Source organism: Pajaroellobacter abortibovis (assembly GCF_001931505.1).
GTDB lineage: Bacteria > Myxococcota_A > Polyangia > Polyangiales > Polyangiaceae > Pajaroellobacter > Pajaroellobacter abortibovis.
Genome location: NZ_CP016908.1, coordinates 458,759 through 510,694 on the forward strand (window position 1 = coordinate 458,759; position 51,936 = coordinate 510,694).

General features: G+C 49.5%; 45 protein-coding genes and 3 tRNA genes. 27 read left to right on the top strand and 21 right to left on the bottom strand.

Annotation, left to right across the window (positions count from 1 at the left end; all coding sequences use genetic code 11):
- The first annotated feature begins 180 nt into the window (after positions 1-180).
- The gene (locus BCY86_RS02320; protein WP_075276276.1) at positions 181-1,119 is read left to right on the top strand and encodes a hypothetical protein; all 939 of its coding nucleotides are present in this window, start codon (positions 181-183) and stop codon (positions 1,117-1,119) included.
- Between the two features lie 21 nt (positions 1,120-1,140).
- Complete coding sequence (locus BCY86_RS02325) at positions 1,141-1,944, top strand: hypothetical protein (protein ID WP_075276277.1); 804 nt, start codon at positions 1,141-1,143, stop codon at positions 1,942-1,944.
- Positions 1,945-2,001: 57 nt separating this feature from the next.
- On the opposite strand, the gene BCY86_RS02330 is transcribed toward BCY86_RS02325, so the two are convergent.
- The 3 genes from BCY86_RS02330 to BCY86_RS02340 all read right to left on the bottom strand — a co-directional run bounded on the left by BCY86_RS02330 (position 2,002) and on the right by BCY86_RS02340 (position 5,762).
- Positions 2,002-3,207: an aminotransferase class I/II-fold pyridoxal phosphate-dependent enzyme gene (locus BCY86_RS02330; RefSeq protein ID WP_075276278.1), complete on the bottom strand. Its 1,206-nt coding sequence runs from the start codon at positions 3,205-3,207 to the stop codon at positions 2,002-2,004.
- 93 nt (positions 3,208-3,300) lie between these two features.
- Positions 3,301-4,455 carry a beta-ketoacyl synthase N-terminal-like domain-containing protein gene (locus BCY86_RS02335; RefSeq protein WP_075276279.1) on the bottom strand — a complete coding sequence of 385 codons (1,155 nt, stop codon included), beginning with the start codon at positions 4,453-4,455 and terminating at the stop codon, positions 3,301-3,303.
- Positions 4,452-5,762, bottom strand: a complete 1,311-nt coding sequence (locus tag BCY86_RS02340; RefSeq protein ID WP_075276280.1) for a beta-ketoacyl-[acyl-carrier-protein] synthase family protein — start codon at positions 5,760-5,762, stop codon at positions 4,452-4,454. Before BCY86_RS02340 ends, BCY86_RS02335 begins: the two co-directional genes overlap by 4 nt.
- Before the next feature lie 97 nt (positions 5,763-5,859).
- Here BCY86_RS02340 and BCY86_RS02345 point away from each other — a divergent pair, with 97 nt between their 5' ends.
- The 6 genes from BCY86_RS02345 (at position 5,860) to BCY86_RS02390 (ending at position 17,209) form a co-directional block, all read left to right on the top strand.
- The gene (locus BCY86_RS02345) at positions 5,860-7,560 is read left to right on the top strand and encodes a fatty acyl-AMP ligase (protein WP_075276281.1); all 1,701 of its coding nucleotides are present in this window, start codon (positions 5,860-5,862) and stop codon (positions 7,558-7,560) included.
- Between the two features lie 213 nt (positions 7,561-7,773).
- On the top strand, positions 7,774-8,028 hold the full coding sequence (locus BCY86_RS02350; RefSeq protein WP_083604127.1) for an acyl carrier protein: 255 nt from the start codon (positions 7,774-7,776) through the stop codon (positions 8,026-8,028).
- A 45-nt stretch (positions 8,029-8,073) separates the two neighbouring features.
- Positions 8,074-8,340, top strand: a complete 267-nt coding sequence (locus tag BCY86_RS02355) for an acyl carrier protein (protein WP_075276282.1) — start codon at positions 8,074-8,076, stop codon at positions 8,338-8,340.
- The gene (gene ileS / locus BCY86_RS02360) at positions 8,337-12,707 is read left to right on the top strand and encodes an isoleucine--tRNA ligase (RefSeq protein WP_075276283.1); all 4,371 of its coding nucleotides are present in this window, start codon (positions 8,337-8,339) and stop codon (positions 12,705-12,707) included. The genes BCY86_RS02355 and ileS overlap by 4 nt, the downstream gene beginning before the upstream one ends.
- Before the next feature lie 2,147 nt (positions 12,708-14,854).
- The gene (folD, locus tag BCY86_RS02380; protein WP_075276287.1) at positions 14,855-15,751 is read left to right on the top strand and encodes a bifunctional methylenetetrahydrofolate dehydrogenase/methenyltetrahydrofolate cyclohydrolase FolD; all 897 of its coding nucleotides are present in this window, start codon (positions 14,855-14,857) and stop codon (positions 15,749-15,751) included.
- 1,257 nt (positions 15,752-17,008) lie between these two features.
- Entirely contained in the window at positions 17,009-17,209 is a 201-nt protein-coding gene (locus BCY86_RS02390) for a hypothetical protein (RefSeq protein WP_075276289.1), read from the top strand.
- A gap of 327 nt (positions 17,210-17,536) precedes the next feature.
- Here the strand turns inward: BCY86_RS02390 and BCY86_RS02395 are convergent, their stop codons facing one another.
- Complete coding sequence (locus tag BCY86_RS02395) at positions 17,537-18,439, bottom strand: ParB/RepB/Spo0J family partition protein (protein WP_075276290.1); 903 nt, start codon at positions 18,437-18,439, stop codon at positions 17,537-17,539.
- The gene (locus BCY86_RS02400) at positions 18,436-19,281 is read right to left on the bottom strand and encodes a ParA family protein (RefSeq protein ID WP_275935838.1); all 846 of its coding nucleotides are present in this window, start codon (positions 19,279-19,281) and stop codon (positions 18,436-18,438) included. The genes BCY86_RS02395 and BCY86_RS02400 overlap by 4 nt, the downstream gene beginning before the upstream one ends.
- A gap of 237 nt (positions 19,282-19,518) precedes the next feature.
- Here BCY86_RS02400 and tig point away from each other — a divergent pair, with 237 nt between their 5' ends.
- From tig to BCY86_RS02425, 5 genes are all read left to right on the top strand, one after another.
- Positions 19,519-20,847 (top strand): trigger factor, encoded by a 1,329-nt coding sequence (gene tig, locus BCY86_RS02405; RefSeq protein ID WP_075276291.1) that lies wholly within the window; start codon positions 19,519-19,521, stop codon positions 20,845-20,847.
- 97 nt (positions 20,848-20,944) lie between these two features.
- On the top strand, positions 20,945-21,622 hold the full coding sequence (locus tag BCY86_RS02410) for an ATP-dependent Clp protease proteolytic subunit (RefSeq protein ID WP_156865001.1): 678 nt from the start codon (positions 20,945-20,947) through the stop codon (positions 21,620-21,622).
- 229 nt (positions 21,623-21,851) lie between these two features.
- Entirely contained in the window at positions 21,852-23,108 is a 1,257-nt protein-coding gene (clpX, locus tag BCY86_RS02415; protein ID WP_075276293.1) for an ATP-dependent Clp protease ATP-binding subunit ClpX, read from the top strand.
- A gap of 102 nt (positions 23,109-23,210) precedes the next feature.
- Positions 23,211-23,282: transfer RNA gene (locus tag BCY86_RS02420), tRNA-Val, on the top strand.
- 90 nt (positions 23,283-23,372) lie between these two features.
- Positions 23,373-23,446, top strand: a tRNA-Asp gene (locus tag BCY86_RS02425).
- A gap of 206 nt (positions 23,447-23,652) precedes the next feature.
- Here BCY86_RS02425 and BCY86_RS02430 read toward each other — a convergent pair.
- Both BCY86_RS02430 and BCY86_RS02435 read right to left on the bottom strand, forming a co-directional pair.
- Positions 23,653-24,423, bottom strand: coding sequence for a DUF2334 domain-containing protein (locus tag BCY86_RS02430; protein WP_075276294.1), 771 nt, complete (start codon positions 24,421-24,423; stop codon positions 23,653-23,655).
- A gap of 10 nt (positions 24,424-24,433) precedes the next feature.
- Positions 24,434-25,558, bottom strand: a complete 1,125-nt coding sequence (locus BCY86_RS02435; RefSeq protein WP_156865003.1) for a glycosyltransferase — start codon at positions 25,556-25,558, stop codon at positions 24,434-24,436.
- On the opposite strand from BCY86_RS02435, the gene BCY86_RS02440 reads away from it, so the two are divergent.
- A complete protein-coding gene (locus BCY86_RS02440) occupies positions 25,541-27,166 on the top strand; it encodes a glycosyltransferase (RefSeq protein WP_245776252.1) in 1,626 nt (541 codons plus the stop codon). The genes BCY86_RS02435 and BCY86_RS02440 overlap by 18 nt on opposite strands.
- 31 nt (positions 27,167-27,197) lie before the next feature.
- On the opposite strand, the gene BCY86_RS02445 is transcribed toward BCY86_RS02440, so the two are convergent.
- Positions 27,198-28,154 carry an NAD-dependent epimerase/dehydratase family protein gene (locus BCY86_RS02445; RefSeq protein ID WP_075276296.1) on the bottom strand — a complete coding sequence of 319 codons (957 nt, stop codon included), beginning with the start codon at positions 28,152-28,154 and terminating at the stop codon, positions 27,198-27,200.
- Positions 28,154-29,602, bottom strand: a complete 1,449-nt coding sequence (locus tag BCY86_RS02450) for a UDP-glucose dehydrogenase family protein (protein WP_075276297.1) — start codon at positions 29,600-29,602, stop codon at positions 28,154-28,156. Before BCY86_RS02450 ends, BCY86_RS02445 begins: the two co-directional genes overlap by 1 nt.
- Positions 29,603-29,906: 304 nt before the next feature.
- Here BCY86_RS02450 and BCY86_RS02455 point away from each other — a divergent pair, with 304 nt between their 5' ends.
- On the top strand, positions 29,907-30,149 hold the full coding sequence (locus BCY86_RS02455) for a hypothetical protein (protein ID WP_075276298.1): 243 nt from the start codon (positions 29,907-29,909) through the stop codon (positions 30,147-30,149).
- A 20-nt stretch (positions 30,150-30,169) separates the two neighbouring features.
- Here the strand turns inward: BCY86_RS02455 and grxD are convergent, their stop codons facing one another.
- The 8 genes from grxD to BCY86_RS09595 form a co-directional block, all read right to left on the bottom strand.
- Positions 30,170-30,493 (bottom strand): Grx4 family monothiol glutaredoxin, encoded by a 324-nt coding sequence (grxD, locus tag BCY86_RS02460; protein ID WP_075276299.1) that lies wholly within the window; start codon positions 30,491-30,493, stop codon positions 30,170-30,172.
- A gap of 211 nt (positions 30,494-30,704) precedes the next feature.
- Positions 30,705-30,902: a JAB domain-containing protein gene (locus BCY86_RS10695; RefSeq protein WP_083604130.1), complete on the bottom strand. Its 198-nt coding sequence runs from the start codon at positions 30,900-30,902 to the stop codon at positions 30,705-30,707.
- A 116-nt stretch (positions 30,903-31,018) separates the two neighbouring features.
- Positions 31,019-31,222: a hypothetical protein gene (locus BCY86_RS09585; protein ID WP_156865004.1), complete on the bottom strand. Its 204-nt coding sequence runs from the start codon at positions 31,220-31,222 to the stop codon at positions 31,019-31,021.
- 9 nt (positions 31,223-31,231) lie between these two features.
- Complete coding sequence (locus tag BCY86_RS10485; RefSeq protein WP_275935839.1) at positions 31,232-31,357, bottom strand: UPF0758 domain-containing protein; 126 nt, start codon at positions 31,355-31,357, stop codon at positions 31,232-31,234.
- 1,403 nt (positions 31,358-32,760) lie between these two features.
- Positions 32,761-33,165 (bottom strand): hypothetical protein, encoded by a 405-nt coding sequence (locus BCY86_RS09590; RefSeq protein ID WP_156865005.1) that lies wholly within the window; start codon positions 33,163-33,165, stop codon positions 32,761-32,763.
- A 1,187-nt stretch (positions 33,166-34,352) separates the two neighbouring features.
- The gene (locus BCY86_RS10030) at positions 34,353-34,535 is read right to left on the bottom strand and encodes a hypothetical protein (protein WP_172824776.1); all 183 of its coding nucleotides are present in this window, start codon (positions 34,533-34,535) and stop codon (positions 34,353-34,355) included.
- A gap of 395 nt (positions 34,536-34,930) precedes the next feature.
- Positions 34,931-35,290, bottom strand: a complete 360-nt coding sequence (locus tag BCY86_RS02485) for a hypothetical protein (RefSeq protein WP_075276303.1) — start codon at positions 35,288-35,290, stop codon at positions 34,931-34,933.
- A 207-nt stretch (positions 35,291-35,497) separates the two neighbouring features.
- Positions 35,498-35,692 carry a hypothetical protein gene (locus BCY86_RS09595; RefSeq protein ID WP_156865006.1) on the bottom strand — a complete coding sequence of 65 codons (195 nt, stop codon included), beginning with the start codon at positions 35,690-35,692 and terminating at the stop codon, positions 35,498-35,500.
- Between the two features lie 138 nt (positions 35,693-35,830).
- On the opposite strand from BCY86_RS09595, the gene BCY86_RS09600 reads away from it, so the two are divergent.
- Positions 35,831-35,995: a hypothetical protein gene (locus BCY86_RS09600; protein ID WP_156865007.1), complete on the top strand. Its 165-nt coding sequence runs from the start codon at positions 35,831-35,833 to the stop codon at positions 35,993-35,995.
- Positions 35,996-36,279: 284 nt separating this feature from the next.
- Here BCY86_RS09600 and BCY86_RS10165 read toward each other — a convergent pair whose 3' ends face one another.
- Positions 36,280-36,600, bottom strand: a complete 321-nt coding sequence (locus BCY86_RS10165) for a hypothetical protein (protein ID WP_075276305.1) — start codon at positions 36,598-36,600, stop codon at positions 36,280-36,282.
- A 180-nt stretch (positions 36,601-36,780) separates the two neighbouring features.
- On the opposite strand from BCY86_RS10165, the gene pheT reads away from it, so the two are divergent.
- The gene (gene pheT, locus BCY86_RS02500) at positions 36,781-39,207 is read left to right on the top strand and encodes a phenylalanine--tRNA ligase subunit beta (protein ID WP_075276306.1); all 2,427 of its coding nucleotides are present in this window, start codon (positions 36,781-36,783) and stop codon (positions 39,205-39,207) included.
- Between the two features lie 51 nt (positions 39,208-39,258).
- Here pheT and BCY86_RS02505 read toward each other — a convergent pair whose 3' ends face one another.
- Complete coding sequence (locus BCY86_RS02505) at positions 39,259-39,780, bottom strand: hypothetical protein (protein WP_075276307.1); 522 nt, start codon at positions 39,778-39,780, stop codon at positions 39,259-39,261.
- 237 nt (positions 39,781-40,017) lie between these two features.
- On the opposite strand from BCY86_RS02505, the gene tatA reads away from it, so the two are divergent.
- The 10 genes from tatA (at position 40,018) to BCY86_RS02555 (ending at position 48,494) form a co-directional block, all read left to right on the top strand.
- Positions 40,018-40,200: a twin-arginine translocase TatA/TatE family subunit gene (gene tatA, locus BCY86_RS02510; protein WP_075276308.1), complete on the top strand. Its 183-nt coding sequence runs from the start codon at positions 40,018-40,020 to the stop codon at positions 40,198-40,200.
- A 67-nt stretch (positions 40,201-40,267) separates the two neighbouring features.
- On the top strand, positions 40,268-41,476 hold the full coding sequence (locus BCY86_RS02515; protein WP_075276309.1) for a pyridoxal phosphate-dependent aminotransferase: 1,209 nt from the start codon (positions 40,268-40,270) through the stop codon (positions 41,474-41,476).
- Positions 41,477-41,583: 107 nt separating this feature from the next.
- On the top strand, positions 41,584-41,880 hold the full coding sequence (locus BCY86_RS10490) for an aldehyde dehydrogenase family protein (RefSeq protein WP_075276310.1): 297 nt from the start codon (positions 41,584-41,586) through the stop codon (positions 41,878-41,880).
- A gap of 53 nt (positions 41,881-41,933) precedes the next feature.
- Complete coding sequence (locus BCY86_RS10495) at positions 41,934-42,125, top strand: aldehyde dehydrogenase family protein (RefSeq protein ID WP_172824777.1); 192 nt, start codon at positions 41,934-41,936, stop codon at positions 42,123-42,125.
- Between the two features lie 107 nt (positions 42,126-42,232).
- Positions 42,233-42,667: an aldehyde dehydrogenase family protein gene (locus BCY86_RS02530; protein ID WP_075276311.1), complete on the top strand. Its 435-nt coding sequence runs from the start codon at positions 42,233-42,235 to the stop codon at positions 42,665-42,667.
- A 204-nt stretch (positions 42,668-42,871) separates the two neighbouring features.
- The gene (locus tag BCY86_RS02535) at positions 42,872-43,993 is read left to right on the top strand and encodes an Mrp/NBP35 family ATP-binding protein (RefSeq protein WP_075276312.1); all 1,122 of its coding nucleotides are present in this window, start codon (positions 42,872-42,874) and stop codon (positions 43,991-43,993) included.
- Positions 43,994-44,105: 112 nt separating this feature from the next.
- On the top strand, positions 44,106-45,482 hold the full coding sequence (locus BCY86_RS02540) for an FAD-binding oxidoreductase (protein WP_156865011.1): 1,377 nt from the start codon (positions 44,106-44,108) through the stop codon (positions 45,480-45,482).
- Positions 45,483-45,705: 223 nt separating this feature from the next.
- Positions 45,706-47,280, top strand: a complete 1,575-nt coding sequence (locus BCY86_RS02545; RefSeq protein ID WP_075276314.1) for a TonB C-terminal domain-containing protein — start codon at positions 45,706-45,708, stop codon at positions 47,278-47,280.
- A 140-nt stretch (positions 47,281-47,420) separates the two neighbouring features.
- Positions 47,421-48,305, top strand: a complete 885-nt coding sequence (cyoE, locus tag BCY86_RS02550; RefSeq protein ID WP_075277530.1) for a heme o synthase — start codon at positions 47,421-47,423, stop codon at positions 48,303-48,305.
- A 117-nt stretch (positions 48,306-48,422) separates the two neighbouring features.
- Positions 48,423-48,494 (top strand) — tRNA-Val (locus BCY86_RS02555).
- 239 nt (positions 48,495-48,733) lie between these two features.
- Here the strand turns inward: BCY86_RS02555 and BCY86_RS09615 are convergent.
- Complete coding sequence (locus tag BCY86_RS09615; protein ID WP_156865012.1) at positions 48,734-48,889, bottom strand: hypothetical protein; 156 nt, start codon at positions 48,887-48,889, stop codon at positions 48,734-48,736.
- Positions 48,890-49,801: 912 nt separating this feature from the next.
- Positions 49,802-50,137 carry a hypothetical protein gene (locus BCY86_RS02565; protein ID WP_075276316.1) on the bottom strand — a complete coding sequence of 112 codons (336 nt, stop codon included), beginning with the start codon at positions 50,135-50,137 and terminating at the stop codon, positions 49,802-49,804.
- Between the last annotated feature and the right edge of the window lie 1,799 nt (positions 50,138-51,936).

Sequence of the window (51,936 nt, forward strand, 5' to 3'; positions counted from 1 at the left end):
TTCTCTCTGACATCGCTATACAATACGTGAATATATATGGTCTTTCAAGAAGATACCAATCTAATGATGAGGTATTGTACACAATATATGGAACACCATTAAAATAATTTCTTATTCGCTTGTTTGTAAAATCATGCACTATTTCTTGCTTATTGGTGCTGTTCGGAGGAATGGTATTATATGAATTCTTCTTTTTTCTTTTCTCGAACAGGACGGAATTGGCTTGCTGTTGCTTGTTGGGTAGCTGGTCCCTTTTGGATTTTGTCATGCAAAGGGGTTGGGTCAGTCCCTCAGGCGCAGCAAGAAAATAAGGTGAGTTTTTCGGAGACGCAAATTGTGCACGAACCTTGTGATGTAGAGGGATCTCGTGTGCGGGAAGAGACGCTCAACGTCCAGGGAAAAAAACTGTTTGTCCTACATGTGCTTGCGGGATCGGGAGGATCTGAGATCTGCCGCATGACAAATCTCACTGGAAACGAAAAGGGGGATATTTTTGAGTACTTCTGGCCGACGGGAAAACTGCGCCGACGGGAAGTGTATTATGATAATCAACATAAAGCTGTTGCAATAAGCCTATTCGATGAAGAAGGGCGGCTGGTGCGTCGCCTCATTGCTGTGTTGGGGACTCATCAGGCGGATACGATCGACTACTTTGATCCAGCAACCGGTCAGCTTGTGCGTCGTGGGCGCGATTCAATGGGCAGAGGAGTATTTGATCAGTGGTGGTTTTGGAAAGATGGTGAGTTGCGTGTGGAGATCAAAGACCCAGATCAACAAGAGCCGCTTTCTATTGTGTTTGAACAACCCCAGCAGAAGCAGAGTGAGGAGGTAATACCGCCAGCTGGAGGAATGGATGGGGGTGTTGAAGGAGGTGTGCTCGCAGAAAGTGGGGAAGGAAAAGAAGTTTCTGCGGATGTAGGGGATGATGCTCCACAAGCTGCATCTGCAGCGGAGGCTCGTGGGACTACCAATCAAACTCGTTCTTCTCCAGAGCAGACGCAACAGGGTGGGGGTTCTCATGCAGTTAAAGGGGGGGAAGGAAAGAACAAAACGAAGAGGAAAAAGAATGAAGCATCTTCTTTTATGCCCGAAAAAAAATCATCTTCTCATCAAGATTAAGCCGAAAAGGGGACGCGAAGAATGGTGGCTAAAGCTAATGTAGCAGGGTTACTGGTTTTGATTGCAGGTGCTAGCGCGATGTTTGCTGGTGCCTGTGGAGGAAGACAGAAAGCCAAACAAGAGAGAGAACATACGATAAAAGAAGCTCTGAAGGAGAAAGAAGAGCAGTCATTGTGCGGTGATTGGAAAGGAAATCCAGATATGGAGGCGGAGGAAATCATTGGGATGGGTTCCGCAGTTCCTAATATCCGTCGCGTGTATCAAATCTATCAGGGATTGGGGGATGGAGGAGCCCAGCGGAAGATTCTTGTTTGCCGCGAGATAGATACGAATCTGGATGGTGTCAAGGACATTGTCCGCACGTACAATCAGAATGGAGATCCAACGCTAGAGAAAGTGGATACGAATTACGACGGCAAAATAGATGTGTGGCGTTCATTTGTTAATGGCCAGTTGGTGGAAGAGCAGATCGATCGAAATGGGGACGGGAAACCAGATGAATGGCGTATTTATGAAGATGGTGTGCTTGCCTTTGTGCATAAGGATCGCAACGGAGATGGGAAGCCGGACGAATGGCAATTTTTTAACAACGGCAAACTTGAGCGCATTGGATTCGATGACAGTTTTGAAGGTCGTGTGACCCGCTGGATACGAAATGAAGAGGAATTGCCGTCTGTTGCATCCTCTCAAGGGACTGATCAGCAGGCGGATGGAGGGACAGGGATGGATGTGAGTGCGGCGGATGCAGCAGCAGGTGATGGAGGACCAGCTAGTACAGGACCAACTGATGCGGGAGGGAAGGGGCAACAGGCTGCTGCTTCTTAGTCGCCTCTGTTTCCTCCCTCCTTTTAATGAATGGGAAGGGATGAGAGGGCCTGTTTCTTAATTGGAAAGTACAAAGAACGCTTCTCCGTATTCTTTCAGCAGTTCGACAGCACGGTTCATGTCTTCTTCGGTGTGCCCTCGCGTAATGTTGACTCGCAATCGCTCTTCTCCGTGTTTAACACCGGGATACGTGATTGGGATGATTAAGACCCCACATTCGAGAAGGGCTACGTGCATAAAAAGCGCTTTGCGTTCATCACGGCACATCACCGGCATGATATGCGTGTTGCTTTGCCCGAGATCGAATCCGATTGAAGTTAACCGACTCCGCATGTAGTTCGCTTTTTGGTGAAGCTCGCGCACGAGAGTTGGCCCTTCTTCTTCGAGAATATCAAGTATGGTCGCAGCTGCGGCGACGATCGGGACAGGCAGAGAAGCGCTGAACACAAAGGAGCGTGCTGTGTGTTTTACCAAGTCAACCACATCTCCTGACGCGAGGAGAACGCCGCCGATCCCTCCAAAAGTTTTTGAGAAAGTGGAAATCACAATAGGGACTTTCCCTTGAAGTCCTAGATCTTCTACAATCCCTGTTCCACGCGTGCCTAGGGTACCTGTGCCATGGGCATCATCGCATATCAACACCGCCTCATAGCGATCGCAGATCTCAACCAATTGATCGAGATGAGCGAGGTCTCCATCAAGGGAATAGATCCCTTCGACAACCACAAGCGCATTTTTTCGTTCGCGTGTTTTCAGCGTTCGCTCTAAGCTCTTTGTGGAGTTGTGGTTGAAAAAGCGAATTTCTGGATTTTGTCCGGGGACCCCTGCGGATAAAAATGTTCCATCAAGGATACACGCGTGGCTGAAGCTGTCGAGAATGACCGTGGTGTTCTGATCGACAAGAGACGTTAGCGTACCGAGCATTGCTTGATAGCCTGTTGTGAACATAAGGCATTGCTCAAACCCAAACCACTTTGCAAGTCTTCTTTCAAGCTCGACGTGTTCTACAGTGGTTGCTTGGATGCGCGAACTGGAAAGACCGCAAGCGTACTTTTCAACAGCTTTGATGGAAGCTTCTTTGACCCTTGGGTGATTGGTCAAACCCAGATAATCGTTGGAACTGAAATTGATAATCGGTTTGCCGTGAATGGTTGTGTGGATCCCGCCGGAATCAAACGGAAGAAAGTAAGGGTAAACTTGTTTCGCGCGCGCTTCTCGCACTCGGACTAATTCTTGATAGGCTTTTTGGTCGATCCAAGACACGCTTTACTCCTTTCACGTTGATTGTACCCTATTGGCTTAGGTGCGTCTTTGATGAGAGTGCACTGTTTTATTGATCTCCATCATGCTTCTCGATTATGGTCTACATAGGATAACAGCAGATGCATTGCCATAAAATCCCATCGCTGTCACCAGTGCAGTTTTAAGAGAGGGCGGGGGGGAACCCGCAACGAGAGCGGAAGGCTTAACCCCTTGGAACCAAGCTAAAAGGGCAGCTATGTTCATCGCTCCGCCCGCGCCTAGCGTCTCTCCAAAGATTAGTTTAGGGGCGGCGATGCATGTTTTTGGCCCCAACACCCGTTGAATTCCAGTCAATTCGGCTTGATCGAAAGCAGGAAGGCCCGATAACCCGGAAGCTACAATGTCGATTTCGTTTTTTGAGATCTGGCTGTCTTGAAGGGCGAGGTGGATCGCTTTTTCAACTACTTGTTCCGATGCATAAATCAACTTGGAAGCGGTTTTGGGGGACACCACTGCAGTGCCATAGCCGATAATTTTTGCCATGCAGTGAGCTCCTCGATGGGTGGCCACCTCCTCCGATTCGAGCGAAAAAAAACTGGCGCCTTCCCCTAACCGCACTTGCGATTCGAGTGCTCCTAATTTGTGAAAAGCGAGATACAGTGCCTCGCTGATCGCCTCTGCCCCTCCTACGAGGATAGCATCGGCTCGTTTTGCCTGCAGGAAGATATCCGCACAAGCGACTACATCTAGGGCTCCGCAGTTGCCATCGGATACAGATACATTGAGCGCTCGGAGATCTTCCCAAATGCTTGCATATCCTGCTGCACTGTTGCTTACGGTATTTGGAAATTTGGCGGGGTTGATGTAGCGGGCGTCTTCTAAAATGGCGACTCGACCTAGCTCTGTGACCGCTTCCAGACTTCCATAAGCATTGGAAGAGCAGAGACCTACTCGCTCAGGAGAGAGCTGCACATAGGCTCCATCCTTTTTATAGCCAGCGTCGTGCATCGTTAGCCGTGTGGCGACCACGAGCAGCTTCGTTAGCCGATCCAAGATGCGCAACCCTTTGTCTCCTAGGTATTTAGCTGCATCGAACTGTTGAATTTCTGTGACGTGTGCTTGAGGGTAACGGGAGCTCTGTGCGGCCTCGGTTCGTCCTTCTCGGCGCTGGATGTGTGTGCGAGGGTCGTCCATCGCTTCATAAAAGCTTTCTTTACCGATACCGAGGGCAGAGACGATGCCCATCCCTGTGATGCAGAGAGGGTTCACGCGATTGCTTCCGAGGAAGAGGAGGATTGAAGAGAGGCGCAGATTTCACCGGGGGGTGGAAGTCGTTCAGGTTTTGCAAAACAGATCACTGCATTGTACCCTCCAAAAGCGAGAGAATTATTGAGAACAATATCCGCTTTTCCCATCTTCGCTTGATTACCTACCACGTTTAAATCGCATTCTGGGTCTGGTGTTTCATATCCCAATGTGGGGGGATAAGTATTCGTTTCAAGCGTCAGCACACAAGAGATCGCTTCAAGTGCGCTGGCTGCACCCATACAGTGGCCGAGCATCCCTTTAATGCTTGAAACAGGGATAGACTGGGTGCCAAAAATTTCTTTGATCACTTTCGTTTCGATGACGTCGTTGGCGCGTGTGCCTGTTCCATGCGCATTGATGAAATCGACCTGAGCAGGAGTAATTCCTGAACGTTCAATTGCCCATCGCATCGCTCGGATGCTCCCTTCCGCTTTAGGATGAGGTCGTGTGATATGGTAGGCATCGCAGGAAAGCCCATAGCCACCTATTTCAGCTTGAGGGGTTGCATTGCGCTGGATGGCGTGTTTCTCGGACTCAATCACAAGGATCCCTGCCCCTTCTCCAACAATAAGGCCTTGCCGATTTAGATCGAAGGGCTGACATCGCTCGGGGGCCATTGCGGCAAGCCGAACGAAACCAGTAAATTGAAGCTCTTGCAGCAATTCAGCAGCTCCCGTAATGACAATGTCTGCGCGTCTGGAGCGGATCAGATCGGAAGCAAAACCGATGGCATAGTTCCCTGCTGCACAAGCGGCTGGCAGAGTCAGAGCCATCCCTTCTGCTCCAATCGCGCGGGCGATATGGATTGGGAGAAGGGTAGACCCGAATTTAGGAATCATCGTTTTTTTGATAGCATGTGGCCCTTGTGCGATCCAGGCGTGATCCAATTCCTCAAGGATCTGAGCTTCTCCCATTGTCGTCCCGATTACGACTGCGGTGCGGGGGCCTTTGAGTGATTTGAGAGGGAGGTGTGCATCGGCAATGGCCATGCGGGCTGCAGCGAGTGCCATCGCTGAGCATCGACCCATCCTGTGCAATTCGGCAGAGGTTAGGTGATCGGGGGGATGGAAGTTTTTGACTTCCCCTCCGTATTTGCGCCCAAGAGTCGACACATCGAAGGCTTCGATAGGTGAGATCCCGCTTTGGCCTCGCTTGAGCGCTTCAAAAAAAGCGGCCCGTCCGAGCCCGATCGAGCTGACAACGCCGACCCCCGTAATCAAGGCCCGTGGAGTTGGAGAAATGGAGGGATGGGGAAAGAAATTTAACATTTAGTTCAAGTCATTGTGTAGTCTAGCCTTGCATCGAAGCCTACCACGAAGTAGAGGGCGCTGGGAGATAGATTCAATTGAAGGAGACGAACGTGTCATGAACATAGCACCTACCCTTGTCGATGCAATACGGGCACTTGCCTCTGAACACCGACATGGCTTTACTTTTCTTCAGTCGGATGGGAGCGAATCCTATTATCCTTTTTCTCTTATTTATCAGCAAGCGGAGTGTCGTGCGGCGCATCTAATCGCGCATGGAATTCGAAAGGGGGAGCGTGTCGCCCTGATTGTTCCAGAAGAGGACGAATTTATCCTCAGTTTCTTAGGGGCGATGATTGCAGGGGCTGTTCCTGTTCCGATTTATCCTCAGCTTTCCTTTAAAGGCATAGAGACCTACTATGCGATTGTTGGCCATATTCTGGATGCCTGTGCTCCTGCGCTCGTGATTACAACAGGGGCTGTTAAAGCGATTCTTGAACCGGTGTTGGCTCAGCATTCCGATGCCAAAGCGGTGATCACGGTTAATCAATTCAAAGAATCCGTAGGCCCTTTCCATACGGTTGATGTTCAGCCGAGCGATTTGGCATTCTTGCAATTCACTTCAGGGAGTACTTCTCGCCCTAAAGGGGTCATGGTGACGCATGCCAATTTAATGGCGAATGCCTATGCGTTTATGGTGGAGGGGGTTCATAAGGATTCATCGGTAGATAAGGGGGTCAGTTGGCTCCCTCTTTTCCACGATATGGGGCTCATAGGTTTCGTTATCGGACCTCTTGCAGTGAATATTCCGGTGGTTTTTATCCCGACCTCTTCTTTTGTTCGGACCCCTCGTCTCTGGCTGGAGACCCTCCATAAACATCGCGGTACTTTAACGTTTGCCCCCAATTTTGCCTATGCGCTTATCGCAAAGAGGATCCGAGAAAAGGATATCGCCCACATGGACCTGTCTTGCATTCGGAGCGCAGGATGTGGAGCTGAGCCGATTCAAGCGAAAACCTTGCGGGAGTTCGCCACGCTCCTCGCCCCTACCGGTTTCAATCCCAAGGCTTTGCTGCCTTCGTATGGGATGGCGGAAGCGACACTTGCGATCACCTTTTCTCCTCTTTTTTTGGGCCTTTCTGTCGATGAAGTCAGCATATCTTCGTTGCAGGGAGGGACTCCTTGTCCAGCGTGTCAAGGAGATGAGGAAACGATAGAAGTTGTCAATTGTGGTAAGCCTTTTGTGGGTCATGAGATCGGTATAGTTAATGAGCAGGGGGAGCGTTTGGGAGATCGTCAAGTGGGGCAAGTGATTGTCCGCGGCCCAAGCGTTACGGCTGGGTATTATCGTCATCCTGAGTCCACCCAAGCCGCATTTCGCAATGGATGGCTCTACACGGGCGATCTGGGGTATACGGTAGACGGATCACTTTTTATTTGTGGCCGTATGAAAGATGTGATCATTATACGGGGACGCAATTTCTATCCGAGCGATATTGAGTGGATTATTTCTGAACTCCCTGGAATTCGTCGGGGGAACGCGGTTGCGATTGGGGTAGAGGTAGAAGGGGAGGAGCAACTTGTTGTCTGTGTGGAGGCGTTAGGAGGAGAACAAAAGGGTCTTATCGAAGCCATTTCGTCAACGATTACATCAGCATTTGGACTGACGGTGCATAAAGTGGTGTTGGTTGCGCCTGGTACGTTGCCTCGCACTTCAAGTGGTAAATCACAGCGGTCTAAAACGAAGGAGATGTATCTCAAGGGGCAGCTGACCACCCGCGACCGTTGCCGAGAGGGCGAGGATAATCAATCCGTGTAAAGCAGAAGGAAAAAAACCGCGCGCGTTGACTTGGAACGTCGAATTGGATAGATGTGGCCTATCTCATACGAGAGGTGTCATTCATCGTTATTTGTTGGAAGGGAGATTAGGGTTCTTATCCTGTTTGTTTCTCCAGTGCTGTAGGGGATTGAGAAGGGGAGTTCATCAAAAAGAATGGCTTAGAATTAAGTATCTAAAAATGGGAGGCGCCCTATGGCGACCAGCAGAGAAGAATTACTAAATATCTTTTGCATAACAGCCTCAGCAGTTGTCGAACGTGAATTTCAAACCGTTGAAGAGCATACCGTGATCAGCGAATTGGGGATTGATTCTCTCAATATGCTTGAAATCATAGGGGCGATGGAGCGTGAATTGAATATTCAGATCCCTGATGATCAGCTCACAGGAATCAATACTGTTCGCGACCTTCTTGAAGTCGTTGCGAAACGTCAACAAATGGTGGAATAAGTAAAGCCAGTTATCATCACAATGGAGATATCCGGATAGAGAATCATGGTGCCAACAACTCTTAAAGAAGATTTACGTGCTCTTATTCAAGAAATCGCCGAAATTGATAAAGTAGAAGAGACAGCGTTATTTAAAGACTTGGGTATCGATTCGATGATGGGGGTCGAGATCGTTGCTGCCATTGAACGCCAATACAAAATCACGATTCATGATTCAGAATTGCAGCAGGTTTCTACCCTTGAAAAGTCCTACGAACTCGTCCGGCGCAAGCTCGAAGAGAAAGAGGCGTCTCCTTTTGAAGCGACCTCATGACAGTTTCTGTTCCCCTCTTTCAGCGCGTCTCCTCTTCCTTCCATTTTGCTGAGGAAGAACAGAAGATCCTTTCCTTCTGGAAGGAGAACCGGATTCTCGAGCGTTCGCTTTCCCAGCGCGAGGGAAGACCTCGTTTTGTTTTTTATGAGGGGCCCCCTACTGCGAATGGCTTGCCTCATAATGGGCATGTGCTGACGAGGGTAATTAAAGATCTTTTCCTGCGGTATAAAACGATGCAAGGCTTTTTCGTCCCGAGGAAAGCAGGTTGGGATACCCATGGCCTTCCTGTGGAAGTGGAAGTGGAAAAGGAGCTCGGTATCCACGGAAAGGGGGCTATCGAGACCTGTGGTGTTGAACCATTTGTTCGACATTGCATGAAGTCAGTGTTCCGATATACAGAGGAATGGGAAAAGATCACCGAGCGGATCGGATTTTGGGTCGATCTGTCTTCTGCCTATGTTACCTACCATCAGGAGTATGTGGAGAGTGTCTGGTGGGCTCTGTCCCAGCTGCATCGCAGAGGCCTGCTCTATCAAGGCCATAAGGTGGTGTGGTGGTGGTCTCAAGGGGGGACGGCGCTCAGTGCTGCAGAAGTAGGGCAAGGGTATAAGCAAGTCGACGACCCAGCGATCTATGTTGTCTTCCCTCTCGTAGATGAATCCGATCGTGCGCTTGTCGTATGGACGACCACGCCGTGGACACTCCCCTCCAATGCTTATGTAGCTGTACATCCAGACTGTCTCTATGCGGAGGTGAAGATCGGTTCATGGCGGTGTATTGTTGCTCAAGAGCGTGTCGCTCCTTTGGCTGACAGTCTTAAGACCCCTCTTTCGGTGGAACAGGTTTTCAAAGGGGACTCTCTTGTTGGCAAGAGGTATCGCCCACCTTTTGATCTGTACGCTGCGTCTTGGTTCGATACGACTGTCACAAAAAAAACGGGTGAACAGATCCCCATGTATTGGCGGGTCGTAGCTGCAGATTTTGTCGAACTCAAGACAGGGACGGGGCTTGTCCACATTGCTCCTGCTTTTGGAGAGGATGACCATCGGGTCCATTTGCGTGAACTGGCTCGTCTTAAAAAACCTGCAGACGTTCCTCTTCTGTGCGCTGTCCGGGAAGACGGGACGTTTGTTGATCAATTTTCCGCTTATCGTGGTAAGTGGATTAAAGACTGCGATAAGGCACTGCAGATGGAGCTCCGTGAGCGTGACCTTCTGATCCATGCGGAAGTGATCCGCCATGACTATCCTTTCTGTTGGAGGGCGGACGGGGATCCGCTCATCCAGTATGCCAGACCCGCTTGGTATATCCGTACGACGGATTTTAAAGAGCATGCTCAGGCTGCCAATCGACATATCCACTGGGTTCCTTCCCATGTTGGAGAGGGGAGGTTTGGTGACTTTCTCGCGAACAATGTGGATTGGGCCCTTTCGCGAGAGCGGTACTGGGGGACTCCTCTCAATATTTGGATCAATGATAAAACAGGGGCTACTGAAGCTCCGTCTTCAGTAGCCGAAATTCTGGCTAAGAATCCTGCGGCTTTTGATGCTTTTTATAAAGCGCGAGAGGAAGACCCTTCGCTCCCTTCTCATCTTATGGTGCATAAGCCTTGGATCGATCAAGTAACCTGGCAGAATCCAGGCGAAGAGGGAATCTACCGCAGGGTTCCTGATGTTGTGGATTGTTGGTTCGATTCAGGGTGTATGCCTTTTGCACAGTGGGGGTTTCCGCATGCTGGACAGGACGAATTTAAAGCAAGTTTTCCAGCGGATTTTATCTCGGAAGCGATCGACCAGACTCGTGGATGGTTCTATTCATTACTGATGGTCAATCTGCTCCTCCCCCAAGGGAAAGAGAGCCAGCAAGAGGACCATGCCGAGTGGATCCGGTCTATCCCTTCCTACCGGACTTGTTTGGTGCTTGGCCATGTGAGCGATTGCCATGGCAAGAAAGAGTCCAAATCGAAAGGAAACTTTATCCCCCCGGAAGTGATTTTGGAAAAGGTTCGGATGGAATTTGCCGTTTTTTCAGCACAGGATTTCCCTTTTCTCCAAAGTGCTCCAGGGGTTGCTTGGATAGCGGAAGATGATCTCCAAGGGCTAGATGTAGCCGGCGGATCGGTCTTGCGGGTATATTGCAAGGAGACCCCTGAAAAAGCGATCTCATTGAAAGTACAAGCGGACAAGCGGCTTCGTAGGCGTATTGTGATTGTGCATGAAGAGGATTGTTTTGTGTTGAGAATCCGTCCTACTTCTCAAAAACACGTCAAACCTTCGGATATCTCCTGGCTTCCAAGCCAAGAGCGGATTTGCTTGGAAGATACAGCAACTCCTGCGCCAGGGGCAGATGCATTCCGTTGGTTTTTTTATGCTTCGAGTCCACCCTGGAACACCATCCGTCATTCGTTGTCGAATGTTCGTCTGGCACAGCAGGAGTCCCTTCTCAAACTCAGGAATGTCTATTCGTTTTTCACCATCTATGCGTCGATTGACACTTTCAATCCCTGGACGACTTCAGATGCGGATCGGGTCCCATCTATTGAGACGTTGCCGGAGATGGATCGGTGGATTCGCAGTGAACTTATGCTGACACTTCAGAGTGTCCGTTCCAGTCTCGATGCGTTCGATGTCTATGCTGCGGCGCAACGGTTGAAAGGCTTTATTGATAACCTCTCTAACTGGTATGTCCGTCGCTGTCGCGGCAGGTTCTGGCGATCGGGGTGGGATTCAGACAAGTCCAACGCGTACAGTACGCTCTATGACATGTTGGTTACTCTCGCTTCTGCCATGGCTCCATTCGTTCCTTTTATGGCTGAAGAGATATATCAGAATCTGGTATTTGAGCCCGCTCGTCGTTTAGGCAAGGAAGTTCCGAGAAGTGTTCACCTTACTTCTTATCCATCTCCTCAGGAATCGTATATTAATCTCCCCCTTTCTCAAAAAATGAGTCATTTGCGTGAGCTGGTCAGTGTGGGACTCCAAGTGCGCATGCAACACCAACTGAAAGTACGCCAGCCGCTTCAGACTGCTTATCTGGTGGTGACAGATCCTCATATTCAACAATCACTCGCATCGGCTGAAGAATTAATTCGGCAGGAGCTCCATGTTCTCTCGATCTCCTGGTTGTCCCCTTCCCAAGCGCACCATTTGGTTGATTATCGGCTAAAGCCAAATTTCCGATCATTAGGGAAACGTGGTCTTGGAAAGGAAGCCCAGCGGCTCAAGTCACGCTTTGCAAAACTCTCATCGGAAGAGGCGTTTGAACTCCATACCTCTCTCTTCACGCAGGGCTCGTTTCTCTTCGATGGAGTTGAGCTTCGCGTGGGTGATGTCGAGGTGATCCTTGAAGCCAAAGAAGGGTATGCAGCTTCTTCTGGGAAGGTAGGAGCTGTCGTTCTCGATACCAAACTCGATGATATGCTGCGCGGATTGGGATTCGTGCGTGAGTTGCTAAACCGGCTTCAACATCTTCGGAAAGAGAAAGGACTTGAGTTTACGGATCGAGTCGCTCTCGTTCTAGGCGTGGAGGGGAGTCATCTCCACGCCCTTTTGGAAGAAAGAGCCCAAGAGATTCGCGAGGAAGTACTCGCTGAGTCGTTCTCTGTCGTCTCCCGCGATCAGCTCGCCTCTTCCCCCTTGGAAACGCAAGAAGTCCAAGTCGAAGGGGAAACCATGCGCGTACACATGAAATTGTGGACAGGATCAAAAGAAGGGGAAGGGGGAGGTGCTCTCTCATCTACCCCTGTTTCTGTCTTTCCGACCTTTTCTTCATTGATTCCAACTCCCATGCAAAAAGAACAAGTCCCCTTGCCTTCTTCTTCTCCTTCCCCATTTCGTCCCCCGTATGGTTTCCTTGCGATAGTTTTTTCACTCTCTTTTCTGACCGATATGCTAACCAAAAGGTGGATAGAGCACCATTTACGCGCCTACCCGCATTATCAGGAAATTATCCCGAATTATTTGGCATTTACATTGGCTGAGAACAGGGGAGGTGCCTGGAGTTTGTTGCACGATGCGCCGGAATCTTTCCGTCGCCCTTTTTTCCTACTCGTTTCTATTATTTCCATGGTCTTTATCCTCAACCTCTACCTTCGCCTTGAGGCTAGTCAGAAAGCCCTCAAGTGGGGGCTTGCCCTTGTGTTGGGGGGAGCCTTTGGGAATCTCGTGGATCGGGTCTATTACGGTTATGTAATCGACTTTATCCACGCTCATGTGATTTGGAATGGAAAAGACTACCGGTGGCCTACTTTCAATGTGGCGGACATCGTGATCTGTGTGGGAGCCGGTCTGATGGCGCTGGATATGGGTCAGGGGGGGCAGAGGAAGAAGGAACCTGTCGATCATTCCTCTTCTCAGCGAAGCGTTTAGCCTTGCTACCCGCCCTTCTCTTATAGAGCGCTTCCTATTTCATCAGGTAAAGATTTGAAATCCTTTTAGGTCTGACTCCTTACACTATGAGAATCGTCTTGGACTAAACTTGTATTCCGAATAAATTAAGACATGCTTAATTTATGCTTCTAAGAAGAGAAAGAGAGGAAAAAGGGAACTGATGCAGAGCTAGAAAGCTTGTCTAGATTAAAGTTGGGAATAGAAGGGACAGACATTGTACAAGAGCAGAAAGAGGAGACGGAATTTCTACAAGGGGAGACGAATAGAGAGAGTACAAAAGAGGATGTAGAGTAAGAATGCGCCAATCATGACACTGAAGACTTTGAACAGCAAACACTCCATCTGAAGAACCTTCTTGAGTTAGTACTTTGTGAAATTGCTACCTATCTTCCCGTCTCTGACGTGGGCACATTCAACAATACTTGCCATTTCTTTCGCGATCCGTTCGCATCCATGAGCGAAAGGGGCATTTATATTCCTGTTTGGGCTGTTCACCTGAATTTTCTATCCAACGTGCAACGCGAGCCTTCCTTCCTGCGGAGGACATTGAGGCAGTGTTCCGTCTTGCCATATCCTCTTTTCCCCTTTCCCAAGTGTGATGATCGAATTCTTGTGCGTGCAATATAGTAAGCTGATGGTTGCAGACTTTGAGGAGATCACCAAGTTCCTATTCTAACAATCCATCTTGATTACTCTCGCATCCCTCCAGAGAGAGGGGTTGGAGGCCTTTTCGGATCCAAGTCCTCTGGCCAAAACGCTTCAACGAGTCACTCTAGCCAACGCTTATCCTGGAGTCTGCCCTCAGTCGGATTCCCGTGAGGACAACTGGATAGATCGATCGAGGAGGTTACTGGAAGTGATACTCAAGCCGGGGTTCGAAACACTACGAACAGCAATTGAGAAGGGGAGACAAATTTACTGGTGTACTATCATGCCTCTATTGAATCCTCTGAATGTAGGACAGCTTTCCTCTCTGTGCTTGATGAATTTAATCAACATGTTGAGCCAAAAACTTCGCTTAAACTCTACATGATCAAGGTCTGCTTCGTGATCAAGAGGAGTGTGAACGTATTGCAGAGATTCTGTTTGCTACTGTGGACTTTTCAAAGGAAACGCTTGATGCATTTCTGTTCAATTGCCTAAAACTGTCAGAGGAATGGAAAAAAACATTGAGAAATTGTGGGTTGGATACCAAAATGCACAGCAATATCAGTGGCTCCATGAGTTTGTGGTTCGGTGTCGCGATTTGCGTGAGCTGTGTGTCATCAATGATTGTGTATCGTCAATGATAAAGATGACCAGGGAAATGAACGGTACTTTTATCTGAGTTGCTTAGAGTTAGAGTAGCCCCCTTCCTCTGAACTCGAAAAACTCGAGTTGAACAATATACCAGGTGCAAAGCCATTTCGCACATGCAGCTCAATGGAAGGCGCTGGCTCACCTTCGCTTGTTCGACGCCAACCTTAATGATGAAGCAATCCAAGAGCTTGCCTCGCTGCAAAGAGCACACTCCAATTAGAAAATTAGAAACGCTGGCGTTAGTTGGGGGTCATTTCACCGATCGCGCGCTTGCAATTTTTTACACAGAAACACCCAATGAGGATCCTGACAATCCTGGCCAAAAAAACGTGTCTCAACAAGTTATGAATTGAAGGGGAACGATTTACAGATAAATTGTTTGGTGAGTTTCCTCCACATTGGAAGCAGCTTGATGTGCTGAACGTTGGGATTTTTTTCCACTATTCAAAGAGATGACTTCAGTCACTTGGTGCTTTACCGAATTTTAAACGCATCAGCTTATCAGGGCAGGTACAATCTCCTTCTACTACATAGGGTCGATTGATCACCCGCTTATCGAGTCATTCTCGAGAGGAGTAATATCATCTACAGGCGGGAGAGTTTCTAAAAACTCATCCAGGTATGGTCATTCTTTGGATTCTGGGGAAGTACCATCGAGAGTATGTGTTCGATGATTTTTGAAGACAGGGAGATGCTTTGACGGCTCTTTTGTTCTCTCTCTGAAATTCTGCAAGATAGCTGGGGGATTCTGTGAGAGGAAGCCAAATGAGAGGTGAGCCTGTTCAAGCGCTTGACAAATGATGGAACTTAAGGTGATTCCAGACCACATGAGCAGTGTTGAGATTCTTGATGGTAAGCGTATCGCCGAAACGGTAAAGCAGGAGGTGCGCTTGGAAGTGGACGCGTTTCAGAGCATGTATGGTCGTCCTCCTGGGCTCGATGTCATTTTGGTTGGAGAGAATCCAGCTAGTCAGATCTATACGCGCAATAAAGAAAAAGCATCTCTTGAAGTGGGGATCAAAGGGCGCAGGCACTTACTAGAAGCTTCGTTGTCTCAGGAGGAGCTTCTTGCCCGCATTGAGGCACTCAACGCAGATCCAACAGTCGATGGAATTTTGGTCCAACTCCCCCTTCCGCCGCATATTTCAAAGGAAGCCGTTATTTCTGCCATCTCCCCCTGGAAAGATGTGGATGGATTTCATCCTTTCAATGTCGGCTTGCTGGCTTTAGGCCGTGCTCGGCTTGTACCTTGCACCCCTCTTGCATGCATGCGACTCCTTGCAGAAGCCAAGATCCATCTCAGAGGGATTGATGCTGTTGTGTTGGGGCGCAGCGTAATTGTTGGAAAGCCAGTAGCACAACTTCTTCTCGCTGCGCATGCGACGGTGACCATCGCCCATTCACGGACTGCGCATTTGCTGCATCTATGCCGGCGGGCAGATCTTGTGTTGGCTGCTGTCGGACAGCCCGAGTTGGTGCGAGGGGATTGGCTCAAGGAAGGGGCTGTGGTGATTGATGTGGGAATCAATCGGGTCAAAACAGCGGATGGAGATGCTCGGATCGTTGGCGATGTTTGCTTTGAAGAGGCAAAAGAGCGGGTCCGTGCAATCACCCCAGTACCGGGGGGAGTGGGTCCGATAACAATCGCTTGTTTATTAAAAAATACCTTGCGCGCAGCGCGCGAGCGATTGAAAGCCGAACGCGCTACTCTGAGCAGTAATTAACTCAGCTTGAAGAAAGAAAAAACCTGAAGCGGTATGATTAAGTCTGAGTGGATGGATGTCATTTTTATTCAGGAATAATCGCCGTAAGTGGGATGAATGGAATCGGAACCACGGTCCGAATATAAAGGTTCGAACGATCATCCATTGCTTTGACCCTTGTCTATCCGATTCCATGCAATCCATTTAGCGGTGCTGTCTCCCGTTACGGCTTTGCAACTGGGAGCCCCTATTTATTGTACCCTGGGAGATAGAGAAGATATCATCCCATACCTGGACCGGGTTAAGTCTGATCTTGCTTCGTTGGGTTTGGGGCTAGGACTGGTTGCTTGCGCGTCACCTGTCGCTAATACAAACAAATGATGGCCAGTCACTTGGGGGCATGATTGGCCATGAGTGGGTTTTGATGGGGGGTGTATAAGCTCATGGCCACGAGTAGCTCATTGTTCTCTTGTACCACTTATGGATGGGTTGTAACAGGTGTTGGTATGACACAACGCTTAGCTCCCGGCTGCCTGCTTGTATAATAGATATCTTTGACTTCATCCGCCGACGATATGGCTCTGTTCCAGAACGCCGCTTCTCCGATAAGACCATCAAAAGGGAATATGCCTTTCCACTTCCTAACATAGGTGGTTTCCCTGAGACCTCGCCTATCGATTCATATGCATGGGCTTCTTGAATGATAAGAGCTCCATTCATATAAAGGAATGCCGTTTTCTTTGAAGGGTCAAAAACAATCACTGGATGAACTCTTTTGTTGGCAGCGAGTATATTGATCCCTGCAACAAATTGTCTCCGTCCACCTCAATAAGATATTCTTTTCGTTAACTTCTGATTATATATCCCTTACCATAATCGTGCATACATCTTGCTGTAAGAATTGCGAAATTGTTTAGGGTGGGAATAGAGCTGGGTTCGATATACATATCGATAGAGGAGGCTGTATTATTTGGATCGAGGGAATTAATTGAATCTGATCCTAGCATTAGCATTCGATACTTGTCTGAAGCTGAACGGAATCGGAACCACGGTCTGAATCGAACTCGAATGATTATTTGGGGTCTTGAGTCGAGTCTATACCATCATTTTTATACCATTTGGCAGCGACGTTCCCTTTTCTGCGGCTTGGAGGCTGGGGGGCCCTGTTGTGTCGTATCCTGAGAGATAGAGAACGACCTCCTTCTTTGGGATGGGGATGCAGGGAGTCGGAGGTGGAGGAGGAAGATTATGAGGAGGAAGTAAGGAGGACGGAGGATTTTGCCGCCTTCTGTTTTTGTTGAAGGAGCATTTTCTGTTGCAGCGGCAGCAGGAGGGTTGTTGTCTTGGTTTTTATTACTGCAGCGGCTGCCTGCGAATAGAGCAGAGGGAGGAGATCCAGAAAAGGGAGAGGAGTGTGCGAGGGGATATGGTTACAATGAACCAAGAGTTATCCTTTCCGTGAGCGGAATGAAAGTGTAACGGGTTATTAATTAGCTGTTTCCATGTATATGATGGCAAGGGGGCTTGCGTGTAACTCGAGGTGAGGAAGGTATTGGGGGCGGATGTATTGTGATGAGACCAGAGGTCTTGCGATCTGTGTCTAGATAAACTGGGCTTCTCCTACTTCTTGGGTTTTGAGATCGGGGTTGCTAGGCCTGGAAAATGCTAGGTGATATGCTCTGGAAGAGGATAGAAGAGAGGGATGAGGAGAACAGGGACTTGGAAGGGGGCTGCTTCACGAGATGGTTGTTTCCATGATCCTATTCTGTGGACAGGGAAGAGGGGCTGAGTTCTTTATCCTCCTTGTTAAGCTCCGTCCGAGGACAAAAGCTTAGAGAGGATCTGATCGAGTTCATCTAGATTTGTGTAGTGGATTCGGATTTCCCCTCGGTTCCCTTTATCTTGAAGGGTGACCCGCGTCCCCAAGGCATGGGTGAGTTGTGTTTCGAGATGACGGATCGCAGATGTTTTGGTTGGGGAACCCCCTTTTTGCCGCTGTTTGGTTTTTGTTGAAGAGGGGTTTACTTGACGGATCAGACCTTCCGTCGCACGGACGGAGAGGCGTCCCCGAATCACTTTTTCTGCGATCCTTGCCATTTGCTCTGGATTGGAGAGACCTAATAAGGCGCGCGCATGCCCTTCTGAAAGGGCGCCGGAAATGACTTGCGTGCGGACTGCAGCGGGGAGACGGAGAAGGCGCAAGCTGTTGGTCAATGTGCTTCGATCTTTTCCTAGCCGTTTGGCTAGAATCTCGTGGGTGTAATTGTGCTCTTCCAGCAATCGTTGAATGGCTTCTGCCAGTTCAATGGGATTCAAATCTTCTCGTTGCACGTTTTCTACAAGGGCGAGCTCGAAAGCATTCCGTGCGGAAACGTCTTTGACGACGACGAGCACCTCTTTGAGCCCTGCTTGTTGGCTGGCGCGCCATCGCCGCTCTCCTGCAATCAGCACAAATTGATCAGGGACGTGTTCGCTGCGACGCACGACAAGCGGTTCGAGCATTCCGTGCGTTCGAATCGAAAGGGCTAATTCCTGCAAGGACGAGGAGTGAAAAAACTGCCGTGGTTGCCCTTCTTGAGGAATGATTTTCTCAATAGGGCACAAGAAGAGATTTTTGGACCCATAAGGAGAGGAAGGGGAAGAAGCAGTGGGGAAAAGGGCATCTAACCCCCGCCCGAGAGGGCGCCTTTTATTTTGTTCAGAACTCATTCGCCTCTCGCGTTGGAAGAGGAAGAAGAAAGCAAAGCCGCTTGATTTGTCTCAAGAAATTCCCGAGCGAGCGCTAGATATGCTTGAGACCCTTTTGACTGTACATCGTACAGAATAGAAGGTTTACCGTGGGAAGGAGCTTCCGATAAACGCACATTGCGTGGGATTATTGTATTAAATACCCGAAAGTGTCGCTGAACTTCGGCTGCTACTTGATGGGCTAAATTGTTTCGTGAGTCGAACATCGTGAGCAGAATCCCTTCGATGTCTAGAGATGGATTGAGGTGATGTTTGATTCGATCAATGGTTGCCATAAGATGTGTGAGCCCTTCAAGGGAATAGTATTCGCATTGGAGGGGGACCAACACCCGATGGGAGCTAGTGAGCGCGTTGACAGTGAGGAGCCCTAAGGAAGGGGGGCAGTCGATCAGCACATATTCGAAAGAGGAGGGGTGACTCTCTTGGAAACCCCGCAGCGCTTTTTTAAGACGGTAAGCGCGGTCTTCTTCGTCGATTAACTCAATTTCAGCGGCTACTAGATTTTGATTGGCGGGCGCGATGAGTAGATGCGGAATCTCTGTTGGTTGAAGGACATCTGCGAGGGGGGCTTGCTCGATCAGGCAGTCGTAGGTGCTGAGCGTGAGCTCTTGGGGACGAATCCCTACCCCCGAGCTCGCATTTCCCTGGGGGTCCATGTCGATGAGAAGGGTTGGATGTTCTGCTGTGGCGATGCAGGCAGCTAGGTTGATAGCCGTTGTTGTCTTTCCGACCCCCCCTTTTTGACTTGCGATAGCCATTGTGTAGAAAGAAGGAGCAACGATGGATGAGATAGAAGGAACCATGATTGTTGAGGATAAATGCTTGCTCTGTCGGTGTATAATACACTGTATGTAAATGTATTGATCTATCTTTCTTAGCGTGGTAAAAAAAGGGAATTCATGTTCGTGTCTCTTCCCGGGGACACTTTGGCCCTCGAGTCATGCCTCGGCTCGAGGGTTTTTTTTGATCTTTGCTTCATGCTGACATCCATTTCATTCTAGGTCTTGAGATCATGGCTTGACGTGGCAGATGAGCCATGTATGCTTCCACTCCTCATGCAAGTCAAGACACAGCGTACATCTCCTATCACCATACAACTCGATGTAGAAATTCCAGTAGATACTGTGAAATCTTACGTCGATCGAGCTTATTCTGATTTCATTCGTAAAGTGAAACTGCCTGGTTTTCGCCCGGGTAGGGTGCCTCGACATGTGATTGCTCAATTGCCAGCATTTCAGCAAGAGATTGCAAAGGAGGTTATTAAAAAACTGGTCGATGAAACATTTCCTAAGGCCATTGCTGAGCAAAAGCTGATGCCTGTAAGCACTCCGTCTATTAAGCCTCAAGCGACAGACGAAATACACCCTTCTCAACCCTTTATGTATACAGCTTCTTTCGAAGTGGCACCTGAAGTGAAAGGGGTGAAATACGAGGGGTTAGAGCTGATTCGACCTAGCATCGCGGTGACAGACGCAATGGTCGATGAAGCGCTGGAGGAGCTCCGTCAGCGCTATGTTTCTCTCCAAGTTCCGCAGCCCCCTCGCGCTGCTCAGGAGCAAGATGTTCTGATGGTGGAGATGGACGTATGGGTCAATGGCAGAAAGATCAATCGCAAGGGGAGTCACTCCTTATCGATAGAACTGGGGGTTGGACAGGTACTGCCAGCTGTCGAGCAGGCTTTGTTGGGCAAGAAGGCGGGCAAAGAAGTAGTGGTAGATACCGTTGCCCCTGAAGACCAGGCAGCCCCTGCAGTTCGGGGTCAAAGAGTACGCTACAAATTCTTGATCTCTGAGGTGAAAGAGAAGGTGCTCCCTGCGCTCGACGAAGAGTTCGCCAAAGATGTTGGAGAATTTGCGAACATCGAAGAGTTGAGGGTACATCTCAAGCAGAAGTTGGAAAAAGAGATGAAACAGCGTGCGGACGAAGCGCTCGCAGAGCAGATCATCGAACGATTAAGTGAACTCAATCCGATGGAAGTCCCCTCCTCTCTTGTCCAGCGGCAGCAGAAGTTTGTGGAGGAGGAGATGTGTGCTGATGCATTGCGCACATCTTTTAAACGCAACGTTGAAGCAAAACCATTACTGACCCATGAAGAATTGAGGCGTGAAGCGGAAAAAAAGGTCCGGGCGGGGTTCATTATGGGGGCGATTGCACAAGAGCATGGTCTTAAGATCGCTCGAGAGGATATCGAAAAGGCGTATCAAGCGATTGCAGAGGAATCTGGAAAGAACGTCGCAAAGGTTAAGGCGGAGTATGCTGGTCAAGAGAGGCAGCAGATCTTGATGGGGATGATTCTGGAAGATAAAGTCCTGACATTAATTGAGAGTAAGTCTGTGATCAAAGAAGCATCGGATGAACAGAGAGCTTGAGCATCCACTGATCATCGGATGGCGAGGGATCGCAATGGCTTTCGGGAGATTCAAGACTCACGAATACAGGCTGATGTTTTTTAATTGAGGTATGACGATGAAATTCCCTTCGAACCGCACTCAGGCTATCTCCATGTTAGAAAGGGCAAAGGATTTTATTCCGTATCCCACTGTGGTGGAGACGACCCATCGTGGAGAGCGCAACTGGGATATTTTTAGCCGCCTTCTCAGAGATCGGATTGTATTTTTAGGGACGGAAATCAACGATGATGTAGCCAATATCATCATCGCTCAATTTCTTTTCTTGGAGAGTGAGGATCCGGATAAAGAGATCATGCTTTATATCAACTCACCCGGTGGGGTTGTGACGAGTGGTCTCGCTATTTTTGATACAATGCGGTATGTGCGCAGTAGAGTTTCTACAACGTGTTTGGGGATGGCTGCATCAATGGCCGCAGTGCTTTTAAGCGCAGGGGAAAAAGGGAGGAGACTGGCTTTGCCTCATGTGCGGATCATGATCCACCAGCCTTTGGGTGGAGCACGGGGGCAAGCCACCGATATCGAGATCCAAGCGCGCGAAATTCGCCATCAGAAAGATGTACTCGTCGATATTTTGGTGTATGCGACGGGGCGTTCTCAGGAGCAGATCCATAAGGATATCGACCGAGATTTTTATCTCGGTGCAGTTCAGGCGAAAGAGTATGGGCTGATCGATGAAGTGCTCGTCCCTAAAAAAGCTTCTGGACCAGAAGGGAGAAATGCCTCTGAAGCTTGAGTTGTACGGATCACAATCTAACGCAATCAAGGTTTCTTGACCTGTCTGATGGATAGGGAGAAAGAAAAATGAGGTCGGGAAAAGAGAGTTGTTTTCGTCTCTTGCAGGACTAGAATTCAAAGGCTACACTGTGGAAAAGAAGACCGTTTGTAAAAGTGGAACGGCGCACGAATACAAATGGTTTGGTGGGCTCTTTGTGAAAAAATAACATTAGTTAGCAGGGCGTAAAGTGGACCGTAAGCGTGACGAACATCAGAACGGCAATCTTAGCTGCTCTTTTTGCGGTAAGTTGCAAAAAGAGGTTAAGAAGCTTATTGCAGGACCGAGTGTTTATATCTGTGATGAGTGCATCGGCCTTTGTGATGAGATCATGGCGGAGGAAGTGGATAAAAATGAGTCGTGCTCGACTCCACCCCCTCTCCCCAAGCCCTCTGTGATCAAGGCGAGTTTGGATCAGCATATCATTGGGCAAGAGCGCGCGAAAAAGATTTTAGCGGTTGCAGTTTACAATCATTATAAACGGATCGATTCACAAGTCAAAACGGAGGATGTAGAGCTTAGCAAGAGCAACATCCTACTATTGGGGCCAACAGGTTCTGGGAAAACGCTTTTTGCACAAACGCTCGCAAAAATCTTGGATGTCCCTTTTTCCATTGCGGATGCAACTACTTTTACCGAGGCTGGGTATGTTGGGGAGGATGTGGAGAGTGCGATTTCGCAGCTTCTGCAGAATGCGGGGCATGATGTGGAGCGTGCGCAGAGGGGGATCGTGTATATCGATGAAATCGATAAGATTTCTCGTAAGAGCGATAACCCTTCGATCACCCGCGACGTGAGTGGAGAAGGGGTGCAACAGGCGCTCTTAAAGATGTTGGAAGGAACGGTTGTCAATGTTCCACCTAAAGGGGGACGAAAGCATCCACAGCAGGATTTCGTGCAAGTGGATACAACGAACATTCTCTTTATCTGTGGAGGAGCATTCTTTGGGCTGGATGAGAATGTTCGTCGGCGTATTGGACAACAGACGCTCGGTTTTGGAGTGGATATCAAGTCGAGAAAAGACATCAATTTGGGGGAATTGTTGGCACAAGTCCAGCCAGAGGATCTCTTAAAATTTGGTTTAATCCCTGAGTTTATTGGGAGGCTCCCTGTCCTTGCGACGCTTCACGAGCTCGATGAAGATGCGTTGGTCGATGTTCTCATCAAGCCGAGGAGTGCGCTTGTCAAGCAGTTTCAAAAGCTGTTTGAGATGGATGGCGTTAAACTCAAGTTTACCAAAGGGGCGCTTTCTGCAGTTGCTCGCGAAGCGTTGGCTCGCAATTCAGGGGCTCGCGGCCTTCGCGCGATTTTGGAGCATACCATGTTGGATATGATGTACGATGTCCCGTCTCACAGCGATATTAAAGAAGTGGTAATCAATGAGGAGGTGATCACAAAGCGCGAGTTGCCTTTGATTGTGTATCAGAAAGAAGCGGAACTTGCTTAGGTGAGTCATCTCCAAAGTGAGCAATAAGGAGAGAGGATTGTACTAAAGAAGTTGCATTTTTGGGGAAGAGGCTATTAGATGGCCGGTATCCCTTGGAGGAAGGGGCGGGTAACTCAGCGGTAGAGTGCTGGCCTTACAAGCCGGAAGTCGCAGGTTCGAACCCTGTCCCGCCCACGCGCTGAGGGAAGAAGAACGAGCGCATAATTAGGATGCAATTGCTTGAGATTCGTGGTAAGGGCTGGAGGAAGTAGGTCATAAGAACGAGGGGCGGTAGTTAAGTGGGTTATAACGCCGGCCTGTCACGCCGGAGGACGCGGGTTCGAGTCCCGTCCGCCCCGCAAGTTTCCTTGGCTCGCTCTGATCCGGCGAGCTTTTGAATTGGCTACGGTATATTGCAGGCTAAGGAAGGGGCGGGGTTCGCAGGGACAGGAAAGGAGGTGGCTGGTGGCTCTTTGTGGGGTAGGGGGCCTTTGCAAGCTAGGATGGTTGTCCAGACGAGAAGGAGGCAGAAGACAGAAAAGGGTTGCATGGTTGCTTTCTTTCGTTAAGAATAAGCAAACAGATCTTCGCCTTTGGGCACAAATGCGCCTTTTCCCCATTTAAGAAATCGTTCGATTTCGTGACGAATCAGAACATAGCGCATATCGGTGGGATGAATCACAAAACGGAGGGGGGTGATCCTGTGAGCATGGCGCATAAGCCGACAGTACGCTGCTGTAGAAAGCAGGCGAGCTGGAGAACGTGTGGCGTAATTGAGAACAACACTCTTTTTCTTCAGTCCTATGCAAGGGTTATAAATGGTGGTGTGATCTTCAGTGAAAGAAAATCCATGCTTGGCGAGGAGGGACAGCATCCAACAGGGCATCGACCATGCGGGTGGGATAAATCCGTGGACTTGCAGGCCGACAAGATTAAAGGTTTCTATCCCCTGCTGCAGGCGTTCATCTGCTTCTGCTAGAGAGAGATCAAAAAATTCGGCTTCGTAGTTGGAGACCATCCGCTGAGCGAAATGCCAAGACAGTCCTGTCGGTTGACTCGGTCGAAGGGTGGGGGCATGATGAGTGACCCGTTTTGAAGGGGGCTGGGTACGGCTTTGGTGAGTCAGTCCGTGTAAAAAGATTTCGTGACCTTGTCCCTGCAGCTTGCGTAAACGAGCGCAGAAATCAGGATGGTGAGAGAGAGGCCACTGTCCATGAAAATTAGGGACGACTAGAAGAGTTGGGACGACTCCTGCTTGTCTGCAATAAGCGAGAGCTGCTTCAACCTCCTCCGCAAATACGGGGGAGACATCGTGAATGGAAACATGGATGCGCATGGACAGATTCTCAAGAGGGTGAATGGCGTAAGGATACTTTTGAGGAGAGCAGCGTACAGTATATATCGAGTAGACGATCAAAGTGATCGTCAAGAGAATATACATCAATAGCCGCTTGTAAGGCACAATTTCGAAGCTGCTCTTGTGGCTGCAGCAGCAATCGCTCGAGCGCAGTCGCGCAATCGGTGGAATTGCCAGGAGTGTAGAGTTCCGCACAGGCTTTTTTAGCCTGCTCAGCGGCTCCTCCTGCGTTAGGGACCACAAGTGGGAGGGCGCAGCTGATCGCTTCGGCGAGGACTAATCCGAACGTCTCGACGGAGCAGCCATGTACCAGGGCATCTGCACTGGCAAAGAGGCGTGCAAGGTAGGCTCGATCGCGTTGAAATGTCATCCAATGGATATCGGGATGGTGCGCCGCTTGTGTTTTAAGGGATTTTTGTTCAGGTCCGTCGCCTATCAGCACCAGAACAGCCTCATGTCGTTTGCGGAATTGGATAAATGCGTCGATCACCACATCCCACCGTTTTTCAAAGGCGAATCTCCCTACCCCTATGAGGAGGAAAGCGTGCTTGCGCTCCGGACCTAAGAGTTGCTCTCGAAGTGCAGGGTCTTTGGCATACGGGTTAAAAACGGTGCGATCAACACCGAAAGGGAGGTGAACCACTCGAGGAACCCCTTGCTCCTGCAATTTTTGCACTTGTTTCTTCGAGGCTGCAAAAGTTGCATCGCAGCGTGTGGCGATCGCGCGAATCGTGGTCCAGAAAGGGCGAGCGATCATCTGCTGGAGAAAAGAGGGGAGTTGTTGAAGGGGACCTTGGGTCATATAGGTTTCAATGAAATCACTGTGCCATACAAATGTGCGAATGCCGTGTGGAAAGCGGGGGGCTATCAGTGCGCTGAGAGCTGCTCCGTAGGGGGAATGGATCTCGACGACATCCGGTTGTTCTTTAACGATGATGCTTCGAGCTTTAAGAGGCGATGTGAACAAGAAATAGCTCGGATCGTACGGGACGGGGGAGGCTGCAAGGCGTATCATCCGACCTCGACCTTGCTCGATTGTTTCTTGATACGGGCCAGGTGCAATGATGATAGAAGAGATCCCTCTTTGGCCTAGAACATGCATCTTTGTAGTCAAATGACTTCGAACACCCCCTCCTCGCTCCGAGTAGAATTCCGTAATGTCGATCACTTTCAAGGGCACGTTCCTTCTTTTCCTGACTTCAAAGATGTGGAAGAGCAGCAAACAGTTTACCCTCTAAAACATATGGTTAACAAGGATCAAAAAGAAAAAACGAAGGGTAAGCGTGCGGATTTTTATCAGTTGACAGACCTCTACCAGCGTCCTTTGCGTGTGGGTATCCTGAGCGATTTTATCCGGGTCCCTTATGCCAATGGTGCTATTTTTCAGACACGTGCACTGTATCAAGAATTGCGTCGGTATGGTCAAAAAGTAACAGTTGTAGGTCCATATGATCCAGATGTGTCCCCTGAAGAAATGTCCATGGATGCAGTTGCGTTACCTAGTCTCCCTCTTCATACCTACCCTGGTGTTTTTCTGCCTTTGCCTTCTGCGTCTTGGGTGAGGGATGTGAAATCGTGGGATTTTGATCTGTGTTATGCGCAGACGACGACTCTTCTGGTGGAGCTTGGGATCTGGTTGCGCTACGCAAAGGGGATTCCGTTACTCTGTGTGAATACGACGCATCTTATAGCAGCTTATGATGTGCTTCTCCCTGAGAAAATCTCCAAGATTAAAGCTGTCCATACGATTTTAGAGAAGCTTTTCAGAAGGCCTTACGAAAAGTTTTTCACGTATTTGTACAACCAAAGCGATGGATTGGTTGTATTGAGTGAAGGGCTTCGCGATTACTGGCAAAAGTTGGGTGTTAGAGTCCCTATTTACGTGATTCCTCGTACGATTCAAGCCGATATATTTGATCGGTCAATAAGAGGAAATCCTTATCTAAAACTGCTTGGAGATAAAGTACAAGGGCTCCGCCTGCTCTGTGTGGGGAGGCATACGCGGGAAAAGTCTCAAGATCGAGTTATCCGGATTTTCGCTCGCAATATTCTCTCTGCTTGTCCAGAAGCAACGCTTACTCTGGTCGGACAAGGGCCTGATACGGACTATTATCGCCGGGTTGCTTGCCAATTAGGAGTGCAGGATCGTGTCTTTTTTACAGGGGAAGTCCCCTTTACGGACATGCTCGAGTATTATTCATATGGGGATGTGTTTGTGCATGCTTCCTTGAGTGAAACCTATGGGAATGTCCTTGGTGAGGCGCTGTGGTGCGGTATGCCTGTGGTAGCTTTTGAAGATGGAATGGGGGCTAGCTCTCAAATTAAACATGGAGTGAATGGTATTTTAATCCAGCCGGGTTGCTCTTCAGAAGAACAAGAGCAAGCAGATGCTGTCTTTGGAAAGGCTGTGTTGCAGCTTGCTTCTTCTCCAGAAGCACGTGCCAGTATGGGAAAAACGGCAGCTTCTATGGCTAAGGAACATGTCTCTTCAGCAAATATCCAACAGAGGATGGTGGACGCTTTTATGGGTGCATGTCAGCATAGAGCTCGTTCGAATATGGATTCTGCTCGCATGAATTCACCTTTCTATCAGCTGTGGTTGAAGTGGATTCATTTTGGGACTTGGATTAGTCTCTCACTTGGTCTGTTTCTTCTAGGTTTGCTTCGACCGTCACGTGTCGATTTTAGAAAGCCTCATCTTCATCCGTCCCTCTATCGATAAACAGAGGTAAGCATTTTTTCCAGAGTGTTACTTACCCGTGCTCTTGAACCCATGCGAAAACGGTCTTCAATCCTTCAGAAAGGGAGATGCGAGGCTCCCAACCCAGCTCTTGTCGGGCACGCGTAATGTCAGCGAAGGTCGCTTGTACATCGCCGCGAGGTATCTCTTCTCTTTCGATGAGCGCTTTTCTTCCTGTTGTGTGTTCAAGCTGTTCAGTCAAATCGGTGAGCGTGATCGGTGAGCCCGATCCTAAGTTATAGATAGAGAAGCCCTGAGGAGCGTTTTCTGAGGCGGCTAGAATACCTCGCACAATGTCGTCGACGTGGGTGAAGTCGCGTCTCATGGAACCGTTTCCAAAAAGGGGGAGAGGTTTTTGTTGTATCAATGCGCGACAGAATAGGGTAATGGCCATTTCTGGTCTTTGGCGAGGGCCATAAACGGTAAAAAAGCGCAAAGCACTGCACCGAATTCTGGGTAGACCTTGCATGAGTGAGTAAGCAACCAATTCGGAAGCGCGCTTAGAAGCTGCATAAGGAGATTGGGGGAGAATTGCGACAGCCTCTTCTTTCGCTGGAAGAGGTGTAGAATCTCCGTAAACTGAGGAGCTGGAAGCGATCAAGATCTGATCGATCGAGTGCAGCTTCGCTAGTTCAAGCAGGTTGGTGGTTCCCTCGATATTGACCCGGAGGTAGCGGCAGGGATCTTGAAAAGAGGAGCGGACGCCTGCCAGGCCAGCCAAGTGGATTATCCCGTCAATCTCTTTGAAGAGAGGCTCCAGAGTGATACGATCAGTGATGCACACTTCTCTTATCTGAACCGAATGGCCAAATTCAGTTTCTAGATCGCGTTGATTCCGCCGCTTCTCGTAGGTAGGGTACGGTGCATTACTAAAATCATCTGCAATGGTGACTCGATCTCCACGCTGGAGAAGTGCACGCGTTAGATGAAATCCAATGAAGCCGACTCCTCCAGTGACCAGCCAGTGCATTATACGTTCTCTTTGCCAGGGAATGGAAAAGTCGATCCTAAGAAAAGAGGAACTTTAGAGACGGGGCTAGCTGTAGAAGTTGATCGAGAAGGTGCGCTTGGCGGATAGTCTATGGGCGAGTACAGTCTTGTACCGAGTCCATAATACCGCAAGCCAGCTTTGATCACTTCCTCACCATGCCACAAATTGCGACTATCGATGATGGCAGGTGGGTCTCCTTGAGGGCCTTGTTGAAGCAACTCGCGCATGCGTTCAAACAAAGGCGCTCGATAGGTCTGCCACTCCGTGAGCAACAGAAGCGCGTGAGCTCCGTGGAGGGCTTCGTATTGATCCGAGCATATTTGAACTTGCGTTTCCTCTCGAAAAGCATTGGCAAAGTGATTCCCTGCTTTTGGATCATGTCCAACTACACGCGCGCCTTCCTCGAGAAACGCTCGCGTTAACTTGAGGGCTGGGGATTCTCGAATATCGTCTGTTTCTGGTTTGAAGGAGAGCCCCCAAAGCGCGATCTGTTTCCCTTGCAGATCCCCGATCGCTCGTGTAACTAATTGATGGACAAACAAGCTTTGGGCTTCGTTTGCTTGCTCTGCAGCTTCTGCAATGCGCATTGGGACCTGATGCGAGCGGCTGAATGCGATCAATGCCTTAACGTCCTTAGGGAAACAGGAACCTCCGTATCCTGGCCCTGCATAGAGAAACTGCTTTCCAATGCGCGGATCGGAGCCAATGCCTAGGCGAACATCATGAATGTCAGCCCCTGTTGCATCACAGAGTTGGGAAAGCTCATTCATAAAGGAGATGCGGATAGCCAGCATTGTGTTGGACGCATACTTGATCAGTTCACTTGAACGAGGGTCCGTGAAAAGGATACGTTCACTGGAAAGCTGGAGCGGAGCATACAAGTGGCGCATTGTCTGTTGGGCCTGTTGGGATCGCACCCCAACAATGATACGGTCGGGCTTAAAAAAGTCATTGACTGCGTTCCCTTCCTTGAGAAATTCCGGATTGGAAACCACTTCGAGAGGGACTCTGCTGGAAGCCACTCGTTTTTGAAGCTTATCACAAGTTCCTAGCGGGACGGTGCTCTTAACACAGAGAAGAGCAGGCTTTTCCGCTTTCTGTGTGATCCAGTCCGCAACTTTCCATACAGCATCTAGCGAAGCCGTCCCATTTGGAGAAGGGGGGGTCCCTACTGCAATAAAATAGATATCTGCTTCATCAAAAGGCGAGATCAGCGTTGTTGAAAAATGAAGCCGCTTGTTGCGCACATTTTTTTGAACAAGCTCTCCGAGGTGCGGTTCGTAGATGGGGATAGTGCCCTCTTTCAGCAGATCGATTTTTTCCTGGTCAATATCAACCGTAAGGACTTCGTGTCCCAAAGCACTCAGCCCTGCACTGGTGACTAACCCTACGTATCCTACTCCAAATACAGCTAAACGAAAATGCATAAGCTAACCCTACTTAATCTCTGCATGGCTTTCTACTTGATTCATCAATTTTTGTCAGGTTGGGAAATTGAGCGATAATCGGATCCACTAGTACTATTCTTCTCTGGGAAGGGGAGGAGGTACATATGTATCCTTCTCCTGCTCTGCTGCTCGCCTGAAGTACATGTCTGATCCTCTCAAGGTCAAAAAAAAGCTATTGAATAAAATTTTGTGGTAATGCATTCTCTATAATTGTTTGTATGTACTTATAGTTAAAGCGGAAGGGGTAGAAGCTTCGCCTCTCGCTGTGTTCTTCGAATAGAAAATGAATGTGTGGAATGAGAAGGTGCCCAGCATTCTCGCATATGCGGAGAATTCTTTTCAACAGAGCAAACTAGCGCTCCATTACCTTGCGCTCCATACAGGCTTGCCAATTTTGGTGGTCGCTTCAGGAGCAGTTGTATTCTCTTATCATCTCTTTCGAAGGTGGGCTGTGCTTATCTTTGAATTTGTAGTTGCCTTTGGCCTTATTGGAACGGCTACCTACTTCGGGTGGATTCACTGGTGAACATCAAGAAAAGAGAGAGGTTACTTAAGCCCTGCGTTTTTGAGTTCTTGGGAGAGCTCTCCATTTTGGCGCATTTCTGTCACGATATCACAACCCCCTAAGAACTTTCCTTTGACATACAGCTGAGGGATCGTGGGCCAGTTTGAGTATTCCTTGATCCCTTCTCGGATTTCGGGTGCTGCAAGGACATTGACCGTTTCAAAAGGGACCCCTTCTTTTTTGAGAATGTCTACTACTCTGGCAGAGAATCCACACTGTGGAAAAGTCTTTGTCCCTTTTATGAAGAGAAGCACAGGATGGGAGTCGATGAGTGTCTGGATCTGCTTTTGTACCATATCATCCATGGAGAAGGTTTCCTTGTCTGTTAGCTTATAAGAAGTGGAGCATATGTCTGTTGAAAATTCAAGATAAGTTCAAAGAGTAAAGATAGAAATAGATTGTTTGATTGGAATGATAGGTTATCAGGTGAATGTACGGGGGTAGGTTCGTACTCAAGTGGCGCAGGAGGGGGAAGGGGAGTTTTTCTGAGTTAAGGAACGTGAAGGAATGATCCCGCTATCGAGTTAAGGATGCATATCCTGAGGAAGCGATGATTAAGCGGTTGCTCAGAGGGATGCCAATCCACTGTGTGGCTTTGAGGAGCCAATTTGTGCATGCGAGTTCTTGTGGGCTTGGAGTCGAGCCTCCGCTGGGATGATTGTAGATCAAGATAGGGGAGGAAGCCTCTTCTTGTAGGGTGATTCTCAGTGGAATCGCGCGCCATCACTTGAAGCCCATGGGGTCCCCCTATGGCTGTCCTTCGTGTAGCTCGAGGCTGTTGGAGGCAAGAAGCCATAGCTCTTCGTGGTCCAGAAATGCCCAACGCGGTCTCACCCACGGATCGACTTGACGGCTATCTTTAAAAAAGGTCTTTTCCCCCCTGAGATGGAGTTCTTGACTCTTCTGCGAAGTTCGAAAGAAGCCGGGAGGCGTATGCTCTTGACAGGCCCAATCCCGTATTCTTGAGCGGGCGCTCCCGTCCTCAATCGAGATAAGCCATGGAGTCCACCGTACTTTTCCAACAGGCAGGGCATCGAAAGCGTCTAGACAGACATATGTGGGTGGCCCGTCCCTAGGAGAATAGCAATGAGCTCAGGATCCCCGAGCCCTTCGGCTCCGAGGTGAAGAGCCCGTTTGCTGGGCCCTGCAAAAGAAGTGGCAGCTGTCATCGTGACATGTCACGCACCTTGTGTGCCTTTTGGTATTGTGAGATGAAACCATCCATTGAGATAGGAAGCCAAAAAACGTTGTAGCAATTCGGCTGTAAAGGCCAATTTGCCACAAGAGGTTTTGGCCATATGGGGTGGATGCTAATTGCTGCCTGCGCTCAAGAGCTCAGCCAGAGCCCCTGAATTGTTGGGTGAAACCATCAAAAGTGTCATTACCTAGTAAGGAATATCTTCGAAGCGTTTCCTGTCGGCGGGAACTTAACTTGATCTTGAATGATGCGTTCTCCATTAATGTAATTCGTGCCGTTTTCTTTGTTCCGTCATAAGTGGCTGATCCCTTATTTGTTGGGACTTTAAATGTCTATTGCCTTGAATTCTTGGCCTTTAAGTTTCAAAACAATATTTTGATGGTCAAGATATATCGACTAGCCAGTATCCTCATCCTCATCATGTTTATATAGAATGCGTGAAGCAAAAGCAGTGAATAAAGATGTGTGCTCGTTTATGAAGAGAGGCTTGATATACATATCGATGAAGAGTTGAGAGTCGTCCTGACTTTGGAGCTTATTGGTTGCGCCTGGATCTACCTAGAGTATGCGGGGTGGGGGAGAAGAATTTATAGGCGTTTCCTTTTTTTCTTGGAACTCCGTTGGTTCGTAGGATTCTGCTGGCGGCTGGAAACGGAATCCTGGTCCGAATTTGAGGAGTTGAAAGGAAGTGCCAGGAGACTGGTTGGGGCCTGGGTCTTCTCCTCTGTACTAGACGGGGTCGATATCGCCTTTCACCATTTTGAGGCTGGGATTTCCCTGTTCGCCATAACCTGAGAGGTAGTAGATGATATTTTCTGGTATAGGGATGCACTCAGGTGGAGGGATATCCTTTTGTTGTTTTTTTGTTGTTGAGGGAGTGTTTCTTGTGTGGGAGGATTTTCATTTTCCTCGATTGTGATTTTTCAGAATGAGGAGGGAACCGATTCTTTTTCTTGAGCTCCACCGCAATGGACGGTAGCGGAGAGAGTGAAGCTAGAGGCGGAGAAGTAAGGAGGGAGTTAAGGTACGTTAAATAGGTTGTGAGAAGACATAAGCTATCACTTAAAGGAAGTGAAAAATAAATAAAATAGGTTATCATAAGAAACTATCCATTGGTTACTCCTATTGATGTAATGGTAAGGAGGGTTGAACGCAACTCCGAGCATAAAGAATGTGATAAAAAAACGACCGTCCTATCGTGAAGTAAAAATATTAGAGGGAAAAGATAAAAAATGTGGCAAATCGGCTGTGAAGACCAATTCGCCACCTTTGATAGTGCAGTGAATAGTGGATGGATTTATAGGGTGCACAGTGTATATCCATTAATAAGGCTCGACCTATCTAGAATAGAAGTACTGCTGGCTAGAGGAGTTGTCATGGGCTTGATGTATTAATATGCGCTTTAGAAATGCGTATAGGTTGTACTTTTGATCTGTTTATTTGGTTTCGATTTGCCGGATGACGTGATTGTAGGCGGTGTCGAAGGCTTGGACAGTGAGGGTATGAAGTCTGACGGGAGGAGAGAAGAGAGATCGGCTTCGAAGGCTCTTCTCCTTGGTCATAGATTCCGTCACACGCTGGGATGGGATGCCATTCTAGCCTTCCGTCGATAGCAGCTTCGACGCGTAGAATTGGACTGAGCGCATCCATCACTTTTCCTCGCCACCGCCGTCCTGTGATGGACAGCTCTTGAAGGACTAGGGGGGGTATTATCCACAGTGATGGTTTTGGATTCGCGCGTGTGACGCTGTACTTATTCCGGGGGATTCGTTTTTGCATCGCTTACCTGGGTGATGTACTTTCCATCTGAGAAAGTGAGGGTCTTCCGATCGTATTCCTGCTTGGTCAGAGTTTCATGAAGAGGAAGGATGCTCTGCCATACAATTTGCTCATGGAGGTGGTAGAAAATCCGGTAGCAAAGAGGACTTTATCAGGATTGTCCGCTTTCCACTGGATATGAAAAACGCTTTCGTGCTTTGGGAGATCGCTTCCGCTCGGAGCGAGCGACTCTTTCGAGGCCTTGTTGCCATTGCGTGAATGAGCATTAACCCTAGTGGCCGCCAGCTGAGGTTGTCAGGCAGAAAGGGGATCACCACTCTGGCGAGAGTGGTTGTGGGATTCGTTTTCCAGTTCGCTTGGACCTAAATGCATCTCCCTCGCACGCTTGTAAGGGTGGCATGGTTGGTTTGGGATAGACTCCAGTGGCTCCATGTTTCATCAGGGGTAGCAGAATCTCCTGACCGGACAGAAAATTCGAGAGGTCCAGTCGCGTTTCAGCTGATTCTTCCGAATGTTGAGCAGAGGTCTACATCCAGCACTTTGCTTGTCCGAGTCGTTTCCGCTCCTCTATGCCCTTAGAGAGATGTAATGGAAGTCTTCATGGCGCATCATCAGTTCATGGTGCCCCGCATGATCGATCATAAACAGAGGCCTTTTTCGTGGTTTGAAGGTTGCTTGCGGGGAGGGACGGGGTAGGGGAGGAAGTCAGGTGCGGAGCCCCCATTCGATGAGGCAAGTCGAAGGAATCTCCGTACTCATTGACGAGCACGAAAAGGGAACCTTCTTTCCCGAAAGCGACGATTTGACTTCTTGGTGCTCAAAATCGTGGATGATCGTAGCCTGTTGAGACTATCCACACGGTAGAGAAGAGCGTGACCGCTGCTTCTCGCGATTAAGTCATGATTGGTACGATCGAGAGCCAGCGTTAGAAGATGGGGCTGGCTGCTTTTAAACTGGAGACTGGCTTTCCCTTCTGGTGTGATCAGGAACAGCTTTCTTTGTGGGTCTGTTGCGGAGGAAAGCATTTTGTTCGCAGGATTGTATGTGAGATCCTATACGTGTTGAATCTCTGGTAGGATTATCCAGACCTCTGCCTTCCCTATGGCAATATGATAAATTTTTTCTTCTGGGAGGGTCCTTGCATAGATTGCTCCTCCTGCCCCCTGCACCAGAGAAGTCACTGCTAGTTAATTAGTGTTAGCGAATGGACTGACTTGTTTGCTCTCTACATATAGAATCTTTCCAGTGGGGGCAGTGACTGGCAAGATTCCACATTGGAAAGAGAGGGATGCCAGTACAGTGGTTACTTCGTTAGGAAGAATACAGCCTAAGTTAACTCCTGCTATGACTGCACTGTCTGAGCTGATCATTGTCCCTTGTATATTCCTGTCTGATGGTTTCTCCAAGGTGTTCAGTTGGAAGTAACGTGTGTCCGCAGCGTGAAGGGGGGATAGGGAAAAAACCCATGCATAGCAATACCCCTGCGTATTGCCATCTTAGTTTGATTCGATTGTTTGTTCTGGTTTCCATAGGATTTCTACTGGTCTTTTGGCTGAATGCGGCTTTTGGATTCATAAAGTAGTAGGGGAGAGGAATGATGGTTTTGTGTGTGTCACTAAACGCATGTAGGAGATATGTGTGGAACGGATAGGGCGCAGGGAGTCAAAGGCGGAAAAGAGACACTAAGAGGCCACATGCTATTGCCAGGCGGCGCTATTGGAAGGGAGCTTGTATTGGACATTACGCTTTGGTCAGAGTAAGTTGGTTACTCCAGATTTTCAAACAGTTGGCTTAAATTTTCTGCGTGGGTATGATCGCGCACTACCTCATGGCTGGGAAGGACTTCGATCTCGATCTCCTTCCCTCCCATTTCCGGTCGAGTAGATACTTCTACCGTCTGAATGGAGTGATACGTTTCTGGAGATTGGAAATGAAGCCTGAGGCGGAGGGAAGTGTTTACTTTGGGGGTTGCATCCAAGGGCTCCGTCCCTCGCAAGTGCCACATGCTGGGCGTGTACTGAATAGTTAAAGATGACTGGATCGGCTCGATACGGGACAGTTTCCGTGTGTTGTTCAGGATCCCCCCAATCGCTTCCAAAAGATTGTTTTTGCAAGGAGGATTCATCTCTGAAGAGAGCGATTCCTATCTGTCCGAATCAACCGTCCTGGACTTCGATGGGAGGATGGTTGAACGCTTTGAGCTGAGACCGAAAAGTCCATATGAGAGATCTCCGCTCACTGGCAGTTGCTTCGATGGTGGTGTTGAGGATCAATAGGGAAAGGAGAGTGGTGAGCAAGTATTCTTGCGCAACTTCGATACGCCAAGAACGCTTTAGTGCTTCCGGAACTCCGTCGATGTCAATGGAGAAAGGGAACTAGGGGCTGTGATGTTTTCGTCAATCACAATCGCACTTTGCCTGTCCTGGATCATCGCGCCGAGCGGGCGAATCGCTTCTCCTAATTTTGGAAATGTGGCGATGGCTTGCGAAGACCCAGTGGATTTTTCCAATCGAGGTGGGCAATGCACTGTTGCCTCCGTTGAAGAAGGGATGCCCAAATGCGCAAAGCTTGGAGCCTTGTACGTGAGTCACTGTCCCTAGCTCCATCAAGGAAATGTCTCCCCTTGCCAATTAGATTCCTACCACACCTCCATTGGTGTAGTGACGTGGGACGGTTTCGTTGTTGGACTGGCCCCCTGTACTTGCCTAAGGGGGCTCAAATCCAATTGGTTCGAGCAATTTTTGAGCAAGGGCAAGGGGTCCTCTTCCCCCTCCCCCTAGCAAGAGTGGTTTTAACGGGTAGCGGGATGAGAGAAGTAGCTTCTTGGTGAGGATTGGAATGGGGTCTCGCAGCGAACTGATCGAGATGGGCGTGAGGGTCATAACGGCTGGGATCCACTTGATGGAGATTATTAATTAGAGGGGACGTTGAGACCAGACAGGGTAGTATGCATGAAAATGGTGGGAGTAGCCTCTTGTTTGCCGGATTCGAAAGGTCAGAAACCGGGAGGGATCGGGCGATTGAGTTCTGCAAGCGTGACCCCCGCTAGGCGTAACCCCGACCACCGTTTCGCTTGGTAAGTCAGATTATCTGTAAACACCTGCTAGGCGCTCTTCAATATAGATGGGGCTTCCGCTGCTCCCTTGAACATTTTTTGTCTGGTCGAGGCGTGAATGCTGGATTTTGACGAGAATGAGAACTTGACCGGGTAGGAATTGATGGAACACTTCGATCCACTTCGACTTCGAAACGTATGAGTTCAATTCCTTCAAATGCGGTGAGCCTGTACCCTTTCATTCCCTTCCGAATTTTGCTGAGTGCGATCGTCGCGATCTCTACTGCCTGTTTGGGTAAAGGTTGTGCGTGTGCAATTCTAGCTCTGGCTGCTGTGAGTGCGAGTAAGAGGAGAGAGGCAGCGGCAGATCGAGAGTTCACAATGAGTACAATGGGAGGTAGACCTCGAATGGCTGCCTGATGCGGTTGTCTAAGTCAAGCGAATTGCGAGTGTCTTGAGGAGTCATCTGAATCGCTGCCGCAGGATCTGATCGGTTTCTGCTTCAGCTCGCTTCGATTCAGATGGCTGTTAGGCGTTCTGCATGCTATGGATTCACTTCAATGAAGGCGTCTTTGCAATGGCTTTGTTCGTTGGTTCCTCAGTTGCCTCCAGAGCCCTGTTCTGTGGCAGAGAGACTCACGAGTGCAGGAATTGAGGTCGAAGATATTGAACATACTGGGGTTGAACGCAGCCCTTGTCTTTTTGCGCAGGTCCTTTCGGTTACGTTTGACCCTTCCTCTCCCAAGACTCGCAAGCTTATGCTGGATGTAGGGGGTGGAGAATACCATCCTGTTGTCCAACCGCACCTCGGTGAGGTCAAAGAAGGGGAAGTAGTGGTTGTAGCACCTTCTGGATCGCCGATCGCAGAACGCTCCTTGCCAATGCCTGTTAAGAAGGAAGAACTACAGGAGTGGGTTGTGTGCACCCAAGCAGCTCTTGATATAGCGGATGCCACTGGTGCTGAGAAAGAGGAAATCCTGGTTCTCCCCCCTTCTTTTGCGGAGCCAGGGACTCCATTTGTCCAGGTCGTGCCTTCTGCTCAAGACACGATTCTCTCTTTAAACTTAACCCCCAACCGTTCAGATGGATTGGGACACGTAGGACTTGCCCGAGAGTTGTCCGTTCTATATCAGCTTCCGTGGTCCCTTCCTGAGCTCCCTTCTCATGTATCGGTGGAAGATTTTGGCGAACACTCTCCCGTATCCCTTATTCTGGAAGAAGGGGCACCCTGCTTTCACTATGCGGGTGCAGTGCTTCTCGATGTTCAGATCGTTCCCTCCCCTCTATGGGTGCGCTGTCGCCTAGCGGCATTAGGAATGCGCCCTATTTCCAGCATGGTGGATTTGACCAATCTCGCCATGTTGGAGTGGGGAAATCCGCTCCATGCCTTCAATTTGCGCCGCATCTCGGGTCGCACATTGCACGTGAGGACCGCGCGAGAACGGGAGCGCATTCAGACGATCGATGGAAAAGAATGCATATTGCACCCTCAGGATTTGGTGATTGCAGATGCGCAAACTCCCGTTGCACTGGCTGGTGTAATCGGTGGAAAAGATTCTGAAATTAGTGCGGACACCTGTGAAGTCTTTTTGGAATCAGCTCATTTCGACCCGCGTTCGGTTCGGCGGACGGCTTGCCGTCATGGATATCATACGGAGGCGAGTCACCGCTTCGAGCGAGGGATTGATCCTTCTACCGTGATCCATGCGCTCACTCGCGTGGTCACATGGGCAGTGGAATGGAATGTCGGTCGGCTTGGTTCTCCGCTCCTCTCGAGGCGTGTCCGGAAGCCGCCTGCCTCTTCTATCCGCTTTCGGCCTGCTCGCGCTCAACACCTATTAGGATTGAGAGTCTCCGATGATCAGGCAGCTCAAACCATCAAGGGGTTGGGGTTTGACGTGGTAGAAAAACAGGAAGAAATCTGGACGCTGGTTCCCCCCTCTCATCGCCCTGACGTGTCCCATGAAGTCGATGTCATCGAGGAGATTGGGCGGATTTACGGCATCCAAAAAATCGAACCGATTCGCCCTTCTATTATTGCCTCAACAGAAGGGGAAACTCGAGAGAAATCATTGCGTCAAGCGCGATCGATTGCCGTAGAAATGGGGTTGTTGGAAGCTGTGACCCACAGCTTCACTTCTGCTCGGGCGTTGGAAAGCATAGGGGCTCCACCTCCTTCTGTTGTTTTGGAGAATCCGCTCCATGAATTTTGTCATGTGATGCGGACTAGTCTGCTCCCCGGTCTGTTTGAAGCTGTGGCGCGAGCTCGTCGTGTTGGTGAGTGCAACGTGCGGATGTTCACCTTGGGCTCTATTTTTTTAGAGGGATCGCAGGGCGGTTTGCCAGAAGAAAAACTGATGCTGGCGGCTGTCCTTGCAGGGGATCGCGAGGCTTATTTACAGAAACCACAGCCTGTGGATAGTCTCGATGGAAAAGGGCTTGCTGTCAGATTCCTGCAGCGGTGGGGGTGTTTCGAGTGGGAAATCATCACGGGTGCATCAACCCAATCCCGTTCTACCTACCATCCGCTCGCTTACGCGAGGATCCAACACCAAGGATGTGAATTAGGGACCTTCGGGTTGATTCACCCTGATGTCGAAGAGGCCTTTGGATTACAAAGAAGGACCGTGCTGGTGGAGCTCGATCTCGCAGCACTCCACACGCTTAAGCGCTCTGTTCCCCACTACACCCCTCCTCCCCGTTATCCTGCAGTGTTGCGTGATATGGCTCTTGTCGTCTCTACGGATATCCCTGCAGGTCTCCTGGAAAAAGCGATTCGGGAGGTCGCGGGTCCTCTTTTGGAGAGCGTCCAGCTTTTCGATCGATTCACCGGGGGGAATCTCCCTCCACATCACGTAAGCTTGGCTTTTCACTTGGTCTATCGCAATCTCCATCGGACCCTTGTCGATGAAGAAGTGGATATACTTCACGCGCATGTGGTCACAGAGGTGATCCAACGCTTTGATGCTGCTCTACGCGCCTCTTAATAAAAGAGTGCAACGAGAAGAAAGAGCATGTCCGTTCTCATTGTGATTGCTTTAGAAAACGACATTCATCAAAGGAAGATGAAACTGCAGCTGCTGGGGGACTCCATGCTGTTTTTGCTCTTGATGAGAATACATCGGGCGTGCTTCGGGGATTGGGATTGAGCACCGCCACACAGTGGGATTGATCTGGAAAAGAGCAGTGGTCGTGGTGCGGCTCTCTTCTTGAGTCGGCGCCTGATCTTCAGAAGCATCTTCACTCGGTCTGTAGCGCGTTGCATTGAGGGTAAGTACGGTTGCGGGGATGATCAAAGCGAGCCCCCCTGCTAACATAGAGATTGACACGTAGGGATTCAGTGCGCTTTGATCGATTAAATATCCACCAATGCCCCCTCCTATAGCTCCTATTCCCCCTCCGATCAGATAAGACCAAGAATCCTCAACCCCAATAAGCGATTCGCTGATCATGACTAATTCTGCACCTAAGAGCACACCTCCTATTGTCCCCTTAGGGGAGGAAGAAACGGTGCTTGCATAAGCGCTTTCTGCGCTTGCACAGAGCAGGCTGAGACACATGATGCTTGTTTTCCTGAGAAAGCGAAGGGGGGCTAGGGAGCTGTGGTGTGAATAATGATAGTCGTTCATGCTAGCGATCTTAGGTGGTTGAATCTGAACATTATTCTATGTGAAATTCTATCTTTAACCCAACAGCTTTTTCGATAAACTAAACTTGTCATGTTTCAGGGGTGTTGCTAGCGATGAAGAAAACTAAATCATTGTAAAATAGAAGGATCAACCGCTCAAGAGGTTATCATGGGTAATATGGGAGCCGGTGAATTACTTGTAATTGCGCTTATAGCGCTGCTTTTGTTTGGGGCTGGGCGGATTGCAGAAGTTGGCAAAGGGCTTGGTCAGGGAATCCGTAATTTTAAACAGGGCCTTCGAGAGGGGGATCGAGAGCCTTCCAAGCGGGATGATGAGGATCGGCGCGCCTAGAACCTCCTCGCGCTAAAGAAAGTATCTCTATTTTGGAGACGGTTATTGCTCATCAGTAGGAGGTTTTATGTCACATCATTTTGCTTCTCGAATCCAAGAAGTTAAGCCCAGTGCTACGTTGGCTATCAATGCGCGTGCCAATGAACTGCGCCGCCAAGGAATTCGAATTTTCCCCTTTGGTGTGGGTGAACCTGATTTCGACCCTCCTCTTCGCGCTTTAGAAGCTGCGAAGAAGGCGATCGAGGAAGGGGCTTCCAAATATACGGCGGTGTCTGGTATCCCCTCTCTCAAGCGAGCGATCTGTGAATTCACAGCACGCCGGCGCGGGTGGACCTTTACCCCTGCTTCGGTCTGTGTCAGTGTAGGGGCCAAGCATGCCCTGTTTAATGTCGCGCTCGCTCTCTATGAGCCGGGCGATCAGGTGCTTGTCCCAGCTCCTTATTGGGTTAGTTATCCGGAGCAAGTGCGTCTGATGGGGGCAGAACCCATCATCATTCCCACTTCGGAAAGCAATGGATGGCGAGTGACCCCCAAGGATCTGGAGAAGCATTTGACGCCTAAGACAAAAGCTTTTCTTCTCTGCACCCCTTCCAATCCGACGGGATCTACGTATTCTCCCAGAGAGCTGTTGGATTTAATCGCTGTTCTTCGATCCCATGATTGCTGGATCATTGCGGATGAAATTTACGGTGAGCTTGTCTACGACGATTTCTCCTATGTGTCTCTGGCTAAACTCGCTCCGGAATTGCGTGAGCGGATCGTCGTCATCGATGGTGTTTCGAAAGCCTATGCGATGACTGGGTGGCGTATCGGTTGGGCGATTGTCCCTCCCCCTCTTGCAAAAGCCTTGGATCTTATTCAAGGCCAGAGTACGACCAATGCGACTGCCGTTGCGCAGTATGCTGCGCTTGCTGCTCTTTCGTCAGCAGATCAGAGTGAATTAAAAACCTTCCGTGAGCGCTTTGAGCGACGGCGCAATGTGATGGTGGAGGGGTTGAACTCATTGCCTGGAGTGCATTGCCGGAAGCCGGAAGGTACATTTTATGCTTTTGCAGATTGTAGAGGGCTTTACGGAATTGAATGGGAAGGGAAGCAGCTGGAGACTGATGCGCAGCTCGGTCTGTGGATGCTTGAATGTGCTCACGTTGCTGCTGTCCCCGGGGATTCCTTTGGTGCACCTGGCTATTTCCGCTTTAGTTATGCAACGAATGAAGAGGAGATCCAGGAGGGGATGGAAGCGTTGCGCAACGCGATCCTCAAAGGGAAAAGGTGCTAACTCGCTCTTTTTAACAAAACGAAGTGATGAGATGAAAGGGTTAGGATCAGGACAATCCTCTGTGAATAGATGAACAGAGGATTGAAGAAGGGCCTCGCGCTCGCGTTGTGGATGCGTGGAGTGGAGAAGATCTGGCTCAGGTTGTGCTAGCAGGGGATCGCGAGGCCGGACAAGCTGTTGTGACTGCCGTCGCAGCGAGTGCGTGCGTTCGTCAGATGATAACTTACAAACGAAGCGATCTGCTCCTGCGCATTGCTTCCTTGCGCCGAGAGCGGAGGGAAGAGTTCGCTGTTGTTATCGCTCGTGAGACGGGTAAACCGATCCGCCTCGCGTGCATCGAAGTGGGGTGTACCATCTCTGGATGGGAAAAAGGGGCAGAGGAAGTATCCCGTGAGCGAGGGTAGGTAATTCCGCTTGATTTTGCACCGCACGGGCCTGGATTTTCGGGCGATTGGACGTGGTTTCACGTGGTCCCGTATTGGGGATCTCCCCTTTCAACTTTCCTCTCAATCTGGCTGTGCACAAGATCGCACCTGCGTGCGCTGGCAGCAGGGTGCAGTGTTCTTCTGAAAACCCCTCCTCAGACGCTGCTCATGCCCCATTAGCGGAGGTGATTCGACTTGCAGGCATTCTATCGGGGGCTGTGTAGATGGTTCTTTGTGCTAATCCGATAGGGGAAAAATGGGTGCGTGATGATCATTTTACCACTCTCTTCTTTACAGTGATTGATCGGATTCTGATTCGGTGCATTTGGATATGCGTGTCAGGCTTGTATCAAAAGTTCAGAGTCTCCACGTGCATACTTGGATTGCAAGAGATCTTTTCGAAGCGTTGAGGGAGCGAGTTAATGAGTGGGCTTCTCATCCTCCTTTGAATGAAACGGGATGGATAGGCCCTTTGATGGATGAGGCGAGCGTACAGGGCGTGCATTCGTGGTGTGAGGAAGCGCTGCAAGCGATGGCACACATCTCCTCTGCGGCGCGATCGAAACCATTTACACCTGATCGCGTTGAAATTCCATCCTCCTCCACGGGTCTTCGCGTGATTGAAGAGAAAGTGTTTGGACCTGTTCTTGTGGTGCAGCCCTATCGCGAGTGGGAGCATACGCTTGCCATGACCAAGGCATCTCGCTATGGTTTATGGGTAGGTCTGTACACGGATTCGGCGCATCGGATCTGTGAAGCGTTTTAAAAACTCCAAGTCGGTGTGTTGATTGTCAATGAAATCCCTACCTTTCGAATAGATGCCATGCCTTATCTTATGGAAGCGTCAAAGACTCGGGGGTGGGGCGTGAAGGCTCCGATTTGCTATCGGAGAAATGACAGAATAAACGCCTTGCGATGAGACATCGCGCCTTCCATTGACTGTTCATTAAGCTAATTTTAGGTGAATTCCATGCCTCTCGAACACAGTACGCTTTATCAGACACTCGCTTCAGTCCAAGACCCGCTTTTGCAGAAACCTATCACGGAACTTGGAATCGTCAGTGATCTGTCCGTGATGGGGGGAGAGGTACACCTTGTCCTCGATCTCAGAGGAAAAGAAAGAGGAGAGAGGGGACGTCACTCCATTCTTGGAAGCCAGATCCGTGAGAAACTTTCCGTTCTTCCCGAACTGCGAGGGCTTGAAATCCGATGGCGGGAGGAGGTGATCAGCCGATCGGTTGGTCAGGATGATCCAGTCCCTCACGTCAAGCAGATAGTCTTTGTGATGAGTGGGAAAGGTGGGGTTGGCAAGAGCACGATAGCGACCAATTTGGCTGCGACTCTCTGTCAGATGGGGTACAGGGTAGGGATTTTGGACGCGGATATTTATGGCCCTTCGATCCCGACCATGCTGGGGATCCACAGCCACCCTTTTTCCGTGGATGGGAAAAGCATTGAGCCGCTTGAGCGCTTTGGAATGAAATTGATGTCGATCGGGTTCCTCTTAGAAGACCCGAAGAGCGCAGTGATCTGGCGAGGGCCGATGCTTCACAGCGCCTTGCAGCAGTTTCTCAAAGATGTAAATTGGGGTCCGCTCGATTACTTGGTTCTCGACCTCCCCCCTGGAACAGGAGATGTTTCGATCACTCTCTCCCAACGTGTTAGAGCGAGTGGTGCGGTTTTGGTCACGACCCCTCAAGCCGTGGCCACAGATGATGTGTTTAAGAGTGTGTCTATGTGTCAGAAAGTGCATATTCCGGTCCTTGGCGTGATTGAAAATATGAGCTACTTTGTGGATCAAGAAGGATGCCGCTACGAATTGTTTGGGCGTGGAGGAGGGGAAGCTGTCGCTCGATTCGCTTCTGCTCCTCTTTTTGGTCAGATCCCCATTGAGCTTACTGTGCGGGAATGTGGAGACCAAGGGGCTCCGGCGGTGCAAGTTGCACCCTTTGCTCCGTTGACTTCGCTGTTCGTTGGGATCGCGGAGAAGCTGATCGACAGGATCGAAGCACTGCATGCGGAAGAGGACACTCCTGTCATCGATCGCGTCGGTGGGGAGCCTGAGAAGAAGAAACTCCCTGTGGTCCGCTGAGTAGCATTGCGTTGGATGGGAAGAAAAAGGAGGGAATCGGTCTCAAAAAACTGCTATACTCTTTTCTGTGTTGCGTACTCGTGTGGAATCTCCTCAAAGGGAAAGGCAGCGCGTGATAAGCGCTTTGAGCAAAGCGTTAGGCCCTTCGAAGGTGTTGGAAGGAGATGAAACGCTCCTCTATGCGCGCGACGAAAGTGAAGTCGAGGGGATGCTTCCGGATGGTGTTGTCCTTGCAGAGTGCACGCAGGATATTGTCAAAACCTTAGAGATCGCCCAGCGCTATCCTATTCCAGTGACCCCGCGTGCAGGGGGGACGGGGCGCACAGGAGGGGCTATTCCGGTGCAGGGTGGAATTGTCCTTGCGACCCATGCGCTCTCCGTCATTAAAGACATTGATCGACCGAATCAGATCGCGGTCGTGGAACCGGGAGTGACGACGGGGCAGCTCCATCGCGCTGTGGAGCAAGAAGGGCTCTTCTATCCCCCCGATCCCAATTCGCTTGCGAGTTGCCAGATCGGAGGGAATCTTGCAGAGAATGCGGCGGGACCACGTGCATTCAAATATGGGGTGACCCGTGACTACGTGCTAGGTGTGGAGGTCTGCTTGATGGGGGGGCGTGTCTTGCGTACCGGTCGCCGCACTTCGAAAGGGGTTACTGGTTATGATATCACTGCTCTGCTGGTGGGTAGTGAGGGGACCTTAGGGATTTTTACGGAGGCTACGCTTCAGCTCGTTCCAAAGCCGCCCGCGGTGGCTACCCTTCTCGCTTATTTTAAGGATATCGCTGCCAGTGCTCGTGCGGTTGTGGCGATTGGAGAGGCGCAACTTGTCCCCCGATGCATTGAATGGTTGGACTACGCAACCTTGCAAGCGCTCCGCACAGAAGGATACGAGAGCCCTTCCGGAGCGAGAGCAATGCTTCTTGTTGAAGTGGATGGAGATCCCAGTTGGTTGGATGCGGAGCTCGAACGGGTAGGGAATGCGATCTCTTCAGTTGCTGGTTTACTGCAGATTGTTGTTGCGCTGACAGAAGAGGATCGCGAGCGGCTGTGGGGGGCTCGCCGTCTGCTTTCGAGGGCTACACGGAGGCTAGCTCGGTACAAAATTTCGGAGGATGTGGTCGTCCCTCGAACGCTGCTCCCTCAGATTCTTTCTTCTGTTGATCGGATCGGGGATCGCACAGAGGTGCAGCACTTGGCTTATGGTCACGCGGGAGATGGGAACCTCCATGTCAATTTCCTTTGGAATGAGGAGAGGGAAAAACCGCTTGTCTTTCGGGCTGTGAGGGAACTGATGGAAGAGACGGTTCGCCTTGGAGGGACTTTATCGGGAGAGCATGGGATTGGAGGGGCCAAGAAAGAATACATAGGGCTCGAGCAATCTCCTGAACTGATCACGCTCCAACAGGATCTCAAGCGGGTGTTCGACCCTGCGGGGTTGCTCAACCCCGGTAAGATTTTCCCCTCTAGAGGGCACTTCTCCTGCTGAAAGCAAAGCCTAACACCTTTTTTATTGCTATTAATGCTCTTTGTACGAGGATTGTTTTACCCTTGGTGGTTTTTAATTAGATAAGTTTTTTGCCTTCTTTCTTTTTAACCCTTTTGTTTTATTAATTAGGAGTTAATTGGATCTTTAAGATTCTTTTCTTTCATGAAAGCAGGCTTAATGGCGACGAAGAGGAGATCGGATTTTCTCTCTCAGGTTATAGCGAATGGTTAAAAGATGCGACACCAATGCCCCGATGATTCTCTGGATCTGTGCGGCGCTCTGCTTGCATTATGGAGCTGGACGAATGGCGGAATGGCTGCAGTCTTTGCAGATCGATCGCGAGGCGTTGCGTCAAGTTGCGGAGAAAGCTCGGGTGTGTGCGCGGAATGACGATCAGGTCCTTGAAATCGCGATGGCGGATCCCCTTCTTTCCCTCTCTCCTTCTTCTCTTCAACCTCCTTCTCGACCGACCCCTCAGGAACCCAAATTGCTTCCTCTTCAGGAACCGTCTCCCCCCAAGGAGCCAGAGGAGATCCCTCCGGTTGTTGTGCCCCCTTCTGCATCTCCTCCCCCTTCGGACAACCGCATTGCAATTCGACAACACGCTAAAGAAGGGCAATCCGATCATCCAACAGCTCGTTTTCTTGCAAATAAAGCGAATTATGTCAAAGAAGAAACGGTTGCGCGCCAGACTGCCCTCGATCAAGATGATCCGTCCTCTTCTCCAGGGCTCTCTCATGCGATGCTATCCCCTCATCAGGGGGATGGCGATCGGACAAAGATCGCTCAAAGTGAGGAAACACAGGGAGATCCTCACTCTAATGCGGACCAACCGCGAGAAGGGGAAAAAGCGGCTGTGCACGCTCACGCCCCTTCTGTGCCGACGAGGGGGAATTCTTCTGCGGCCCTGTCACCTCAAGACAGCGATTGGCCGCCTCCTGCCTTCACCCACTCTCCTTCTGACCCCTCTCTTTCTAAAGGGAATGACGAATTGCAACACTCTGCTCGCGATGGGTGGGTCCTTTCCCTGGAGCGTCCTAGTGAGGCTCAGCAAAGGGCCTCTTCTTTTCGATCAAATGGGGGAAATGTCCGCTTCGAAGCCAAACCCAGATTGGGTTTGGGGCATCGGGGACCTGCAGGGGAGGTGAATTTCAACCTAACCCATGAAGGAGTTTTTGCGGTGTTGGGAGAAGAAAAAATCCACGCACTCCAGGCTCGCGATCGACAACGGAGAAAGAGTGAGCATCAGGGGAAATGGGCTAGGGTCGGTATCGAGCGTTGGCGGAACGCCATCGAGAACTACGTCTCTTTTGTCAAAGCTGGCAACCAGACAGCGTTAAATGCAGCTGCATCCCCTTTTGCTACCTATTTGAATACCATTCACCTCCAGATCCATCCTATTTTTGCAGATGGTTTCTTGGCTTCCCTCCAACAGTTGCCGAAAGGGCATCCGATGAACGACCTCAAGCTGTTTACACGCCTTGAAATCGTTCTGAACCAAAGTGGAAACATCCTGAAAATGGGGGTTGTTCGGACGAGTGGGGTGCTTGCGTTTGATCTCGCTGCGTTGGAAGCTGTCCAGGAGGCCGTCCCTTTTGTAGCAGCTCCGGAGTCGATCCTCTCTTTTGATGGAAATGTCTACTTGCATTGGGAATTCCATCGTGATGAAGTCTATGCTTGTTCTACAATGCATGCGCGTCCCTTTCTTCTCAAGGGGAATTCGAAATCCCCTTCTGTAGTTCCGGATGGTAACCATGCTGATGAGTCTCTTCTTCGTCACTCGTGGAGCATTCGGTGACCTCTTTTCTTGATGGAGAGGTGTGTTTTTCAACATCATGAAGGATAAAAGAAGTAAGAAGGAAAAAACAACGAGATCGCTTGCTTATTGCTAGTGACGTCAAAGACGAAGAAGTATAATTGTGGTAGTAGGCCTGAGTGGTGATACCATCTTCCATAAGCTCGCTTGCGAGTAACCTGATCGCACTTACCAAACCTCGCATTACCTTGGTTGTGTTAGCAACTACGGGGGCAGGCTTGTTTTTGGCTCCTGGCGCGCTGCCATCGCATCAGCTGCTTTTGGCGATAGTTGGAACCGTGCTCGTCGTTGCAGCAGCGAATGTGCTCAACATGTGGTGGGAAAGAGACGTGGATGCGCTGATGAAGCGCACTCAAAATCGCCCTCTCCCGGCAGGCCGTATCCCTCCTGCTTTAGCACTTGGCTTTGGCTTATTGCTCGGATTGATTGCGGTCCCTCTTCTTTTTCACGTCAACCGGCTGACAGGTTTCCTCGGTCTGTTTGCGCTGATTAGCTACGTAGCCATCTATACTCCCCTCAAGCGGCGTACGCTGTATGCACTCCAAATAGGGGCTATTCCAGGGGCTATCCCTCCTTTGTTGGGGTGGACGAGCGTAACCGGTACAATTGAAGGGGGCGGTTTGGCTTTGTTTGGTCTGCTCTTTTTTTGGCAGTTACCTCATTTTATGGCTATTTCTCTCTTCCGCAAGCAGGACTATGCGCGTGCGGGTCTTCGCGTGTATGGAGCAGTATGCAGTCAACAGGAGACGCACCGAGCGATCCTATTTTATTCGCTTCTGTTGGTAGGGATTAGCGTGGCTCCTTTTTATCTTCATCTGGCGCGTGGATTTTACCTCATTTCAGCTATCTTGCTCGGAGTTGCACTACTGGGATTTGAAGTGCGCGGATTTCGATCCATTCGTTCGGAAGAAGCGGAACGCTGGGCACGCTCCCTTTTCGGTTTTTCCATCATTTATTTAATTTTGCTATTGTGTGCTCTTCTTTTAGATCATGCGTGCGTTTCTTGAGTGCTTGATGGAACTGTCTTGCTCCTTGTACCTTCTGTGAAACGAGTGTCCCACCAAGGCTTCTGCTTGACAAAAAAAAGGAGATATAGCTAGAAATGAAGGTCATTTCATTGAATTAGGCGCGTAGCTCAGTGGTAGAGCGCTACCTTGACACGGTAGAAGTCGTTGGTTCAATTCCAATCGCGCCTACAAGTGATCCATCGCAGTCATCGCTCTGCTCAACGGTAGGGCGGGAGGGGATGCCTGTAGGATTTATGTGAGCTCAAGAAATGAAAAACGTATCATCTAATGATAGGATGATGCGCTTTGCCAACTCTAGAGAATTAAGGCCTTTGGGTGTGTGCGCTTAACTGGATGGTACTGTAGGGCGCGAGCGGGAACCTCCTATTGGGAAGGAAAGGTGGATAAAGTTAAGTCTGCACTTCTTGTTAGCTCGCACGCTCGATCGATTCGAAGAAGGAATCGCAGCGTAAAGGGAAAAGGGGCGTGGTGCTGTAGGACGTCCACGTGATCATCTGCCCATATATATATTCTCTGGAGTTCCCAATCGGATCGGCAGGAGGGGGAGAAGTGGGGTTTTCCATGAGATTTTCAGCGCTGATAAACAAAAAAATAGGTTTCTCTGTAGGAGATACCAAAGCGGAACAAGTCGTTGATGCTCTGGATATGAGCCAATGACCTCTCCTGCGTGAGCAATCATCTGTTGCATAGCCCGAATAGATCGATGTTGGGGAGTTCTGCGTAATAAGGCATTGCTCCAGCAACGCCGACGGCCATTGTGTCTTTTGGCTTATGATGTGCAGCTATCCAACAACCTGCGGCAGCCCATTGCTCTGGCCCATAAACAAGTTCAGCAGAGGAGTTCTAGCTGCAGTTTTGCACTCCTTTGATCCAAACAATTGCTTTGGGGTGATGAACCTCTTGAGCATGTGGAGAAGGTGTGGCTGCAACAGTGCCTTTCGCTTATCCCATGTGAGGAAGAGGGTAGGCCACAGGGAGAAGATAAGCGAGACCGCACATGCTTACAAAGCGAGGGCCCAGTTTGGTGGCTGCGAATGAGATGTACCTCAACCTTCTCTGAACCATCTCCTGCTTGCGTCCAGTCAGTTTGACATGACACGTATTGGGAAATAGATGTCCGTAATAAAAATGGCATTAGTTTAGGAATATACCAATGATGATACTGTAAGCAAAGACGCATTGGGCGAGGGCGATCCCCCCTTTGTGTGAGCTGATTTGAAAGGCGAGAGCAACAACCCATGCGACTCCGAAGAACATCATCCATTCTGGGCGAGTGAGCGTTGTTGCGGCACAAGTGAGCCCGGCTTTCCATCCGTTACGCGGATCTACGCATAGATCACTTATCCATAAAAGACTGAGCAGGAGGAAGCTGGTGAAAGCACACTTTCTGGCCCTCCAAAAATCCATGCAGCCAAGGATGTGTTTCAGGCGAGCGCTACTGTGATCAACATTCCGCCGATCCAGCTGTGTCAGGGCTAAATACGGTGCCACAGAAGCCAGCTTAAACCAGGCGTCTCGACTGCGTAGCTGCCTCCTGCAGCTCTAGCTGTTGTAAGTGGGTGAAAACCGAGCTGATAGAGGAGTGTAGCGACCCTATCCATATGATGGCCTGTATAGCCTTCTAATGGCTCTCCTGGATTATAAGCAGAGGTTCTTAACTCCACTAGCTTTTTGGAGTGACGAACTGCGATGTGGGCATCGTCGCAGAAGAAATCAAAATGTTTTGCATACGAGGGGAGTGCGATGGAAGTAACGGAGGGAGATGCTAGAAAAATCAGAAGCTTGCGGGGCAAATGGTGAATTAACAGCATGTTGGAATGAGATGTGTGCGGAGGTGCTTCCGCGGTCAGCTTGATGGATGCGCAGAGCGACTCCGAATCTATTCGATAAGCCCTACAATGTTATTTGACATTGCGATTGGGTAAAATCAGATTGTTTCCTATATTATAAAAAAAGATTTTTGGAGGAACTAACAAACTCTGTTTCTTAACTTAGTAAATTACACGACGATACTTAGTAGAATGTGCTCTCATCCTGTTGGTCGGTTTCCATCCAGCCTTTTTGCCTCGCTCTTTCAGCTGGCTTGATGGTGGGGGATGTGGAGGCTTTGCGGAAGAACTGTCTGAAGAAAACAATGTGCTCCTTCATTCATGCCTTTACAAACTCAACAAAAAGATGGTGTCTTCAATTTCTTGAACTTTATTGCGGAGATATCTCTTGCTAATTAGACGTTCTCTAGTTGTCTTCCACCTGTTGGAGCGGTGCCTGAGCAGCTAGCGGAATGGATGAATTGTATCGGATCGGACAAAAGAACAACAGGAATAAGGTAAGCAGTATCGCGTCTATTATGGTGTGGTTTTCGAAAATATTTCTGCTAGATTAATCAATCATGTTGTTCTTGTTCATATTTCTTGGAGTATGCAACAGAGGGGAAAAAATATTTGGATATGGCAACACAATGCGTGGTAGAGGGTGCCTGCCCCAAAGAGACACCTCTGTTACATTGGATTGTAGTAACTGGCTACGATATTGAATCAAACCAAATCTATCTGGCACGATGCAGATCAGAAAGCAGTTAAACAGATGTCTTTTGACAGGTTTGAGCAACTTTCGGGTTGGGGGGTAAAAGGTCCAATTATTAGGAAGTTTTTTGAGATCTATAAAGTGCAGGGCAATACGATGATTGTGCTTAAGTGAGCGATTCGGAGAGAGGCTCAGCGCTAGGAATGGAGGTAGAGCTTCTCTTTAGTAGTAGGTACAGATAATAGATAAAAATGGTGTTGTGTTTTTCCAGCAACCTCAACGTGTTCTGTAGAGAAACAGGTAGAGGCTCCATGGAGGCTCTTTCCTCTCCGAGAAAGGGAGGAGGGATATGCCCTTCAGACGGGAGAGGTAGAGCAGCGGCTCTCTCTTCTTGTGTTGTTCGTTCCAGCGTTGGGTGATCGAGGAAATGTCTCCTCTCTTATTTGGGCTTCCCTTGCAGATGGTCCAGGAAGTATGCACTTGTTTCTGGATCCGTGAGGAGTTGTTGGATTCGATGAGAGATCGTGTATAGGATTTGTTCAAATAGAGGATAGGATCCCTCAGCGATTTTTTCCCTGTCGATGGCTTTTTGGGTTGTTTCGATCTGAGTTTGAATCGCTTGCAGGGGGTAAGTCGCGTACCACCGTTTGGCTATCGATAGATTGTAGACATAGGTTGTAGACTTTGTTATGAGGGGAAATCCTGCTTCTCTTGAAGAGGCTCGCTTCGAATTGAACAGAAGGATATCCTCTTCTTCTAGGAGTCAATGGCGTAAGCCAAGATCTACCGTTGGTGCTCCATCGCGAGCAGCTCCGGAATGCCTTGCTTGGCACCGAGCAATCCTCTGTATCGACGGACACGAGGATCAATTCCCCGTTTTTATCTCGGCTGGGTAGGATATTATTCGGTCGAATACTCCGAAAGCCTATCCGTGGGATTATATTTCCCAGTTAATTGAATGCCTCTTGCCATGGATCCAGTGTGAAGGAGGATCTTCCTGTTCGATCTTTTTATGTTCATAGAAGTCGACCCACCATCAGTTTTCCTGTTTCTAATAGCGTGTGGATAGTTCTACTACTGGTTTTGA

Bases quoted from the DNA above. Each gene is read 5' to 3' on its own strand.
- BCY86_RS02320 (WP_075276276.1), top strand. From the start codon at position 181: ATGAATTCTTCTTTTTTCTTTTCTCGAACAGGACGGAATTGGCTTGCT.
- BCY86_RS02325 (WP_075276277.1), top strand. From the start codon at position 1,141: ATGGTGGCTAAAGCTAATGTAGCAGGGTTACTGGTTTTGATTGCAGGT.
- BCY86_RS02340 (WP_075276280.1), bottom strand. From the start codon at position 5,762: ATGTTAAATTTCTTTCCCCATCCCTCCATTTCTCCAACTCCACGGGCC.
- BCY86_RS02345 (WP_075276281.1), top strand. From the start codon at position 5,860: ATGAACATAGCACCTACCCTTGTCGATGCAATACGGGCACTTGCCTCT.
- BCY86_RS02350 (WP_083604127.1), top strand. From the start codon at position 7,774: ATGGCGACCAGCAGAGAAGAATTACTAAATATCTTTTGCATAACAGCC.
- BCY86_RS02355 (WP_075276282.1), top strand. From the start codon at position 8,074: ATGGTGCCAACAACTCTTAAAGAAGATTTACGTGCTCTTATTCAAGAA.
- ileS (WP_075276283.1), top strand. From the start codon at position 8,337: ATGACAGTTTCTGTTCCCCTCTTTCAGCGCGTCTCCTCTTCCTTCCAT.
- folD (WP_075276287.1), top strand. From the start codon at position 14,855: ATGAGCAGTGTTGAGATTCTTGATGGTAAGCGTATCGCCGAAACGGTA.
- BCY86_RS02395 (WP_075276290.1), bottom strand. From the start codon at position 18,439: ATGAGTTCTGAACAAAATAAAAGGCGCCCTCTCGGGCGGGGGTTAGAT.
- BCY86_RS02400 (WP_275935838.1), bottom strand. From the start codon at position 19,281: ATGGTTCCTTCTATCTCATCCATCGTTGCTCCTTCTTTCTACACAATG.
- tig (WP_075276291.1), top strand. From the start codon at position 19,519: ATGCTTCCACTCCTCATGCAAGTCAAGACACAGCGTACATCTCCTATC.
- BCY86_RS02410 (WP_156865001.1), top strand. From the start codon at position 20,945: ATGAAATTCCCTTCGAACCGCACTCAGGCTATCTCCATGTTAGAAAGG.
- BCY86_RS02430 (WP_075276294.1), bottom strand. From the start codon at position 24,423: ATGCGCATCCATGTTTCCATTCACGATGTCTCCCCCGTATTTGCGGAG.
- BCY86_RS02440 (WP_245776252.1), top strand. From the start codon at position 25,541: ATGCATCTTTGTAGTCAAATGACTTCGAACACCCCCTCCTCGCTCCGA.
- BCY86_RS02445 (WP_075276296.1), bottom strand. From the start codon at position 28,154: ATGCACTGGCTGGTCACTGGAGGAGTCGGCTTCATTGGATTTCATCTA.
- BCY86_RS02450 (WP_075276297.1), bottom strand. From the start codon at position 29,602: ATGCATTTTCGTTTAGCTGTATTTGGAGTAGGATACGTAGGGTTAGTC.
- BCY86_RS02455 (WP_075276298.1), top strand. From the start codon at position 29,907: ATGAATGTGTGGAATGAGAAGGTGCCCAGCATTCTCGCATATGCGGAG.
- grxD (WP_075276299.1), bottom strand. From the start codon at position 30,493: ATGGATGATATGGTACAAAAGCAGATCCAGACACTCATCGACTCCCAT.
- BCY86_RS09585 (WP_156865004.1), bottom strand. From the start codon at position 31,222: ATGCCCTGCCTGTTGGAAAAGTACGGTGGACTCCATGGCTTATCTCGA.
- BCY86_RS10485 (WP_275935839.1), bottom strand. From the start codon at position 31,357: ATGACAGCTGCCACTTCTTTTGCAGGGCCCAGCAAACGGGCTCTTCAC.
- BCY86_RS09590 (WP_156865005.1), bottom strand. From the start codon at position 33,165: ATGCAAAAACGAATCCCCCGGAATAAGTACAGCGTCACACGCGCGAAT.
- BCY86_RS10030 (WP_172824776.1), bottom strand. From the start codon at position 34,535: ATGATCAGCTCAGACAGTGCAGTCATAGCAGGAGTTAACTTAGGCTGT.
- BCY86_RS02485 (WP_075276303.1), bottom strand. From the start codon at position 35,290: ATGAATCCTCCTTGCAAAAACAATCTTTTGGAAGCGATTGGGGGGATC.
- pheT (WP_075276306.1), top strand. From the start codon at position 36,781: ATGAAGGCGTCTTTGCAATGGCTTTGTTCGTTGGTTCCTCAGTTGCCT.
- BCY86_RS02505 (WP_075276307.1), bottom strand. From the start codon at position 39,780: ATGTGTCTCAGCCTGCTCTGTGCAAGCGCAGAAAGCGCTTATGCAAGC.
- tatA (WP_075276308.1), top strand. From the start codon at position 40,018: ATGGGTAATATGGGAGCCGGTGAATTACTTGTAATTGCGCTTATAGCG.
- BCY86_RS02515 (WP_075276309.1), top strand. From the start codon at position 40,268: ATGTCACATCATTTTGCTTCTCGAATCCAAGAAGTTAAGCCCAGTGCT.
- BCY86_RS02530 (WP_075276311.1), top strand. From the start codon at position 42,233: ATGCGTGTCAGGCTTGTATCAAAAGTTCAGAGTCTCCACGTGCATACT.
- BCY86_RS02535 (WP_075276312.1), top strand. From the start codon at position 42,872: ATGCCTCTCGAACACAGTACGCTTTATCAGACACTCGCTTCAGTCCAA.
- BCY86_RS02545 (WP_075276314.1), top strand. From the start codon at position 45,706: ATGGTTAAAAGATGCGACACCAATGCCCCGATGATTCTCTGGATCTGT.
- BCY86_RS09615 (WP_156865012.1), bottom strand. From the start codon at position 48,889: ATGGAAAACCCCACTTCTCCCCCTCCTGCCGATCCGATTGGGAACTCC.
- BCY86_RS02565 (WP_075276316.1), bottom strand. From the start codon at position 50,137: ATGCTGTTAATTCACCATTTGCCCCGCAAGCTTCTGATTTTTCTAGCA.